At 32.3% G+C, this 57671-nt stretch carries 55 protein-coding genes (2 of these 55 running past the window's edge); 27 read left to right on the top strand and 28 right to left on the bottom strand.

Going from position 1 to position 57671, the window contains the following annotated elements; all coding sequences use genetic code 11:
• Positions 1–323, top strand: the end of a protein-coding gene (locus ACFQ0S_RS02265) for a polysaccharide deacetylase family protein (RefSeq protein WP_379752781.1). 328 nt of this gene lie to the left of the window's left edge; 323 of the gene's 651 nt are visible here — the last part of the coding sequence; its start codon lies beyond the left edge, outside the window; its stop codon occupies positions 321–323.
• Here the strand turns inward: ACFQ0S_RS02265 and ACFQ0S_RS02260 are convergent.
• Together ACFQ0S_RS02260 and ACFQ0S_RS02255 are read right to left on the bottom strand one after the other, a co-directional pair.
• Positions 320–616, bottom strand: a complete 297-nt coding sequence (locus ACFQ0S_RS02260) for a thioredoxin family protein (RefSeq protein WP_151106789.1) — start codon at positions 614–616, stop codon at positions 320–322. The genes ACFQ0S_RS02265 and ACFQ0S_RS02260 overlap by 4 nt on opposite strands.
• A gap of 72 nt (positions 617–688) precedes the next feature.
• Positions 689–1924 (bottom strand): metallophosphoesterase, encoded by a 1236-nt coding sequence (locus ACFQ0S_RS02255; protein WP_379752777.1) that lies wholly within the window; start codon positions 1922–1924, stop codon positions 689–691.
• 149 nt (positions 1925–2073) lie between these two features.
• Here ACFQ0S_RS02255 and polA point away from each other — a divergent pair, with 149 nt between their 5' ends.
• A complete protein-coding gene (polA, locus tag ACFQ0S_RS02250; protein WP_379752774.1) occupies positions 2074–4971 on the top strand; it encodes a DNA polymerase I in 2898 nt (965 codons plus the stop codon).
• A 126-nt stretch (positions 4972–5097) separates the two neighbouring features.
• On the opposite strand, the gene ACFQ0S_RS02245 is transcribed toward polA, so the two are convergent.
• From ACFQ0S_RS02245 to ACFQ0S_RS02235, 3 genes are read right to left on the bottom strand one after another with little or no spacing between them, the layout of a single operon-like run.
• Positions 5098–5850 (bottom strand): T9SS type A sorting domain-containing protein, encoded by a 753-nt coding sequence (locus ACFQ0S_RS02245; RefSeq protein ID WP_379752771.1) that lies wholly within the window; start codon positions 5848–5850, stop codon positions 5098–5100.
• A 6-nt stretch (positions 5851–5856) separates the two neighbouring features.
• A complete protein-coding gene (locus ACFQ0S_RS02240) occupies positions 5857–6378 on the bottom strand; it encodes an ankyrin repeat domain-containing protein (RefSeq protein ID WP_379752768.1) in 522 nt (173 codons plus the stop codon).
• A gap of 3 nt (positions 6379–6381) precedes the next feature.
• Positions 6382–7407, bottom strand: a complete 1026-nt coding sequence (locus tag ACFQ0S_RS02235) for a LacI family DNA-binding transcriptional regulator (RefSeq protein ID WP_379752765.1) — start codon at positions 7405–7407, stop codon at positions 6382–6384.
• Positions 7408–7838: 431 nt separating this feature from the next.
• Between ACFQ0S_RS02235 and rplM the strand changes: the two genes are divergently transcribed.
• From rplM to ACFQ0S_RS02205, 6 genes are all read left to right on the top strand, one after another.
• Entirely contained in the window at positions 7839–8294 is a 456-nt protein-coding gene (rplM, locus tag ACFQ0S_RS02230; protein WP_379752762.1) for a 50S ribosomal protein L13, read from the top strand.
• Complete coding sequence (gene rpsI / locus ACFQ0S_RS02225) at positions 8294–8680, top strand: 30S ribosomal protein S9 (RefSeq protein WP_379752759.1); 387 nt, start codon at positions 8294–8296, stop codon at positions 8678–8680. The genes rplM and rpsI overlap by 1 nt, the downstream gene beginning before the upstream one ends.
• A gap of 229 nt (positions 8681–8909) precedes the next feature.
• Complete coding sequence (gene rpsB, locus ACFQ0S_RS02220; protein WP_379752756.1) at positions 8910–9725, top strand: 30S ribosomal protein S2; 816 nt, start codon at positions 8910–8912, stop codon at positions 9723–9725.
• Between the two features lie 101 nt (positions 9726–9826).
• Positions 9827–10651, top strand: coding sequence for a translation elongation factor Ts (gene tsf / locus ACFQ0S_RS02215; RefSeq protein WP_379752753.1), 825 nt, complete (start codon positions 9827–9829; stop codon positions 10649–10651).
• Between the two features lie 128 nt (positions 10652–10779).
• Positions 10780–11427 carry a queuosine precursor transporter gene (locus ACFQ0S_RS02210; protein ID WP_379753040.1) on the top strand — a complete coding sequence of 216 codons (648 nt, stop codon included), beginning with the start codon at positions 10780–10782 and terminating at the stop codon, positions 11425–11427.
• 1 nt (position 11428) lies between these two features.
• A complete protein-coding gene (locus ACFQ0S_RS02205; protein WP_379752750.1) occupies positions 11429–11989 on the top strand; it encodes a DNA-3-methyladenine glycosylase I in 561 nt (186 codons plus the stop codon).
• Here ACFQ0S_RS02205 and aat read toward each other — a convergent pair.
• A complete protein-coding gene (aat, locus tag ACFQ0S_RS02200; protein WP_379752747.1) occupies positions 11986–12633 on the bottom strand; it encodes a leucyl/phenylalanyl-tRNA--protein transferase in 648 nt (215 codons plus the stop codon). The genes ACFQ0S_RS02205 and aat overlap by 4 nt on opposite strands.
• A 116-nt stretch (positions 12634–12749) precedes the next feature.
• Between aat and ACFQ0S_RS02195 the strand changes: the two genes are divergently transcribed.
• Positions 12750–13472 carry a phosphatase PAP2 family protein gene (locus ACFQ0S_RS02195; RefSeq protein WP_379752744.1) on the top strand — a complete coding sequence of 241 codons (723 nt, stop codon included), beginning with the start codon at positions 12750–12752 and terminating at the stop codon, positions 13470–13472.
• A 20-nt stretch (positions 13473–13492) separates the two neighbouring features.
• Here the strand turns inward: ACFQ0S_RS02195 and ACFQ0S_RS02190 are convergent, their stop codons facing one another.
• Positions 13493–13867 carry a DUF3127 domain-containing protein gene (locus tag ACFQ0S_RS02190; RefSeq protein ID WP_379752741.1) on the bottom strand — a complete coding sequence of 125 codons (375 nt, stop codon included), beginning with the start codon at positions 13865–13867 and terminating at the stop codon, positions 13493–13495.
• A gap of 540 nt (positions 13868–14407) precedes the next feature.
• Between ACFQ0S_RS02190 and ACFQ0S_RS02185 the strand changes: the two genes are divergently transcribed.
• Both ACFQ0S_RS02185 and ACFQ0S_RS02180 read left to right on the top strand, forming a co-directional pair.
• Entirely contained in the window at positions 14408–16969 is a 2562-nt protein-coding gene (locus ACFQ0S_RS02185) for a starch-binding protein (RefSeq protein WP_379752738.1), read from the top strand.
• Between the two features lie 135 nt (positions 16970–17104).
• Positions 17105–18250: a sensor histidine kinase gene (locus ACFQ0S_RS02180; protein WP_379752735.1), complete on the top strand. Its 1146-nt coding sequence runs from the start codon at positions 17105–17107 to the stop codon at positions 18248–18250.
• A 44-nt stretch (positions 18251–18294) separates the two neighbouring features.
• Here the strand turns inward: ACFQ0S_RS02180 and ACFQ0S_RS02175 are convergent, their stop codons facing one another.
• The 4 genes from ACFQ0S_RS02175 to ACFQ0S_RS02160 all read right to left on the bottom strand — a co-directional run bounded on the left by ACFQ0S_RS02175 (position 18295) and on the right by ACFQ0S_RS02160 (position 24210).
• Positions 18295–21705 carry a hypothetical protein gene (locus tag ACFQ0S_RS02175; RefSeq protein WP_379752733.1) on the bottom strand — a complete coding sequence of 1137 codons (3411 nt, stop codon included), beginning with the start codon at positions 21703–21705 and terminating at the stop codon, positions 18295–18297.
• A gap of 86 nt (positions 21706–21791) precedes the next feature.
• Positions 21792–23051 carry an aspartate kinase gene (locus ACFQ0S_RS02170; protein WP_379752731.1) on the bottom strand — a complete coding sequence of 420 codons (1260 nt, stop codon included), beginning with the start codon at positions 23049–23051 and terminating at the stop codon, positions 21792–21794.
• A complete protein-coding gene (locus ACFQ0S_RS02165; RefSeq protein ID WP_379752729.1) occupies positions 23051–23524 on the bottom strand; it encodes a GNAT family N-acetyltransferase in 474 nt (157 codons plus the stop codon). The genes ACFQ0S_RS02170 and ACFQ0S_RS02165 overlap by 1 nt, the downstream gene beginning before the upstream one ends.
• A 254-nt stretch (positions 23525–23778) precedes the next feature.
• Positions 23779–24210 (bottom strand): TerB family tellurite resistance protein, encoded by a 432-nt coding sequence (locus ACFQ0S_RS02160; protein ID WP_379752727.1) that lies wholly within the window; start codon positions 24208–24210, stop codon positions 23779–23781.
• 173 nt (positions 24211–24383) lie between these two features.
• Between ACFQ0S_RS02160 and ACFQ0S_RS02155 the strand changes: the two genes are divergently transcribed.
• The 4 genes from ACFQ0S_RS02155 to ACFQ0S_RS02140 are packed head-to-tail and all read left to right on the top strand — an operon-like array spanning position 24384 to position 27492.
• Positions 24384–24968 carry a HupE/UreJ family protein gene (locus tag ACFQ0S_RS02155; RefSeq protein ID WP_379752725.1) on the top strand — a complete coding sequence of 195 codons (585 nt, stop codon included), beginning with the start codon at positions 24384–24386 and terminating at the stop codon, positions 24966–24968.
• Between the two features lie 21 nt (positions 24969–24989).
• A complete protein-coding gene (locus ACFQ0S_RS02150; RefSeq protein WP_379752723.1) occupies positions 24990–25418 on the top strand; it encodes a deoxycytidylate deaminase in 429 nt (142 codons plus the stop codon).
• A gap of 12 nt (positions 25419–25430) precedes the next feature.
• Complete coding sequence (locus ACFQ0S_RS02145; RefSeq protein ID WP_379752721.1) at positions 25431–25895, top strand: hypothetical protein; 465 nt, start codon at positions 25431–25433, stop codon at positions 25893–25895.
• Between the two features lie 19 nt (positions 25896–25914).
• Positions 25915–27492 (top strand): S41 family peptidase, encoded by a 1578-nt coding sequence (locus tag ACFQ0S_RS02140; protein WP_379752719.1) that lies wholly within the window; start codon positions 25915–25917, stop codon positions 27490–27492.
• A gap of 10 nt (positions 27493–27502) precedes the next feature.
• Here ACFQ0S_RS02140 and ACFQ0S_RS02135 read toward each other — a convergent pair whose 3' ends face one another.
• From ACFQ0S_RS02135 to ACFQ0S_RS02125, 3 genes are read right to left on the bottom strand one after another with little or no spacing between them, the layout of a single operon-like run.
• Positions 27503–28108, bottom strand: a complete 606-nt coding sequence (locus ACFQ0S_RS02135) for an FAD-dependent oxidoreductase (RefSeq protein ID WP_379752717.1) — start codon at positions 28106–28108, stop codon at positions 27503–27505.
• A 3-nt stretch (positions 28109–28111) separates the two neighbouring features.
• The gene (locus ACFQ0S_RS02130; protein WP_379752715.1) at positions 28112–28312 is read right to left on the bottom strand and encodes a hypothetical protein; all 201 of its coding nucleotides are present in this window, start codon (positions 28310–28312) and stop codon (positions 28112–28114) included.
• A 40-nt stretch (positions 28313–28352) separates the two neighbouring features.
• Positions 28353–28928 (bottom strand): MarC family protein, encoded by a 576-nt coding sequence (locus ACFQ0S_RS02125; protein ID WP_379752713.1) that lies wholly within the window; start codon positions 28926–28928, stop codon positions 28353–28355.
• Between the two features lie 132 nt (positions 28929–29060).
• On the opposite strand from ACFQ0S_RS02125, the gene ACFQ0S_RS02120 reads away from it, so the two are divergent.
• From ACFQ0S_RS02120 to ACFQ0S_RS02095, 6 genes are all read left to right on the top strand, one after another.
• Positions 29061–30695, top strand: coding sequence for a T9SS type A sorting domain-containing protein (locus tag ACFQ0S_RS02120; protein WP_379752711.1), 1635 nt, complete (start codon positions 29061–29063; stop codon positions 30693–30695).
• A gap of 3 nt (positions 30696–30698) precedes the next feature.
• Complete coding sequence (locus ACFQ0S_RS02115) at positions 30699–31265, top strand: DUF3109 family protein (RefSeq protein ID WP_379752709.1); 567 nt, start codon at positions 30699–30701, stop codon at positions 31263–31265.
• 262 nt (positions 31266–31527) lie between these two features.
• The gene (locus ACFQ0S_RS02110; RefSeq protein WP_379752707.1) at positions 31528–32505 is read left to right on the top strand and encodes a ribonucleotide-diphosphate reductase subunit beta; all 978 of its coding nucleotides are present in this window, start codon (positions 31528–31530) and stop codon (positions 32503–32505) included.
• 112 nt (positions 32506–32617) lie between these two features.
• On the top strand, positions 32618–35050 hold the full coding sequence (locus ACFQ0S_RS02105) for a ribonucleoside-diphosphate reductase subunit alpha (RefSeq protein WP_379752705.1): 2433 nt from the start codon (positions 32618–32620) through the stop codon (positions 35048–35050).
• 70 nt (positions 35051–35120) lie between these two features.
• A complete protein-coding gene (locus ACFQ0S_RS02100; RefSeq protein ID WP_379752703.1) occupies positions 35121–35573 on the top strand; it encodes a GNAT family N-acetyltransferase in 453 nt (150 codons plus the stop codon).
• Between the two features lie 53 nt (positions 35574–35626).
• Positions 35627–36973: a deoxyguanosinetriphosphate triphosphohydrolase gene (locus ACFQ0S_RS02095; protein WP_379752701.1), complete on the top strand. Its 1347-nt coding sequence runs from the start codon at positions 35627–35629 to the stop codon at positions 36971–36973.
• A 1-nt stretch (position 36974) separates the two neighbouring features.
• Here ACFQ0S_RS02095 and ACFQ0S_RS02090 read toward each other — a convergent pair whose 3' ends face one another.
• Together ACFQ0S_RS02090 and ACFQ0S_RS02085 are read right to left on the bottom strand one after the other, a co-directional pair.
• Positions 36975–37940 (bottom strand): DUF3078 domain-containing protein, encoded by a 966-nt coding sequence (locus tag ACFQ0S_RS02090; RefSeq protein WP_379752699.1) that lies wholly within the window; start codon positions 37938–37940, stop codon positions 36975–36977.
• Positions 37941–37969: 29 nt separating this feature from the next.
• Positions 37970–39745: a 1-deoxy-D-xylulose-5-phosphate synthase gene (locus ACFQ0S_RS02085; RefSeq protein ID WP_379752697.1), complete on the bottom strand. Its 1776-nt coding sequence runs from the start codon at positions 39743–39745 to the stop codon at positions 37970–37972.
• A 37-nt stretch (positions 39746–39782) separates the two neighbouring features.
• On the opposite strand from ACFQ0S_RS02085, the gene ACFQ0S_RS02080 reads away from it, so the two are divergent.
• Positions 39783–40226, top strand: coding sequence for a nucleoside deaminase (locus ACFQ0S_RS02080; RefSeq protein ID WP_379752695.1), 444 nt, complete (start codon positions 39783–39785; stop codon positions 40224–40226).
• A gap of 73 nt (positions 40227–40299) precedes the next feature.
• On the opposite strand, the gene ACFQ0S_RS02075 is transcribed toward ACFQ0S_RS02080, so the two are convergent.
• On the bottom strand, positions 40300–43494 hold the full coding sequence (locus ACFQ0S_RS02075; protein ID WP_379752693.1) for a reprolysin-like metallopeptidase: 3195 nt from the start codon (positions 43492–43494) through the stop codon (positions 40300–40302).
• A gap of 231 nt (positions 43495–43725) precedes the next feature.
• On the opposite strand from ACFQ0S_RS02075, the gene ACFQ0S_RS02070 reads away from it, so the two are divergent.
• Both ACFQ0S_RS02070 and mtgA read left to right on the top strand, forming a co-directional pair.
• Positions 43726–44838 carry an NAD(P)/FAD-dependent oxidoreductase gene (locus tag ACFQ0S_RS02070; protein ID WP_379752691.1) on the top strand — a complete coding sequence of 371 codons (1113 nt, stop codon included), beginning with the start codon at positions 43726–43728 and terminating at the stop codon, positions 44836–44838.
• Between the two features lie 4 nt (positions 44839–44842).
• On the top strand, positions 44843–45523 hold the full coding sequence (gene mtgA / locus ACFQ0S_RS02065) for a monofunctional biosynthetic peptidoglycan transglycosylase (protein WP_379752689.1): 681 nt from the start codon (positions 44843–44845) through the stop codon (positions 45521–45523).
• 53 nt (positions 45524–45576) lie between these two features.
• On the opposite strand, the gene ACFQ0S_RS02060 is transcribed toward mtgA, so the two are convergent.
• The 10 genes from ACFQ0S_RS02060 to ACFQ0S_RS02015 all read right to left on the bottom strand — a co-directional run bounded on the left by ACFQ0S_RS02060 (position 45577) and on the right by ACFQ0S_RS02015 (position 54815).
• Positions 45577–45951, bottom strand: a complete 375-nt coding sequence (locus ACFQ0S_RS02060; protein ID WP_379752687.1) for a DoxX family membrane protein — start codon at positions 45949–45951, stop codon at positions 45577–45579.
• Between the two features lie 217 nt (positions 45952–46168).
• Complete coding sequence (locus tag ACFQ0S_RS02055; protein WP_379752685.1) at positions 46169–46747, bottom strand: type 1 periplasmic binding fold superfamily protein; 579 nt, start codon at positions 46745–46747, stop codon at positions 46169–46171.
• A 12-nt stretch (positions 46748–46759) separates the two neighbouring features.
• A complete protein-coding gene (locus ACFQ0S_RS02050; protein ID WP_379752683.1) occupies positions 46760–49144 on the bottom strand; it encodes a TonB-dependent receptor in 2385 nt (794 codons plus the stop codon).
• A gap of 65 nt (positions 49145–49209) precedes the next feature.
• Positions 49210–49563, bottom strand: a complete 354-nt coding sequence (locus ACFQ0S_RS02045) for a hypothetical protein (protein ID WP_379752681.1) — start codon at positions 49561–49563, stop codon at positions 49210–49212.
• Between the two features lie 99 nt (positions 49564–49662).
• On the bottom strand, positions 49663–50652 hold the full coding sequence (locus tag ACFQ0S_RS02040; RefSeq protein WP_379752679.1) for an aspartate-semialdehyde dehydrogenase: 990 nt from the start codon (positions 50650–50652) through the stop codon (positions 49663–49665).
• Between the two features lie 162 nt (positions 50653–50814).
• The gene (gene mscL / locus ACFQ0S_RS02035) at positions 50815–51192 is read right to left on the bottom strand and encodes a large conductance mechanosensitive channel protein MscL (protein WP_379752677.1); all 378 of its coding nucleotides are present in this window, start codon (positions 51190–51192) and stop codon (positions 50815–50817) included.
• 83 nt (positions 51193–51275) lie between these two features.
• A complete protein-coding gene (locus ACFQ0S_RS02030; protein ID WP_379752675.1) occupies positions 51276–53720 on the bottom strand; it encodes a bifunctional UDP-N-acetylmuramoyl-tripeptide:D-alanyl-D-alanine ligase/alanine racemase in 2445 nt (814 codons plus the stop codon).
• Positions 53721–53724: 4 nt separating this feature from the next.
• Entirely contained in the window at positions 53725–54141 is a 417-nt protein-coding gene (locus tag ACFQ0S_RS02025) for a type II toxin-antitoxin system VapC family toxin (protein WP_379752673.1), read from the bottom strand.
• Positions 54138–54401, bottom strand: coding sequence for a DUF6364 family protein (locus tag ACFQ0S_RS02020; RefSeq protein WP_379752671.1), 264 nt, complete (start codon positions 54399–54401; stop codon positions 54138–54140). Before ACFQ0S_RS02020 ends, ACFQ0S_RS02025 begins: the two co-directional genes overlap by 4 nt.
• Before the next feature lie 60 nt (positions 54402–54461).
• Positions 54462–54815, bottom strand: a complete 354-nt coding sequence (locus tag ACFQ0S_RS02015; protein WP_379752669.1) for a helix-turn-helix domain-containing protein — start codon at positions 54813–54815, stop codon at positions 54462–54464.
• Positions 54816–54944: 129 nt separating this feature from the next.
• On the opposite strand from ACFQ0S_RS02015, the gene ACFQ0S_RS02010 reads away from it, so the two are divergent.
• Both ACFQ0S_RS02010 and ACFQ0S_RS02005 read left to right on the top strand, forming a co-directional pair.
• On the top strand, positions 54945–55973 hold the full coding sequence (locus tag ACFQ0S_RS02010) for a LamG-like jellyroll fold domain-containing protein (RefSeq protein WP_379752667.1): 1029 nt from the start codon (positions 54945–54947) through the stop codon (positions 55971–55973).
• Between the two features lie 141 nt (positions 55974–56114).
• Positions 56115–56702 (top strand): Uma2 family endonuclease, encoded by a 588-nt coding sequence (locus ACFQ0S_RS02005; protein ID WP_379752665.1) that lies wholly within the window; start codon positions 56115–56117, stop codon positions 56700–56702.
• Between the two features lie 54 nt (positions 56703–56756).
• Here ACFQ0S_RS02005 and ACFQ0S_RS02000 read toward each other — a convergent pair whose 3' ends face one another.
• Entirely contained in the window at positions 56757–57350 is a 594-nt protein-coding gene (locus ACFQ0S_RS02000; protein ID WP_379752663.1) for a thymidine kinase, read from the bottom strand.
• Between the two features lie 238 nt (positions 57351–57588).
• On the opposite strand from ACFQ0S_RS02000, the gene ACFQ0S_RS01995 reads away from it, so the two are divergent.
• Positions 57589–57671, top strand: the start of a protein-coding gene (locus ACFQ0S_RS01995; RefSeq protein WP_379752661.1) for a hypothetical protein. 907 nt of this gene lie beyond the right edge of the window; the window shows 83 of its 990 coding nt (coding positions 1–83); the start codon lies at positions 57589–57591; its stop codon lies beyond the right edge, outside the window.

Here is a 57671-nt window from a genome sequence, read left to right as displayed (position 1 = left end):
TTCGAATCTCAAATCAACAATCTGAAATCAACAATCGAAAATCTAAACTCTTCCGGCCTCCTTATGGTAAAATCAAATCCAAACAAGCAAAAAAGCTAATGGAATTGGGTTACAAAATAATTATGTGGGATGTTTTGAGTGCCGATTTTGATTCTTCAATTACACGAGAGAAATGTTTAAACAATGTTATTTCAAATGTTCAATCAGGCAGTATAATTGTTTTTCACGACAGTGTAAAAGGGTTTAAAAACCTTGAATATGTTTTGCCTAAAACTTTAGAATTTTTAAAACAAAATGGGTATAAATGCGAAGCAATACTTTAAATCTGGTCTTGAACTAAACCAATAATAGTATTCGCATCTAACTCACCAGATTGTCGCCAGATCATTTGACCTTCTTTATAAATCATTAAAGTAGGCAACCCTTTAATTCGTAATGCATCTGCTAATTCTTGATTTTTATCGACATCAATTTTTATTACTTTTGCTTTATCTCCTAAAGCAGCTGCTACATCTCGTATTACAGGATGCATAGATACTGATGATTCGTTCCAATCTGTATAAAAGTCAATTAATACAGGAACTTGTGCATTTATAAGTTCTCCAAATTTAGACATAAAACCAAAATATTTAATTTTTAAAGCCTCGTAAATAAGATATTATTATACAAAAGTAGCACTTTAAACGAATTATGCTAATTTTTCGCCTTTTTTTAGTTGAATTACCGTGATTTCGGGCATAATACCTACTCTGCCAGGATAAGCATGAAAGCCAAACCCACGATTAACGTATATATATCTGCCTAGATTTTCGTACAATCCGGCCCACTGCTTGTAAACATATTGCACAGGACTCCAACGTATAATTCCTGGTATTTCAATTCCAAATTGCAAGCCATGTGTGTGTCCAGAAAGAGTAAGCTGAAAATGCTTTTCATCTTTTTTAATTTCAAATTCCCAATGACTTGGATCATGACTCATCAATATTTTAAAATCTTTTTCGGATAATCCTTCTGAAGCTTTATTCAAATCACCTGCTTGTTTGAAATTTTTTCCCCAGTTTTCAACTCCAACAATTACAATCTCGCTTGAGTCTTTTTTTATTTTTTTATTTTGATTCAACAGTAAATCAAAACCAATTTTGCTATATAACGCTTTTATTTCCTTAAAATTCTCCTCTTTATCAGCTGGAGTAGGCCAATCAATATATTCTCCATAATCATGATTTCCTAGAACAGCATATTTGCCAAAAGCATGGGGTTGTATTCTGTTGAAAGCTTCAATCCAAGGGTTCATTTCTTTGGCATGAGTATTTACAATGTCGCCAGTAAACAAAATTAAATCTGAATTTTGCTCATTTATTAAATCAATTGCATAATTAATTTTCTCAGGATTATCAAAACTACCGCTATGAACATCAGAAATTTGAGTTATGGTAAAGCCATCAAAACCATCTGGTAAATCAGGGAAAACAATGCGCTGTTTAATGACTCTATAATTATATTTACCTATAGTCATTCCGTAAATTAATGATAAGAAAGGAATAGCTGCAATACCTAAACCTATCTGACTTATAAACTTTCTTCTTGAAGGTAAAAAATCGGCTCTTGTATCATATTCAATTAAATAATTAACAGCTCCAGCACCAACTCTAAAAATATCTTCAGTAAATAAAACTAGAGTTATTAATATTTTTGGGATAAAAACTAATAGAAGCAAACCCATTGTAATCATGGTTTGTTTAGTTTGCCCAACAGAACGATCAAATTGCGTAAAAGAATATACAATAAATATAAAGAGTAATAGACTAATTATCTGATAGGTTATTAATAGTCCTCTAACTTTTACGACCGTTTTTATTGCCTGAAAAGCATAAAGCTCAATTACTAGAAGAAGAGCGCACAAAAAAAGGAAACGGAAAAGCATTTTTGAAAATTTTAAGCAAATTAACAAATTAATAATAAGCATGAAATCTTTATTAATTAAAATTTAACTCTAAAAGTAAACTTTCGATTTCGATTCCCTATTTTTACATTTTTAAATTTTGCACTCGTTTTAAAATTACAATTCAAAACATGTCAACTCAAAAACGCCTTTACCTTCTCGATGCTTACGCCTTAATTTTTCGGGGTTATTTTGCCTTTATAAAAAATCCTCGTATTAATTCTAAAGGAATGGACACCTCAGCCATTATGGGGTTTATGAACGCTTTAATGGATGTTATCAAACGAGAAAAACCCGATCATTTAGCTGTAGCTTTTGATAAAGGCGGAAGTGATTATCGCTATGAAATGTATCAGGAATACAAAGCACATCGTGATGAAACTCCAGAAGCTATAAAAATTGCGGTTCCGTATATTCAAGAATTACTAAAAGCGATGCATATTCCAATTATTGAAGTCCCTGGTTTTGAAGCTGACGATTTAATTGGAACTTTAGCAAAACAAGCTGAAAAAGAGAACTATAAAGTATTTATGGTTACACCAGATAAAGATTTTGCGCAATTGGTTTCTGAAAATATCTTCATGTACAAACCAGCGCGGATGGGAAATGACATCGAAATTTGGGGAATCCCAGAAGTATTGGCCAAATTTGAAATTGAACGCCCAGAACAAGTCATTGATTTTTTAGGAATGATGGGTGATGCTGCCGATAATATTCCCGGTTTACCTGGCGTTGGCGAAGTGACTGCCAAGAAATTATTGAAAGAATTTGGTTCGATGGAAAATCTTTTAGCCAATACTGACAAGTTAAAAGGTGCGATGAAAGAAAAAATCGAAGCCAATGCCGATAAAGGAATTCTATCTAAAAAGTTGGCTCGAATTCTTTTAGATTGTCCTGTAACTTTCAATGCTACTGATTACGAACTTTCTAAACCTGATGTTGAAAAAACAGATGCCCTTTTCAATGAATTGGAATTCCGTCAAATGAAAGCGCAATTCGATAAATATTTCGGAACTGGAAAAGAATACGATGAAATTGACACCAATGGAAGCCTCTCCCCAACCTTCTCCAAAGGAGAGGGAGCCGAAACTGGAAATAATACCGCAAGAAAAAGTCCCCTAAAAAAATCGAATGAAGAGCAGTTTGATTTATTCGGTTTTTATGAGGATAATGAAGCTACTCCTTCCCCTTCGGGGAAGGCTGGGATGGGGCTTGCAACGTTAGAAACAACCGAACATTTTTACCAAATCATTCAAGGAGATTTACCAGTAAAATTATTGTTACAAAATTTACTAAACCAAAGTTCGGTTTGTTTTGATACGGAAACGACTGGAATTGATGCCTTGAATGCTGAATTAGTTGGACTGTCATTTTCTTTCGAAAAAGGAAAAGGATTTTATGTTCCGTTTCCAGAAAATCAAGAAGAAGCTCAAATTTTAATCGATAAATTCAAACCTTTTTTTGAAAGTGAAACCATCGAAAAAATTGGTCAAAACATCAAATACGATTTAAAAATTCTCTCTCGTTATGGTGTTTCTATAAAAGGCAAATTATTTGATACCATGATTGCGCATTATTTAATCAATCCTGATATGCGTCACAATATGGATGTTTTATCGGAAACGTATTTAAAATATTCGCCAAAATCTATCGAAACTTTAATTGGAAAAAAAGGAAAAAATCAACAATCCATGCGAGATGTAGCTATAGAAGACATCAAAGAATATGCAACCGAAGATGCTGATATTACATTTCAATTGAAACAAAATTTTAGCCCAATTTTAGATAAAGCCGAAACCAAAAAATTATTTGAGGAAATCGAAATTCCTTTAATCCCTGTTTTAGCTGCTATGGAATTAGAAGGAATTAATCTAGATGTTCCTTATTTAAAATCGATGTCGATTGAAATGGCTAAAGAAAGTGCTGCATTAGAGCAAAAAATCTACGAAACGGCTGGCGAGAAATTCAATTTAGCTTCTCCAAAACAACTCGGTAATATTTTATTCGATAAAATGAAAATTGGCGGTACTAAACAAAAGAAAACCAAAACAGGTCAATATGCCACTGGTGAAGAAATTTTAAGCTATTTAGAGAAAGATAATCCAATTGTAAAAGACATTTTAGAATGGCGACAAATGGTGAAATTGCAAAGTACCTATATTGATGCATTACCCAATCAGGTTGATACAAAAACACATCGAGTTCATACTGATTATATGCAAACCGTTGCCGCAACGGGACGATTGAGTTCCAATAATCCGAATTTACAAAACATTCCGATTCGAACTGAACGCGGACGATTGATTAGAAAAGCGTTTATTGCTCGTGATGAAAATTACACGTTACTTTCTGCCGATTATTCGCAAATTGAACTCCGAATAATAGCAGCTTTATCAGGCGAAGAAAACATGATAAAAGCCTTTCAAAACAATGAAGACATTCACCGAAGTACCGCGGCAAAAGTATTTAATGTTCCTTTAGAAGAAGTTACGAAAGAGCAAAGAAGCAATGCTAAAACCGTAAACTTCGGAATTATTTATGGTGTTTCTGCATTCGGATTGAGCAATCAAACTTCGCTGTCTCGAAAAGAAAGTGCCGAATTGATTGATGCGTATTATGCCTCTTATCCAAAACTAAAATCGTACATGTCTAATCAAGTCGATTTTGCTCGTGAACATGGCTATGTGCAAACCGTTTTAGGACGACGTCGTTACTTAAAAGATATTAATTCGGCCAATATGATGGTAAAAAGTGGTGCCGAACGAAATGCTGTTAATGCACCCATCCAAGGTTCAGCAGCAGATATTATCAAAATTGCGATGATTAATATTCATAAAAAACTAACGTCTGAAGATTGGAAATCAAAAATGCTTTTACAAGTACATGACGAATTGGTTTTTGATGTTCATAATTCGGAATTAGAAAAAATAAAACCAATGATTAAATATGAAATGGAAAATGCTTTTAAATTGGAAGTTCCGTTAGATGTAGAAATTGGAATAGGTAAAAATTGGTTAGAAGCGCATTGATTTTAGTTTGAAGAGAGTAAAAGAATATATTAATGTACACAGATTCCACAAATTTACACAGAAAAATATGTGCTAATTTGTGGAATCTGTGTATAGAAAAAAACTAGATTAGAGAAATTATAAAAATTAATTTACAATTACCTTCTTCCAAGATTTTTCAGATTTATTTTCAAGTTCCATCAGATATACTCCTGTTTGCAAACCTTCAACCTGAACTTCAACATTATCTGAATTGTCTGTAACTTCAATTGTTCTTACAAAAGCACCAATTTGTGAATAAATGTTTATCTTATTTAACCCAGTTTTTGTTTTAATTTTGAAACTACCGTTTGATGGATTTGGAAAAACTGAAGTGGCCTGTAAACTAAAATTTCCTAATCCCAAGGTAGTTCTTGTTAATCCACGTGATCCCCTAGTGTTATGAGATCCTGATCCTAAAGATGTAGAAGCGCCTTCAGCAAAAATTACTGGTATAGTAGAACTATCATTTAAAAAAGTGTAATCGCCAGCAGAAACTAATGCTCTTGTAGCAACAACCGTTCTAATGTTTCCAGCAACATTATCAGATACAATTGCCCAGCTTTGAGATGCAGCAGCATCTGCAGAAGGTTGAGAACGGCTTCCTGAAGCGGTATAATCTCGATTAGCTGTACCATTCCAAATAAACATATCTGAAACCGAAGACATAGAAGTTCCTCCAAAGCCAACTCCTAACCAAGCTGTACTCGAGCCTGTTAGAGTCATTGTTACAGTTGTTGCATTGGTATCGATTTTTAGAGATAGATTTGAGCCTGTTAATGCAACAGTTCCTGTTGAAAATTGCGCAAAGGAAAAAGCTGCTATGCACAAGGAAATTGCAGTAAATAATTTTGTTTTCATAGTTTTTTATTTTAATAAGTTAATAATTGCTTCATTTTTAGAAAAAACGGCAAACTCAAAAGCAGTTTTACCATTTTTATCTATTCTCGACCTGTCGGCTTTGTGTTCTAAAAGTAATTTAATTAAATATTCATTCTGAAACTGAACAGCATACATTAAAGCAGTAGTCCCGTTTGCATCTGTAGCATTTATATCCGCATTTTTATCTAGCAAAATTTTGACTATTTCATCATTCCCTTTAACAACTGCAGCCATTAGAGCCGTTCCCATAGTACCAGATACGTTTAAATCACTACCGTTATTGATTAAAAATTTTGCAACTTCATTATTTCCTCTATAACAAGCTAATATAAGTGGCGAAAAACCTTCTTTATTAACTACTATAAAAGCTTTAGGATTTGATTTCAGAATTTCTTTAACTTCTTCAACAGTTCCTGCTCTTGCCACATCAAAAACATCTACTTCCTCTTGAGAAAATGAAAATTGAAATACGATTAAAAATGATATAATTAGAAATGTTTTAAACATCTATTATAGTTTTTTAGTAGATTCACGTTCGCGTAACTCCGTTTTTATAACTGTTGTTTTATAAGGACTCTCTACTTCTTGTTTACTCTCTAATCTTTCTATAAGTAGTCTAGCAGCCTCCTCCCCTATTTCGGGACCATGCTGACTCACGGTTGATAAACTTGGCGAAAATCTTCTAGACCAAACACCGTCAGCAAAACCAATAATAGATAAGTTTTCAGGAATTTTATAGCCATTTTTTAAGCCTAATTTTATGGCAGAGGACGATGAATGTTCATCTAAAGCAAAAATGGCATCTATTTTATTTTGAGCAAACAACATCTTCGATTTATTATCAAAATCATCTTCTGATTCGGTAAGAACAATAATATCGTCATTTACTTTAATGTTGTTGTTTTCTAGCGCTTTAAAGTAACCTTTAGCTCTTAATTTTCCAACGCTTAAATTGTCAATAGCAGAAAACAAGGCTATTTTTTTACACCCAGAACTAATTAAATGTTGTGTAGCATTTACCGAAGATTCAAAATCATCAACAATTACTTTATCGCAATTTACTTTATCAGACACCCTATCAAACATAACAATAGGTGTACCTTCATTTATAATATCATTAAAATGCGAAAACTCATTTGATTTTTGCGCTTCTTCAGATATTGATAAAATAAACCCATCAATAGTGCCATTACTCAACATTTCTAAAGTGTTAATTTCTTTTTCTAAAGACTCATTTGAAATGCAAGTTATAACATTGTAGCCTTTTTCTTCAGCTAGCTTTTCTATTCCTTTGAAAACTTTAGCAAAGAATGAATTCAATATATTTGGAATAATCACTCCAATAGTTTTAGTTTTTCTGTTTTTAAGGTTTAAACCAATAACGTTTGGCTTATAGTTTTTAAGTTTAGCATATTCCTTTACCTTCGTTTTTGTTTGTTCGCTAATTTCAGAACTGTCATTCAGAGCTTTAGAAACAGTCGAAACAGAAACATTAAGCTCCTTTGCGATTTGTTTTAACGTGGCTTTAGATTTCATATTTGTAAAAATTGTTTATTCATGTACTATTTTATAACATTTAAATCATTAATCTTTGATAAATTATAAAGCTTGCTAAATGCAATTTCATATTTAAATTTAATGATTCGTAAAAATAAGAAAAGTAATCAAATAATTTTATTTAAGTGTAGTAAGCTTTTTTATTTTTAAAGAAAACCTTGAAAAAATGTTAAAAAATAAAAGATTTCTATTGTTTATACTTTATGCCTCACAAAAATATAGTTATTTGTATTTATAATAAGAAATGGCAAAAGTAGTTTTCTTTAAAATTATCATCTGATTAAACCAAATAAAACGTCATTAACGCAAAGAGTTAAAATAATGACTTAAAGCTATTTGTATTTAAAATAAATATTTGTACTTTTGCATCCCCTTATATGGGATGGAATGTTTAATTAAAATAAATTATTGTGAACGCATTAAGCTACAAAACAGTATCTGCAAGCAAAGCAACCGTATCCAAAGAATGGATTGTGGTAGACGCTGACGGACACAACTTGGGCCGTTTGGCTTCCAAAGTCGCTATGATTTTGAGAGGCAAGTACAAACCAAGTTACACACCACACGTAGATTGTGGAGATAACGTTATTGTTATCAACTCAGAAAAAATTAACCTTACTGGTACTAAAATGGATGACAAAACGTATGTGCGTCATACTGGGTATCCTGGAGGACAAAGAACTTTAACTGCCAAAGTATTGCAAAGTAAAAACCCAGCATTATTAGTAGAAAAAGCAGTAAAAGGGATGTTACCTAAAAACAAATTAGGAGCTGAACTTTTCAGAAATTTAAATGTTGTTGTAGGTTCAGAGCACAAACAAGGCGCTCAAAAACCTAGAACAGTTAACCTTAACGATCTAAAGTAATGGGAGTTATTCACAAAATCGGTAGAAGAAAATGTGCTGTTGCACGTGTTTACGTTTCTGAAGGAACAGGAACAATTACTGTAAACAAAAAACCTTTTGCAACTTATTTTCCTACAGCTACTTTACAGTACAAAGTATTACAACCAATGTCTATGACAGAAAATGTAAGTAACTATGATGTAAAAGTAAACGTTTATGGAGGTGGTTCAACTGGTCAGGCAGAAGCTGTAAGAATGGCTTTAGCAAGAGTAATGTGTGAAGTTGGCGAAGGAAATAGAGCTATACTTAAACCAGAAGGTTTGTTAACAAGAGATCCAAGAATGGTTGAACGTAAAAAATTCGGTCAGAAAAAAGCTCGTAAGAGATTCCAATTCTCTAAACGTTAATATTGCCTGTCTTGTGCAATTCGTGCAAGACGTACTGATAATAAATTTAAAAACAATGTTGTTGTTGCTCGCTGAGGCGAGAATTAGTTTAGCATCTAAATGGGTTGAAAAAGTTAGAAGTTAGAAGTTAGAAGTTAGAAGTTTTTCTAAAAAACTATAAACTATAAACTATAAACTATAAACTCAAAAAACACATTGCTAATTCAACAGAACGTAAACTAAGAAAAAAATGTCAAACAAAATAGAAGTAAAAGAATTACTAGAAGCAGGTGTTCACTTCGGACACATGACTAGAAAATGGGATCCAAACATGGCTCCTTACATTTATATGGAACGTAATGGTATTCACATTATCAATCTATATAAAACTGCTGCAAAAATTGAAGAAGCCAATGAAGCTTTGAAAAAAATCGCAGCATCAGGTAGAAAAATATTATTTGTTGCTACCAAAAAACAAGCAAAAGACATTGTTGCTGAAAAAGCAAAAGCTGCAAACATGCCATACATCACTGAAAGATGGCCTGGCGGAATGCTAACTAACTTCGTAACTATTCGTAAGGCTGTTAAAAAAATGGCTTCTATTGATAAAATGAAGAAAGATGGTACATTCATGACTCTTTCTAAAAAAGAGCGTTTACAAGTAGATCGTCTTCGTGCTAAATTAGATAAAAACTTAGGTTCAATCGCTGATATGTCTAGACTTCCAGCTGCATTGTTCGTAGTGGATATAAAAGCAGAACACATTGCAATAAAAGAAGCTCAAAAATTAAACATTCCTGTTTTCGCAATGGTAGATACGAATTCAGATCCACGTGAAGTAGATTATGTAATTCCTGCTAACGATGATGCTTCTAAATCAATCGACAAAATTTTAACTCTTGTAACTGCTGCGGTTATTGACGGCCTTTCTAACAGAAATACCGATGCAACTACTGAAACAGAAGCAGAAGTTTCTGAAGAAGTTGTAGCTGAAATAGCTGCTCCTGAAGTTAGTGCTGAAGTAACGGCTCCTGCAGTTGAAGAAGCTGAACAAGCAGCAGAGTAAAAATAACAATAGGTTAAAGTCGTTTTGCTGATGTATGCTTACTTTTGTAGCCATTCACAACAAAGCGACTTTTTTTATAAACTTTAAAAATCAAGGAAAAAATGGCAACAATTACTGCTGCAGACGTAAATAAATTAAGAACAATCACCGGTGCAGGAATGATGGACTGCAAAAAAGCATTAGTAGAATCAGATGGAGATTTTGATTTAGCAATAGAAAACCTTCGTAAAAAAGGTCAAAAAGTTGCTGCAAATCGTTCAGATAGAGAGTCTACAGAGGGTGCTGCAATTGCTGTAGTTAACGCTGACAAAACTGCCGGAGTTGTAATCACATTAAATTGCGAAACTGACTTCGTAGGAATGAATGAAAGCTTTGTAAAATTGGCTACCGAAATAGCAAACCTAGCTTTAAACTTTGAAACTAAAGAAGCTTTATTAGCATCAAATTATAACGGTATAACTGTTGCCGAAAAATTAATTGAGCAAACTGGAGTTATTGGAGAAAAAATTGAAATTAGATCTTTTGAGAAATTAGAAGGAGCTTTTATTGGTTCATACATTCACTCTGGAAATAAAATCGCAACTTTAGTAGCATTATCTGCAAACATTGCAGGAGCTGATGAAGTAGCTAGAAACGTATCTATGCAAGCAGCTGCTATGGCTCCTATTGCATTAAACGAAGCTGGAGTAGATGCTGATACAATTGCTAAAGAAATAGAAATAGCTAAAGATGTATTGCGTCAAGAAGGAAAACCAGAAGCAATGTTAGATAGTATTGCTAAAGGAAAAATGAATCGTTTCTTTAAAGACAACACATTAGTAAATCAAGATTATATTAAAGATAGTAAAATGAGTGTTGCTACTTATGTACAATCTTTAGATAAAAATCTTATCGTATCTGGTTTTAAAAGAGTTGCTTTAGGATAATTCAAGTTTTTATTTTTGAATTAAACATATAATACCCTATCTTGTTTTAGAAAGCGAGATGGGGTTTTTTAAATTAAATCAAAGCAATTCTAAAAAATTAAATAGTAATTTTGAGAAACTTAAAAAATATGTTTAAAACCCGTAAAGATTTCGTTTTTGTAATTCTAGCTGGAATTTTTATTACCAATGCAGTAACTGCAGAATTAATTGGTGGAAAGTTAATTCAGATAGGTCCATTTGTAATGAGCATTGGTATTTTACCTTGGCCAATTGTTTTTTTGACGACCGATTTGATTAATGAGTATTTTGGAGAAAAAGGAGTTAAAAAGCTTTCCTTAATTACTGCTTGTTTAATTGCTTATGCCTTTGTAATTTTATTAGTAGCAATAGGAATACCCGCAGCTAAAGGAATAAGCCCCGTAAGCGATGAACAATTTCAAGCCGTTTTTGGGCAAAGTATGTGGATTATTGTAGGAAGCATTATTGCATTTATGTTTTCACAATTAATAGATGTAACTTTATTTTGGTTCTTTAAAAATAAAACTGGTGATCAAAAAATTTGGTTAAGAACTACTGGTTCAACAATAATATCCCAGCTTTTCGACTCTTTTATTGTTTTAGGCATTGCTTTTTGGTTGCCTGGAAAAATTAATTTTGATACTTTTATTTCCTCAGCACTTACAGGTTATACTTTTAAATTAATCATCGCAATTGTATTAACGCCTTTGATTTATTTAGGGCATTATGCAATAAAAAAATATTTAGCTGACGAATAAAATGGAGGGAAAAGTAAGATGCAAATGGTGTTTATCTAGTGAGCTGTATCAAAAATACCACGATGAAGAATGGGGAGAACCTGTTTATGACGATAAAACTTTATTTGAATTTTTAATTCTCGAAACCTTTCAAGCTGGTTTGAGTTGGATAACTATTCTAAACAAAAGAGAGAATTTCAGAAAAGCGTTTGACGGTTTTGATTATAAAAAAATAGCCATTTATAATGAAGATAAAATTCAGGAACTCCTACTCGATTCAGGAATTATCAGAAATAAACTTAAAATTCGTTCAGCTGTTTCAAATGCTGTCGCTTTTATAAATATACAAGAAGAATTTAGTAGCTTCTCCAACTATATTTGGGGATTTGTTGACGGCAAACCTTTAATTAACAATATAAAAACACTTTCGGAAGTTCCAGTTACAACATCACTTTCAGATACAATAAGCAAAGATTTAAAAAAAAGAGGATTTAAGTTTGTAGGTTCTACGGTTGTTTATGCGCACATGCAAGCTACAGGAATGGTAAACGATCATGTGTTAGATTGTTGGAAAAGAACCTAATTTGTTTTCTTAGTGTTTAATATCCGCATAAATGCATTTCTAGAAATTTCAAAAGCCCCTAATTGCTCTAAATAATCATTGTGCAATTGACAATCTAATAAAACATAGTTGTTTTCTTTTAAATATTCGACTAGCTTTACAAAAGCAACTTTACTTGCATTCGAAACTTTTGAAAACATACTTTCACCACAAAAAACATGACCTAAATCTACACCATATAAACCTCCTACTAATTCGTCATTTTGCCAAACTTCAAAAGATATCGCTTTCCCCAACTGGTGTAATTTTGTGTAGGATTCAATAATATCATCGGTAATCCAAGTATCAACTTGACCTTTCCTTTCTATTTTTTGACAATTGTAAATGACTGCTTCAAAATCTTTATTCATCGTTATCTTAAAGAGGTCTCTGTTAAGAATGTTCCTGATACTTTTAGAAACTTTATAATTTTGAGGATCAACCACCATTCTTTCCGAAGGCGACCACCAAAGAATGGGCTCATCAATAGAAAACCATGGAAAAACTCCACTCCTATAAGCCAACAACAATCGTTCTGTAGACAAATCGCCTCCTACAGCTAAGATTCCTTCGAAAGACGCCTCTTCTACTGGAGGGAAATACAATTCTTTAGTTAAAAAATACAATGCACAGCCTTATTGAATGAATATAAACTTTAAATTAGTTGCAAATTTAAACTATAATTGTTCAGATGGAAAACTTCTTTAAATTGAATAATTATTTTTTAATAAATAAAATGAAAATGAAATTTTTACCAATCCTATTATTGCTTTTTTTTAATGGAAATGCACAACAAAGCGATACTGTTTCATCAATAAAAATTCACAATAAGCTAACCTATAAACAATTTATTGCACCAGCGGCTTTAATCACAAGCGGTTTTTTATTAAAAAACACTTCATTAAATCTGAATTTACAAAAAGATATTAGAAATACAACTGGAACTAATTTTAAAAGTAATGTTGATGATTTTTTATTGTTTACTCCTATTGCTCAAATTTATGGCGGAAATTATTTAGGTTTTAAATCTAAAACCGACTTTAAACATCAAACTTTGAATATTACTATTTCAAACTTAATTACGTATGGAATTGTATTTTCAATGAAAAGAACTTTTAAAGAAGAAAGACCCGATTTATCTGATACTGAAAGTTTTCCATCTGGACATACTGCCTTGGCCTTTACAAACGCTTCTTTATTGTACTATGAATATAAAGACTCTAATATTTGGTATGCAAGTAGCGGTTTTTTATTTGCATCGGCAACCAGTTTTTTAAGAATTGCAAACAACAAACATTATACTTCAGATGTGCTTTCTGGAGCAGGAATCGGTCTTGGTGTTGGATTGGCTGTATCGTATTGGAATCCTTTTCAATCGATAACTTTTGGCAAAAAGAAAACCCATGCAATACTTTTTCCACAAATTGGGAATCAGTATGGCATAGGTTTATTAATTAGAAACTAATTTTTATTCTTGATTAGAAATTAAAAAGGCAAATCATCATGCTCTTCCTCAGTAAAACTTGCAGCTGGCTCAAATGCTGCTGCTGCAGGCATTGGGGGTGCTTGAGTTTGCGGTGCTTCAGAAGTTAACTTTTCAATTCTCCAACCTTTAATTGAGTTGAAATATTTAGTTTCTCCTTGTGGATTAACCCATTCTCTTCCACCTAAATTGATAGAAACTTTTACATTTTCACCAACTGAAATGGAATTTAATAAATCGGTTTTATCTTGAATGAATTCAATCATGATACTTTGAGGATATTGTTCATCTGTAGTAACAACTAATTCTCTTTTCTTAAATGTTGGGCTTACTTGTTGTTCTACTCCAACTACTTTTACTTTTCCTGAAACTTCCATAATATAAAATTTATTGTTTGGTCAAAAGCACCTTCCAAGCGGTTAGCACTTCATTTTTATTTAAATATTTTTTTAGTTAATTGGTGGTTTTTTACTTCATCGTCAGCGTTTAAAACCCCTTTCCTTTCAAAATTTTGTTTTACAAATATAGTAACTTCTTTGTTTGTAGGCAAGGATTCTATATTTTCTAATTATCCTTATTCATTTTTATAAAACTACAACTATTTTCTTAATTGGCAGACTATATTCTAGGAACGAATTCTTTAAAATACTGATTGTCTGATTGTTTTAATTACGAATTTAAAATTAATTATTTATCAACAATTTATGAAACTACAACGTTTTAGTTTGAATTTTACACATTAAAATGCCTTAAATAAAAAATTATTGTATAAATAGTTGAAAAAAAATATTAATTTCATAAAAAAATTAAACAAACCTTAACCTAAACCAAAATTTATGAAGGCAAAAAAAATCTCTTTTTTTAGTAAAAAATCGCTACTGTTTGTAGTATTTTTTTCCTCACTATTTTCATTAAAAATGAATGCGCAATCAGCTGCAAACGTAAATGATATTATGTTTCAGGCTTTTGGCTGGGATGTTCATACTCAAGCTTCTGTTTCATCTGAAGGCGGACTATATAATTTCTTAAAAAACCGAACTAGCGGATATGCTGCTTCTGGTTTCAATGTGATTTGGTTACCGCCACCAAGTAAGTCTACAGGTGGTGTTGGATATATCCCTACTGAATTATTTAACTTTTCTCAAACTTCGTATGGAACAGAAACTCAATTAAGAGCTTTATTAACCGCTATGAATACCAGCACTCCAAGAATTCACCCAATGGCTGATATTGTTGTAAATCATAGAGGGGGGACAACCAATTGGACCGATTTTACCAATCCAACATGGGATTGCAGTTCTATAACAAGTACTGACGAAGCAAATTTTGGAACAATATCAGGAGCTAGGCCTTGTGGAACTCCGGATACTGGGGAAGATTTTAATGGCGGAAGAGATTTAGACCACACCAATTTACAAGTTCAAAACGGGGTAAAAGAATACCTTACTCGATTAAAAGGTTTAGGCTTTGATAGTTGGAGATGGGATGTTGCTAAAGGTTTTTCTGCTGGATTTTTTGGTGATTATGTTAATTCGTCTACTCCATATGCTTCGGTGGGTGAATATTGGGATGGGAATTCTGCGACATTAAAATCTTGGATAGATGGAACTGGAGGAAAATCTGCTGCATTTGATTTCAGTTTATATTATAATGCCTTACAACCAGCCATTAATAATGGTAATTATGGTGCCCTGGCTGGTTATCCTGGCTTGGCTGGACAATTTGGTTATGCTGACAAAGCTGTCACTTTTATAGATAATCATGATACATTTGTTAAGCCTGGTAGTTTTGTAACAAGTGACAACATCATGAAAGGGTATGCCTATATTCTTACTCATCCTGGAATGCCTTGTGTTTTCTTTCCTCACTACTACGGAGGGACTTATCAGAAAGATGGAGTTACTGTTGCATATAGTGCTAATAAAACCGCTATTGATAACCTAATGGCTATCAGAAAAGGAAATGGCATCAATGCATATAGTTCTGTTGTAGTTTCAAATACAATTGGGTTTTACTCCGCTACCATTGATAATAAAGTCGTTGTAAAAATTGGCCCTGGTTTATGGAATCCTGGTGCTGGTTGGACTTTAAAAACATTTGGTACAGACTATGCCGTTTGGGATAAAACAACGGTAGTTGTAGATGTTCCTAGTTTGACTATCGCTCCCATCGGGGGAACCTTTGTTACTGGAACAACAGTAAATGTTGCATTGACAGCTAATAATTCAACTTCAACTATTTATTACACTTTAGATGGTTCAACACCAACTACGGCTTCTTTATCTGCTATAGGAACAAAATCATTAGCTATAACAAATACAACCACTTTAAAAGCATTGGTAACAAATACAGCAAATGTAAGTTCTGCTGTGTCAACTCAAGTTTATTCGTTTTCTACTCCAGTAGTAGATGTTCCTAGTTTGACAATCGCTCCTATAGGAGGTACATTCTTTACTGGATCGACTGTTAATGTTGTTTTAACTGCAAACAATCCAACCTCAACCATTTTTTATACATTAAATGGTACAACTCCAACTACTGCTTCTTTATCAGCTGTAGGAACAAAATCATTGGCTATAACAAGTACAACCACTTTAAGAGCATTTGTAAGAAATACAGCTGGAACTAGTTCTGCTGTATCAACTCAAGTGTATACTTTTTCTGCTCCAACTACTTTTACAGTTTATTTCAAAAAGCCGACTAACTGGGGTACAGCTGTCAAAATATTTTACTGGGGTGTTAACGGGACAGCTCCTGCTCAGACTTGGCCTGGTGTAGCAATGACTTTAGATTGTGGAAGTTGGTATAGATTCACTTTCCCATCAACAGTAAGTGCCTCAAATATAATTTTTAATGACGGAACCTTACAGACTGCTGATTTAAGTGCTACTGCGGGCATCAGATTTTATGACAATGCCTGGCTAACTTCTGCACCAGCAAATAGATGTCAAACAACTCTAACTGTATATTTTAAGCCGCCAACTACTTGGGGAACGGTTATTCCTAGAATTCATTATTGGAACGCATTGCCAACAGGCAGTGTAGCCAATACTACTTGGCCTGGAATCAGAATGGTTGCCGATGCAAATGGATTTTATAGACATACTATAGTTGGACCAACGTCTGTAAATATTGTTTTCAATAATGGCAAAACCGGATCAGCGAATCAAACCCCTGATTTATTGAACAAAACTAATGGCTATTCTTACACATGGGGAGCAGCTGCAAGAATGTCAAACCCTGAAAACTCTAAAACCAAATTGGTTGTGTATCCTAATCCTGTATCTGATATTCTCCAAATTAGTTCCCCATCGGCTATTCGGAATTTTAAAATCACGAATATCCAAGGAGCTGTTTTACAACAAGGGAAACCAATTGAAAACGCAATTGATGTAAGTAATTTAAGTTCTGGTCTTTATTTTTTACAAATGAAACTTGAAAATGGAGAAGAACAAATACAAAGGGTTATAAAAAAATAAACAATTGCATACATTTGAATCAAGGCTTAAACATTTAATTTGTTTAAGCCTTTTTTTTGAAAATATATTTCCCGAAGTTTATTTTATAATCTAAACACATTTATTTCGTTATATTTATTCCGTAAAATAATATATATGCAGTTTTCTAATAGAAAAAATACTACTCGCTGGATCTTAATTGCAGCTTCTTTTGTTATTATCACTTTAATTCTATGGAATACTTATACTTTTTTTCAAATTTTTAAAAACGAGGAACGCGTAAAAATGGAGATTTGGGCAGAAGCTCAAAAAACATTGAAAAATGTAGATGAAAATACCGACATCGAGCTTCCATTAAAAATATTTCAAAATGCAAGCATTCCAATTCTTTTAATGGAGAATGACACCATAATTAATAGCAAGAATATTGACGAGGAAATTTTAAAGAATAAATCAGAATCTTCAAAGCTGTTATTAAAACTTAAAGATCAGAATGAGCCAATTAGCATTGAATATGTTCCTGGTAAATTTATTTATTTATACTATGGAGATTCTGATTTGTTAAATAAACTAAAGTATTATCCGATTGCTTTAGTTGTCATTATTGTATTATTTGGCGCATTAGTTTACAATTTTTACAGGAGTACAAAAATGGCCACTCAAAATAAACTTTGGGCCGGAATGGCAAAAGAAACTGCTCATCAAATAGGAACTCCTTTATCCTCATTAATAGGTTGGTTAGAAATAATGAAAGCCGATAATGTTGATGAAACCACAGTTTCTGAAATTGAAAAAGACATTACTAGGTTACAAACCATAACCGATAGATTCTCGAAAATTGGTTCAGAACCTGTGCTTGAACTTCGTGATATTATTTCAGAAACAAAAGAGTCCTATGACTATTTGCAATCGCGATTTTCTAAACAAGTTGTTTTTTCATTTAAAGCACCTGCGAAATCGATGATAGTTGCCATAAACCCTGCTTTGCATAGTTGGACAATAGAAAACTTGGTAAAAAATGCAATCGATGCCATGAAAGGAAAAGGGCAGCTTACAGTAATTATTGAAGAAGAAGGGAAGTTTGTAAAAATAAAAGTATCTGATTCAGGGAAAGGAATTCCTAAAAATCAATTTAAAACTGTTTTCGAACCCGGATTTACAACTAAAAAACGCGGTTGGGGTTTAGGGCTGTCGCTAACAAAACGAATTGTTGAAGAATATCATAAAGGAAAAATAAAAGTGTTAAGTTCAGAAGTGAATAAAGGCACAGTCATACAAGTAAGTTTTAAAACGGAAGCATAAAAAAAAGATGGCAACTTTAAGACATCTCTTTTTTCTAATAAAACTTAAAAATAAGCTCTTAACTGCACATTTCCAGTATGAATGGTTGAACTGGTTTCGCTTTTTCGACCTTGGTAATTGAGGTTAATGTCTAGAAATTGGGTTAAACTTTTTTGTATGAGCAATCGCCAAGTAGTGTTTTGTCCCGGTTGCAAGCCTTCTAACATTTGAAACCCCGCTGCTGACAATTCACTACCATTAAATTTATTTTCATAAAGCGAAAATTCACCGTTCAGCGTCAGTCGCTTTTCGCTAGCATAATTAAAAGAGGTGCCTATTCGGGTTTGTTGTAGCTTTTCTGATTTGCCTATTTTATTTTCTTTATTCTGAAATTCGCAAAACAAATCCCAACTCGCGTTTCTAGAAAATAAATAGGAAATTTTGGGAGCAACTTGATACCCTGAAATGGTGTAGTTTCTAAATGCAAAATTTTCAACTAAGGATTGGGTTCTAATTGTTTTCGAATTCAGTCCAAACAACCAGCTTTTTTTATACAAATGCTGGAACTGCAATTGGTGCGAGCTATTGTTGTTTTCAAGTGAACCCACAGATAATAAATTCTTCGATTGACTGTCTAAATACGTATAGGTAATGGAGTGGTCCTGCTTTCCTCTGTTAAAAAACAAACTGTTTCTGAAACTTACATTCAATCCAAATAAATTTTCTTCAGAAGTGTTAAACGGATTTAAATCGAAATTGTTTCCGTTGCGTTCTATTTTTCGATCAACTAAATAGGATGTTTGGTTGTAGAAATAGGAAATAATCTTTCTAAAACCCTTCTCATTTTGCCATTGATTGGGATTGAAAGTTACCGTTGCAGAAAACTTATTTTGATGTGTTTTTAAAAAAACTTGATTGGGTAAAAATACTCGAACATACTTGGCTTGATCTGGAAATGGAGCCACTTCAAACTCTTGTAATTCTTGAATTCCGTTACTATTGTAGTCGTTCCAAGTATAAACACCTTGACCAGGCTCGACTTCTAAATAGGTAAATTCTTGTTGCGGAATGGTTCCAGAAGCGGTTTCGAAAGCAGTTGTAGTTTGAAGAAGTTGTTTAAAAAAGCGAGAACTGTACAAAATTCTAGAATTTAATGAGGGTTCATTGTCTCGAAGAACATCAACATATTTCAAGTTTCTATAATTGACAAAAACAGCCAAATCACTTCTCTCGTTTTGAATTAATTTCGATTTCAAATAATAGGATTGCGAAGTGTTAACTCGTTTTAAAAATCCACTTTGCAAACTATCATTCTGACGGTGGAGATAGCCAATCTCAGTATAAACTTTGGTACTATCCCCTCTGCCGAGAAAAGTACCATATTCAATAAATTTTTGACTTAAAGCAGAAAATTGGTTTGTGGCTTTTATTTGTTCTTTATTATCTTCTAATCTAAGACTGGCACCAACCCAGTTTTTCTTAAAATGACAGCGTGTTTGCGCCTGATTTCTGATAAATTTAGAGTCTGATAAAGTGCTATTGCTGTTCAAGAAACTGCCTTGATTTTGAATGTTCCAATTTTTAAACTTAAATAACGCATTACTATTATGGCGGCTACCTGAAAAGGATTTGGTAAAATCGAGTTTTTCTATTTGATAGGTAAATAATCCTTTTTTTGGCAAATTAAAATTCAATCCGGATATCAACAAACTTTGATTTCCTACAACAGTTGTCAAATTCCAATCTCTATTAAACTCTATGGTAAACAAACGCTCAATTGTTCTGAAATCCTGTTGTACAAACTGAAAATTAGCAAAGGCATCCACTTCCCACTTTCCAGTAAAGAGTCGTTTTTTTGCATTTATTTTCCCAGCCAGACCTTTATTATTTCTATCGTCTTCAGAAGAAAATAAATTCAAGTCGTTATTGCTCATGCCCAATTCAAAATCAATTGCGCTTTTTTCAGAAGGATTGTATGCGCCCATGATGGTTGCAATTTGAATTTTTGTTGGGGCAACCAATCGTGTAATAGGCTCGTAACTTCCTTGTTTTACATTATTAATTGGCGCTATATAAGAATAAATTTTACCTACCGCAGCTGCATTTGATATCGTATAATTTCCCAAGCCATTTCCAACAAAACTAAATCGAACATTGTATAAAACAGCAGAAGGATTGTCAGAATATTCGAAAATTTCTTGTCCGTTTTGTGTTCCTTTTTCATACAAAATTCTATTTTCAGAGTAACTTTCATTTACTGCCGATGGTGCAGTCATTAAATCAGGATTGTCACCAGCATTTCCTAAAATTTGAGCCTGCTCTGTTGATAATTCTTGTTGTAAAGGTTGGTTTTTTACATCATTTTCAGAATAGACATATGCACCAATATTCCAATTTTCTTTTTCATGAGTAGCACCAAAATAAGTCACAAAACGAGTGTAGTTTCTGTCAGAATATTGATATTCTATAGCAATTCGCATTTCTGAATTTATAGGAAAAAGCGATGTAAACGTAACTTCTCCAGCATTGTAATCTATGGTGTAATCATTATTTTCTCCTCGTTTTAACAAAATTCCATTAACAAAAACACGTTCTGATCCTGAAATCACCAATACAAACAACTCGCCATTTGCACCTCGCAACTTATACGGGCCTTGATTCCCTTCCTGACCTACAAAGTTGCTTTTAGTATATTGCCCCCGAACTAATGCTGCCGATGCAAAAATATTGGTTTTGTTTTCAGGAGTTCCAAAAGAAAAATTAGAAGACAACCCCTGCACTTTTTTATTAAAATTCAGAAAACTAGATTTCCTATTTTCCATAAACAAATCGCCTGCTCTAACCAGCCATTTCTCACTAAAAAGTTCAATGAAAATTTGGTCGAACTCGTCTAATTTTTGCGAATATCCTCCATTTTGAAGGGGAATATTACTGTCTTGAATAGAAGCTCTCAAACTTACTTTATCGGAAATTTTGCCTGTGATTTGTAAATCGAGATTCGAATTTACAACTGCATTTTGGTTATTGCCAATAGTGATTCCTCGAGTGATGCTTCCTGAGGTATTTAAACCATCGAAAGGAATAAATTTTTGAAACGCATCATTAGAAACACGATACAAGTTTTTTTCGTTAGTATCATTATCAACTACACGACTGTCATCGTAAATACTGTACTGCTTGGTTAAATAATCTGGAAACTTTAAATACTGAACCGTTACTGAATCTTTATTAGACTTGAAATTTTCTTTTAAAAGCAAGGCTCCTTTTTGAAAATTTATTTTGTAAAACGAGGTGTCAACAACTTTAGATTGATTATCAAGTAGTTTAAAAAAGCTCGAATTGATACTGGTCTTTTCTAAATGAATTGTATCGTAAGAAACTGGAATTTTTTTGGTTTTATATGACGTATTGATTTCTTGGGCATGAAGTGCCGAAAAAACGCTTATAAAACCAAAAAAAAATAGTTTTTTTAACATAAAGATATAACGCCAACATATCAAAAGTAGTGTGTTTTTTTGATAATTCAAGGAGTTGAAATCTCTAGCTTTAATATGCTTGCAAATTAGCTTGCGTCTTTCGTCACAATTTGCATGGTTTCCCTACTAACTTGTTTCAATAAAACTTCTTTATTTTCCTCGACCATTTGCGAAGCTTTTTCATTAAAATGTCTGATAGTGTAGAGAGAAACGTTTTCGTTATAAGAAACTTTAAATTTTTTGGCAAGGATGTTTTTCAACTCATTAAAATTTCCAAATTTGTCTTCCACACAAATAGAAAAACTAATAGCTGAGTTTTGTATTAAACTTACTTTCATCTTGTATTGATGCAACAATCCGAATATTTCACTAATGTTCTCTTCCATGATAAATGAAAAATCGATAGAAGAAAGTGAAACTAATAATTGATTTTTCTTTACAATGAAACAAGGTAGAAAAGGCACTAAATCTTCGCCTTTAGAAACACTAGTACCAGGCAATAATGGGTTTATAAATGATTTTACAAATAATGGTATTTCCTTTTTCTGTAACGGCTGTAGGGTTTTTGGATGAATAACACTAGCACCGTAAAACGCTAATTCGATAGCTTCACGATAGGAAATTTGATTCAATAAACTGGCATTTTCAAAATATCTAGGGTCGGCATTCATAACCCCAGGAACATCTTTCCAAATAGTTACGCTTTCTGCATTAAGGCAATACGCAAAAATTGCAGCTGTATAATCAGATCCTTCACGACCCAAAGTTGTTGTAAAGCCATTGTCATCATAGCCTATAAATCCTTGAGCTATGTTTAATACTTTACGTTTAACGTTTTTAGAAATGTTTTTTTGAGTGATTTCCCAATCTACTTCTGCATCACGGTAAGTAGAGTCTGTTTTTATAAAATTTCGAACATCAATCCAAGTGGTTTTTATTCCCATAAAAGACATAAAATGGGAAAGGATTGTAGTTGAAATTAATTCTCCAAAACTCACGATTTGATCGTAAACAAAATTATAATTAGGAGATTTATTGTGACTTAAAAAATATTCTAAGTCAAAAAATAAATTGTTTACAGCAGTAAATACTTCATTTTTATCGTCTTCAAACAACTCCAATAAAATTTGATTGTGGTATTTTTTTACTTCTTGTACTGAAGAATTCAATTCAGCCGATTTATCAAAATAGTTTTTTATTACTTCCTCTAAAGCATTTGTTGTTTTTCCCATAGCCGAAACTACTAGTAAAACATCTTCATAACCTACTTTTTGTAAAACATCATATACATTTTTTATTCCGGCAGCATCTTTAACCGATGCACCACCAAACTTAAATACTCTCATTATAAATTTCTTAAAAAATTATCAATTCCTATTTCGTCCATTTGTGCTACTCTCCAATCTTCTAAAACGATTGCTCCTGTTTTTTTATAAAAATCAATTGCTGGAGCATTCCAATCTAAAACATTCCATTCAATTCTTCGAACACCATCTTTTTTTCCTTGAGCAATCACTTCTTTATAAAGAGCGTAACCTACACCTGCTCCTCTCCTTTTTTCTTTAACAATCAAATCCTCTAAATGGATAGTTCTTCCTTTCCATGTAGAATAGCGGTAATAATACAAAGCTACACCTACAATTTGCTCCTCAATTATTGCTATAAAAGTATAAAACAATGGATTTTCACCAAAACCATCACGCTCTAAATCTTCAACGGTAACAACAACAGCATTGGGTTCTTTCTCAAAAGTGGCAAGCTCTTTAATGAGTTCTAAAACCGCAGCCATATCCTCTTTTTTACCTTCTCTAATGTTCATTTTGGAGTTTTTTGCTGGTAGAAAATCTTGATTTTCGGATTAAAATATTTCGTTTAAAAAACAAATATACAAATCCATCAAACTATCCCATAAAAATCATTTCTATTTCACAAAAAAAGCAATATTTGTTTGGTAAGAATGATAATGTAATTTTGATAAAATAAAACACAGATTACACTAATTAATTCATGAGAATTAGTAAAATCTGTGTTCAAAAATCTATAAAAGTCTGATTACAAAAAATTAAAATTTTCCTATTTATTCATGTGTTTCATTTCAAAAATAAAAGTATCTAAATCTACTTTTTTATCCACTAACAAAAGAGCTTTATTAATTATATAATTTATGTTTCCGGGGGTAAACCCTAAAGCAATCCCAAATTTTCTAAGCAATAGCTCTTGTTTGTCACCTAGTTGGTGATCGCTATTTACCATTTTTGCTAAATCGTACAAACGTTCCAATCGCTCTACATATAAATAAGGAGGATTGATAGGGTATTTTAATGGGTTTTCTAAAATTTCTTCATACTCCTTTGGCGAAATTTCAAGATGTAAAGCTAGTTTATCTAAAAAAGCTTTTTCTTCAGCAGTACTTAATCCGTCAGCTAACGCCACACGAACAATTGCTGAAAAATGACCTTTATTTCTACTTTTAAATTCGCTGTCAAATAAATCTGCTATAGACATGATTTCTATTATTTAGGTATATACAAATATAATTCAATTTCGTTTTTAATGGAAACATTTTGCTCAGAATTTTCTGTTTTTTATCCTACTTTCTAATAAATTAAATACTATATCCTATTTTCAAATTTAATTGTAAATTTACATTCCCTAATCTATATAAATCAATATGTGTTATGTCAGACTTTTGGATGTATTTTCAACTAGCATGGAAACATGTTATAGATATTAAAAGCTATAATTTTATTTTATTTTTAATTGCTTTGGCAGTTCCATACAGCTTTAAAGAGTGGAGAAAGCTTTTATTATTATTAGCTTTTTTTGCAATTGGAGAGCTAGTGGTGCTGTTGCTTTCTTTTTTTGGAATTGTAATTATTAAGTTGAATTTGAAAGAATCCTTAATTCCGATAACTATTTTAATAACAGCTTTATTTAACTTATTTGTAATTGGCAAATCCCATAAAGGAAATGGAATTAATTTAATTGGTTTTTTTGTTCTTTTTTTTGGAATTATTCACGGTTTAGGATTTTCAAATTATTTTAAATCAGTAACAACGGGTAATCTTTCGGCAAAAATATTACCTTTATTTGAATATACGTTAGGAATTCAAGCGGCTCAAATAGTGTTGGTTTTATTAGTTCTGATTGTTTCCTATATCGTTCAAAACTTTTTTAGATTATCAAAACGTGATTTTATTTTAGTTTCTTCCTCTTTTCTAATTGGAGTAGTACTTCCTGAAATCATTAAAATAATACTATAGAAATACATCTATTTACATTACATGGAATTAAAAAAATTAAACAAATACGACAAAGCCTATCTCCGAATTGCTAAAGAATGGAGTCTCTTATCGTACTGCAAGCGCAAACAAGTAGGAGCAATAATTGTTCGAGATAGAATGATAATTTCTGATGGATATAACGGAACACCTTCGGGTTTTGAAAATTGTTGCGAAGACGAAGAAGGATTAACAAATTGGTATGTGCTTCACGCAGAGGCAAATGCAATTCTAAAAGTAGCTCGTTCTACACAAACTTGTGAAGGAGCAACATTGTATATTACACTTTCTCCTTGCAAGGAGTGCAGTAAACTCATACATCAATCAGGAATTAGAAGGGTGGTATATCAAAATGGATATAGAGACACGTCTGGTGTAGATTTTTTAATTAAAGCAGGAGTAATTGTTGAACAAATTGAAGAATTAGATTAAAAAAACACTATCATGAAAACGATCTTATTTGTACTGTTTTTAGTGTTGCCATTAGTTTCTATAATTGCTCAAGAAAAAGGAATTCTATTGCAAAAAAAGGATTCTGAAAGAACTGATTTTTTAGTAGAACATAAAAGAATAAAAGTAGTCACAACCGATGGCAGAAGCTTTTTCGGAAGATTTTCAATTATTGATGACAAAACCATTTCAATAAATAACACATTAATCGCCTTAGCTTCTATAGAAAAAATCAAAAGAAAATCGCTAACATCAACTATTACTTCTCCAGTAGTATGTGTTTTAGGAGTTATTCTTATACTTGGAGGGACTGCAGTAGCAGTTCTTGGCGGGACTGAAGCCATAGTAGGATTGGGTTTAATTTCTTCTGGTTTTACTTTACCATTAATTGCTCTAATTTCTAATAGGCATCCAAAAAACCAATGGGAATACACTATAGGTGACCTTCCATCCAACTAAATTATTTCAAATCTTTCAAATGAAAAAAAGTAACATCTTTTTTCCTATTCTTCTTTTTTTAACGCTTGCAGTTGGTGTTTTACTTGGCGGATATTTAAATTTTCCAGTTGAGAAACCGTTGGTATCAAAAAATAATTATAAAAACAAACTCTATAAGATTATTGATTTTATTGATAATGAATACGTAGATAAAGTGAATACTGATTCAATTATAGATTTAACGGTAAATGATATTTTAGCAAAGCTCGACCCGCACTCTGTTTATATTCCGTCTAGTGAGCAAAAAGGAGTTGCCGAAAGTATGAAAGGCGATTTTGTAGGAATTGGAGTCAATTTTTATATGCTAAACGATACGGTTGCTGTAATAAAGCCTTTAGAAAAAGGCCCTTCTGAAAAAGCTGGAATCAAAGCTGGTGATCGAATTTTATATGCCAACTCCTATAAATTATTTGGACGAAAATTACCAACCGACAGTTTATTTGCTAAACTAAAAGGAAAAGTAGGTACAGATGTCGAATTGACTATTTTTAGAAAAAGTGAAAATAGAAAGTTCAAAATCAAAGTAAAAAGAGATGTAGTTCCTATAAAAAGTGTTGATGTTGCAACAATGTTGAACGTTACAACTGGCTATATAAAAATAAATCGATTTGCAGAAACTACCTACAAAGAGTTCAAATCTGGTTTGGAAAGTTTACAAAAAAAAGGAGCCAAATCTTTAATTATTGATGTTCGAGAAAACGGTGGCGGTTACATGGAAATGGCAGCCGAAATTGCCGATGAGTTTTTAAAAGACAAACAATTAATTGTTTTTCTAAAAAACAGAAAAGGTAGAATAGACAAGACTTTTGCAACCGAAAAAGGAAACTTTGAAACTGGAAAAGTATTTGTATTAATAGACGAAAGTTCAGCTTCAGCCAGCGAAATTTTAGCTGGTGCCATTCAAGATAATGATAGAGGAATTATTGTAGGACGACGCTCTTTTGGAAAAGGATTAGTGCAACGCGAAATAGATTTTGAAGACGGTTCAGCAGTTCGATTAACTATTGCGAGGTATTACACACCTTCGGGTCGCTCCATTCAAAAACCCTATCAAAAAGGAAACGAAGACTATTTTAATGAATTTAGCAAGCGATTTGAAAATGGCGAATTATATGAAAAAGACAGTATAAAAATTGCCGATACCTTAAAATTTAAAACACCAAAAGGCAAAATTGTTTATGGAGGCGGAGGAATTGTTCCTGATATATTTGTTCCACTCGAAGGGAATAATGGTGATGAAAACACCGTTTATATCATGCAGCAATCAGGAATTGTTAGTCGGTTTGCATTTGAAGCCATCGATAAAAACAGAAATACTTTTAAGGGAATGACTTTTGAACAATTTCTAGATAAAATGAATAAAACCGATTTATATTTTAATAATTTTCAGCGCTATTTATCAAAGAATGGTGCAATAGTTAATTTAACAAAAAGTAAACCATTAGTAAAAAGATACTTGGCTGCCGAATTTGCCAAACAACTTTTTGATGAACAAAAATTCTATGAAATTATTTTAAAGGAGGACAAAATGATTCAGTCGGTTTTAAAATTAAAATAACCGCCAATTATTATCTTAAACTATCATGAACATGAGTCTCAACACCATTATTCCAAAAAGTCAAAATATCGGTTGCAACGGCAGCTCCACTTCCTGCGGCTATGGCAAGTTGGCTTCTGTGACCGGCTAAAGTTCCAGTTACATAAATTCCATCAGCCACTTTATGATCATTATTTTTAAGTTGGATTCTTTGTTTTTCTGACAGCGATTTTTGATGCGGTTCTACATACTGCAGTAATCCTTCAACAGCAAATGTATTTGCTGAGCCAATGCCAATTACAATACTTTTTGTTGCATATGAACTTTTGTTGGTAACAACCCTAAAATCTGGAAAGCTACCCTCAATTTTAAGCACTTTTTCATTCGGGATTTGTGAAATATGAGGATACAATTGTGCCAAATGATCGATGCTTTCCGTTAGCAATTCAGAGCCTAATTTTCCTGGAGTTATTCCGTAAGCATTGTTAAACAAAGCATCTTTTAGAGAGGAAGCTTTTTGATGGGTGATGATTCCTATTTTCTTATCTGCAACAAAAGATTTGTTTTTAGCAGAACCCAAAACCAACGCACATGACATTCCAGAAACGCCACCACCAATGATTAAAACATCAAACATCAACTACTGATTTTTTGTTCTTTCTTGAATGATTTTTGACATTCTGAAAATAAGAAGAATAAAAACAGCGCAAAATGAAGCAACTATTCCTATTAAAGCAATAACGCTATTGCCTTCTAATAAATGATCAAAATCAAGTAGTGTAACGTTAAATCCTATTAAAGCCAATGCCAAAATAACTAATATAGAAGTAAAAATTTTCATTCGTAAAGATTTGTAGGGTGTGAAATTAATACATTTTTATTTATACAAATAATCCTTTAACATTAGCGGCGAATAATTTAACAGCTATTGCTAAGAGAACGACTCCAAAAGCTTTTCTTACCACTCCTAAACCTGTTTTTCCTAACATTTTTTCAATTTTAGAAGACGATTTTAAAACTACATATACCAAAATGATATTCAAGACAATGGCAATTACAATGTTCTCGGCATGATACTGAGAACGCAAAGAAAGTAAAGTAGTCATTGTTCCCGCACCTGCAATTAAAGGAAAAGCAATAGGAACGATGGATGCTGAGCTAGCTTCTTCATCTCTATAAATACGAATACCCAAAATCATTTCTAAAGCTAAAAAAAACAATACAAATGACCCCGCTACAGCAAAAGAGTGAACATCAATGCCTATTAACCTTAGGAATTCTTCTCCAATAAACAGAAAAACAATCATAATAATTCCAGCAACTAAAGATGCTTTTTCGGATTCAATGTGACCGTGTTTTTTTCTCAAATCAACAATAATAGGTACGGTACCTACAATATCGATTACTGCAAAAAGCACCATTCCTACGGTAATTATTTCTTTAAAATCTAGTCCCATTTCTGTATGATTTAAAGTGCAAAAGTATTGATTTTAGGACTGTTAAAACCTAAATTGACGTTAATTTATTTGTCTGATTCTAAATTATAGTATTCAAAATTAACCTTATCTTTGTTAAAAAGCATTTAGAACATGAAAACAACCCTACAATTTCTCTTATTATTTTTTTCTTGCTGTTCTTTTGCGCAAATTACGTTAGAGCATACTTACAATGAAGGTTTGGTAAATAGAGTAAAACTAGAATATTCTGGTGAGAAGTATTACTTTTTAAAAAGTGCTACAAATGAGTTGGTATTCAATAATGTTGATCATACATTGTGGAAAACGATACTTTTGCCTGCACCTCCGTCAAATCCCCTAGCTGGTGGCTTTAGAATATATGATGTTTCAGAAGCTAGAATTAATTCAGATACTAAGATTGAAATTCTATATAGCTATTATAACAATATGTCTAATAGATATGAAAGCAGAATTTCTCAGGAAGATGGAACTATTTTATTAACCATACCAGATGCTTCTAGCGTTTATTTAGATGAAATACCTGGACTTCCGGACAAATTGATTACTGAAAATATTATAAGCAATCCTATTAGTAAAGTGTATTCCTTATCTGACCTTACTTTAGAAAATACCTACACTGAAGGAACTATTAAAAGAATTAAACTTGAAAATTCAGGCGAAAAATATTATGTTTTAGATAAAACAAATCAAAATACTAAAATTTACAATCCAAATCATAGCTTGTGGAAAACTATCGCATTACCAAAACCATCAAATGCAAAATATGGTGATATTGGAATTATTTCAGAAAACCAAATTAATACAGATGATCTTATGGAAATAGGATACAGCTATTTTACCCTAGAGGGATCAACTTATAATTATGTTGGTAAACTAATAAATGAAAACAATGAAGAACTACTAACAATTCCTAAAGCAAAAATAGTAAGTATTAATAGTATTGAAGGGTTGGAAAATAAACTTATGGCTACTTTAGACAATAATTATATTGATAATCAAATATCCTTTTCAACAAATGTATATGGAATACCTTCTTTGACTTTAGAAAATGAATACCAAAGTGAAGTTACCAGAATTAAACTTGAAAATTCTGGAGAAAAATACTATACTTCTAATAGACAATTAACTAACCAAGCTAAAATTTACAATAGTAATCATACTCTATGGAAAACTATAAATTTACCTATTCCTTCAGATTCAGACATCAACAATTTTTTATTTACTGTTAACCACATTTCAGAAACAAAAATTGACCCCGACAAACTATTAGAAGTTACCTATATTTATTATCCTATCGTAATTTTAAGTTTTCAAACCTACGATTGTAGAGTAATTAACGAAAATGGAAAAATTTTGATAACAGCAAATGGTATAGATCGACTACTTCTTAATGAATTATCAGATTTAAAGAATAAATTAATGGGCTATACTTATAATCCTTTCAACAACAGCTATAGTAGTAAAGTCTATTCGTTAGAAAACTTAAAAACATATGATTTTAATGAAAAACAAAAAGTAATAATCGCACCAAACCCAGCAAAGTCTTTCCTAAACATAAACTCATTGTCTTCTCCAATTAAAGAAGTAACTATTTACAACTTGTCCGGTGCTTTAGTAAAAAGAGAAACAGCACAAAATAGTACTAAAATTAATATCGAAAAACTTCCAATAGGAATTTATATCGTAAATTTGACCAGTTTTAACAATCAAAAATCTACTCATAAAATTACCGTTTTACGCCAATAACTAATGTTTCAACTAGGAAAAACCATTGTCTCCGAAGACATTTTACAAAAAGATTTCGTCTGTAATTTATCCGCTTGCAAGGGTGCTTGTTGCGTCGATGGCGATGCTGGAGCACCTTTAAGACTGGAGGAAACCAAAATTTTAGAAGAGATTTATCCAAAAGTAAAACCGTTTCTTCGCAAAGAAGGCATCTCCGCCATTGAAGCACAAGGCACTTGGACCAAAGGAACTGATGGCGATCTTGAAACCCCGTTAATTGACAATAAAGATTGTGCTTACGTAATTTTTGATGGTAAAACGGCTCTTTGCGGTATCGAGCAAGCCTACAATGAAGGAGTAATTAATTGGAAAAAACCTGTTTCCTGTCATTTATATCCAATTCGAGTGAAAGATTTTACGGAGTTTGCTGCCGTAAATTACGATCGTTGGGATATCTGTAACGATGCCTGTACTTTAGGCAAAGAACTAGAAATTCCAGTATACAAATTCGTTAAAGAAGCCCTTATCAGAAGGTTTGGCGAAGATTGGTTTTTAGAGCTTGAAAAAGTAGCGGAAGAACTGAAAAAATAATTTCAAAAGAAGTTTGTTTTTTCTTGTTTTGCACATCTAAAATCCTATATTTTACGGTAGTTTTTAACTTTTTTCTATTTTTAAATGTCTGATTTTCAATATCGTAAAAATTTTAATAAAAATATTGAGAATACTCCCGTTTGTTAAAAACTAAAGCCGATTGTGAATAAGTTTGACTTTCTTTTTTGATTACAAATGACAATCTTTGTACTCGACAGAAAACATAATTTTTCGTTAAAATTTCAAAAAACAAACTTAAGAGATGCCTCAAATTGAACCTATTTTACAAGAAAACAAAAATCGTTTTGTGATTTTTCCTATCAAACACCATGATATCTGGGAATGGTATAAAAAAATGGAAGCCAGTTTTTGGACTGCAGAAGAGATCGATTTATCGCAAGATTTAAACGATTGGAACAACAAATTAAATAATGAAGAAAAATACTTCATCAAACATATTTTAGCTTTTTTCGCAGCATCTGACGGAATTGTAAATGAGAATCTAGCCGAAAATTTTGTAAATGAAGTGCAATATGCTGAAGCGAAGTTTTTCTATGGTTTTCAAATCATGATGGAAAACATTCATAGCGAAACTTATTCGTTATTGATTGATACCTACGTAAAAGACGAAACAGAGAAAAACGAGTTGTTTACAGCAATTGATGTTTTTCCTGCCATTAAGAAAAAAGCCGATTGGGCATTAAAATGGATTGAGTCTGATTCTTTTGCTGAAAGGCTTATTGCTTTTGCTGCAGTAGAAGGAATTTTCTTCTCAGGAAGTTTTTGTTCAATTTTTTGGTTAAAAAAGCGTGGGTTAATGCCTGGACTCACTTTTTCAAACGAATTAATTTCTCGTGACGAAGGAGTGCATTGTGATTTTGCAGTGCATTTACACAATCATCATTTATTAAAAAAGGTTCCAAAAAGCAGAATAAGAGAAATTATTGTTGATGCACTAAACATCGAAAGAGAATTTATTACAGAGTCTTTGCCAGTAAGCTTAATTGGTATGAACGCCGGACTAATGACACAATACCTAGAATTTGTTACTGATAGATTGTTAGTTGAATTGGGTTGTGATAGAGAATACAATACCACTAACCCTTTCGATTTTATGGATATGATATCTTTACAAGGAAAAACCAATTTCTTTGAAAAGAAAGTAGCCGAATATCAAAAATCAGGTGTGATGAATACCGATTCTGACGCTCAAAAAATTAGCTTTGATGCTGATTTTTAAAAACCATATCATCTGTATTTTTCCAGATTAAAAAAGAAAATAAAACAAACAATTAATACAAATAACCCAAAAGCAGGAAAGGGATTTCTTGTTTTTTAAAACCTCAATGCTTATGTATGTAGTAAAAAGAGATGGCCATAAAGAGCCTGTAATGTTCGACAAAATCACAGAGAGAATTAAAAAACTTTGTTATGGTTTAAACGATTTAGTAGATGCCGTAAAAGTAGCAATGAGGGTAATAGAAGGGTTGTATGACGGTGTTTCTACCTCAGAATTAGATAATCTTGCTGCCGAAACCGCAGCTTCAATGACAATTGCACATCCTGATTATGCTCAGTTAGCGGCTAGAATTGCAATTTCTAACTTGCATTCAAACACTAAAAAATCGTTCTCAGAAACCATGAACGAGATGTTTCATTATGTAAATCCGAGAACGAACCTAGAAGCACCTTTACTCTCTGAAGAAGTACATAAAGTAATCATGGAGAATGCTGAATTTTTAGATTCGCATGTGATTTACAATAGAGATTTTAACTACGATTATTTTGGATTTAAAACTTTAGAACGTTCTTATTTATTAAAAATAAACGGGAAAATTGTAGAGCGTCCGCAACACATGTTAATGCGTGTAGCTGTCGGAATTCACTTAGATGATTTGAAATCGGTTATTGAAACCTACGACTTAATGTCGAAAAAATTCTTTACCCACGCTACTCCAACATTGTTTAATGCAGGAACACCAAAACCTCAAATGTCATCTTGTTTTCTTTTGGCGATGCAAGACGATAGTATAGATGGAATTTACGATACTTTAAAACAAACAGCTAAAATCTCACAATCGGCGGGTGGAATTGGTTTGTCTATTCATAACGTTCGGGCAACAGGTTCTTATATTCGAGGCACTAATGGAACATCAAACGGAATCGTTCCTATGCTTCGTGTTTTTAACGATACAGCTAGATATGTAGACCAAGGTGGAGGAAAACGCAAAGGAAGCTTTGCTATTTATATTGAAACTTGGCATGCCGATATTTTTGAATTTTTAGATTTGAAAAAGAATACCGGAAAGGAAGAAATGCGTGCTAGAGATTTATTCTTTGCCATGTGGACATCTGATTTATTCATGAAAAGAGTACAAGAAGACAGCTATTGGACTTTAATGTGCCCTAACGAATGTCCTGGTTTGTATGATGTATATGGAGACGAGTTCGAGAAATTATACATCTCCTACGAAGAAAGAGGTAAAGGGAGAAAAACCATCAAAGCACGTGAATTGTGGGAGAAAATTCTAGAGTCTCAAATCGAAACTGGAACGCCATACATGTTGTATAAAGATGCGGCCAACAGAAAATCAAATCAAAAAAATCTGGGAACCATTCGTTCGTCGAATTTGTGTACTGAGATTATGGAATTTACATCAAAAGATGAAATTGCTGTCTGCAACTTGGCTTCACTTTCGTTGCCAATGTTTGTTGAAAAAGGCGAATTCAACCATGATTTATTATATTCTGTTACCAAACGCGTTACACGCAACCTAAATAAAGTAATCGACAGAAATTACTATCCTGTAAAAGAAGCCGAAAATTCCAACTTACGCCATCGCCCAGTAGGCTTAGGTGTTCAAGGTTTAGCAGATGCTTTTATTTTATTGCGCATGCCATTTACAAGTGATGAAGCAAAGAAATTAAATCAAGAAATATTCGAAACTTTATACTTTGCAGCAGTTACGGCATCTATGGAAATGGCAAAAGAAGAGGGGCCATATTCAAGCTTTAAAGGATCGCCAATATCAAACGGAGAATTTCAATACAATCTTTGGGGATTAAAAGACGAAGAGCTATCAGGACGTTGGGACTGGGCATCATTACGAAAAGAAGTAATGGAGCACGGAGTGAGAAATTCACTTTTAGTAGCGCCAATGCCAACAGCTTCTACTTCGCAAATTTTAGGGAATAACGAAGCTTTTGAGCCGTATACTTCAAATATCTACACGCGTCGTGTGTTATCTGGAGAATTCATCGTAGTAAATAAACACTTATTAGAAGATTTGGTAAAACAAGGATTGTGGACTGAAGATTTGAAACAAGAAATCATGAGAAACAACGGCTCTGTTCAAAACATAGAACGTATCCCTCAGGATTTAAAAGACTTGTACAAAACCGTTTGGGAAATGTCTATGAAAGATATTATCGATATGTCTCGTCATAGAGGCTATTTTATAGACCAATCGCAATCGCTAAATTTATTCATGCAAGACGCTAATTATTCTAAATTAACATCGATGCACTTCTATGCTTGGCAATCAGGATTAAAAACTGGAATGTATTATTTAAGAACAAAAGCTGCGGTTGATGCTATTAAATTTACATTGAATAATGATAAAAAAGCAGAGCCTATAGAAGTAAAAGAGCAACCGGTAGAGCAAGTGTTACAGCCTATCGCCGTTTTAGACGAACCCGCAGAAATATCAGCAGAAGAATACAGAGCCATGATTGAATTGGCAAAAAATGCTAATCCAGACGAATGCGAAATGTGTGGGTCGTAACAATAATTTTAAATAATAAATAGAAACAGCTGTCGAAAAGATAGCTGTTTTTTATTTAAATTATTAACCTATGTTAAATCTAACTCGAACAACCTCCGAAAACCAAGATTTCATAAACCTTGTGAAATTATTAGATGCCGATTTAAAAATTCGTGATGGAGAAGATCATGAATTTTATGCTCAAATAAACAAAACGGCAATCTTAAACAACGTAATTGTTTGTCATCAAAACGACATTGCTATTGGCTGTGGAGCTTTCAGGGAAATCGATGATAAAACGGTAGAAATAAAACGAATGTTCGTAAATCCTGATTATCGAGGAAAAGGAATTGCTTCTAAAATTTTGTCTGAGCTTGAACTTTGGACATCAGAACTAAATTATTTTCAAATAATTCTGGAAACGGGAATCAACCAACCTGAGGCTATTTCATTATACAAAAATTCAGGCTATAAAATCACAGAAAATTATGGTCAATACGTTGGTGCGGAAAGTAGTGTTTGCATGCTGAAAATCTTAAAATAAAGTTATCTTTAACTTCTGAAATCAAAAATCGTTAATCAACAATCTTCAATTCAATGAACTGGGAACAACTATTATCACTAAAACGTCAAGGAGATACAAGCAAACGATTACGAATAGAACAAGACGACACCCGTTTGGGTTTTGAGGTAGATTATGATCGAATCATATTCTCATCTGCCTTTCGTAGCTTGCAGGATAAAACACAGGTAATTCCACTTTCTAAAACTGATTTTGTACATACTCGATTAACACACAGCTTAGAAGTTTCGGTTGTAGGGCGTTCATTAGGACGATTGGTTGGAAAAAAAATAATTGAAAAATATCCGTATTTACAAGAAATTCATGGTTTTCATATGAATGATTTTGGTGCAATTGTTGCAGCAGCATCTTTGTCTCACGATATAGGAAATCCACCGTTTGGACATTCTGGAGAAAAAGCAATTGGAGAATATTTTTCTATTGGGAAAGGGCAGCAATTCAAGGATAAATTATCCAATAAAGAATGGCAAGATTTAATAGATTTTGAAGGAAATGCTAACGGTTTTTCAGTTTTAACAGCAAACCGCCCAGGAGTTTCAGGTGCGCTTAGACTCACTTATGCTGTTTTAGGCGCATTTATGAAATACCCAAAGGAAAGTTTACCTAAAAAACCAACCAATACTATTGCTGATAAAAAATATGGTTTTTTTCAAACCGATAAATCTTTTTTTCAAGAAGTCGCCACAGAATTAGGTTTGATTCCTAATAAAGAAGGAAGCAATATCGGCTTCGAGAGACATCCGTTGGCTTATTTAGTAGAGGCTGCAGATGACATCTGCTATACCATTATTGACTTTGAAGACGGAATTAATTTGGGTTTGGTTTCTGAAGATTTTGCTTTAGAATATTTAATAAAACTAGTAAAAGACAGTATTGACACCGAGAAATACAAGACCTTAACTACAAAAGAAGACAGAATCAGTTATTTGCGAGCTTTAGCCATTGGAAGTTTAATAAACGATGCTGTTAGAGTATTTTTAGAAAATGAAGAAGCTATTTTACAAGGAAAATTTCCATTTGCTTTGACCGATAAAAGCAAGTACAAAGCCCAAATGGATGACATAATTAAATTGAGCGTAAAAAACATCTATCAAAGTCGTGAAGTAATTGAAAAAGAGTTGATTGGTTATCAAATTATTCAAACATTATTAGATAAATTCATCACCGCTTTTAATAATAAATTTGACGGAAAAGCATCAAATTATGACAAATTGATTCTGAAAATGTTGCCTGAAAAGTTCCTAGAAGATAAAGAAGATTTATATAAAAGGCTTTTGCATATTTGTCACTATGTTTCGCTTTTAACAGATGGCAATGCCTTAGAATTGTATGAAACGATTAACGGAACAAAAAGAAATTAATTTAAAACTCATAAACAACTCCTATACCTAAGAGTTGTTTGAGTTGAATCTTTGGACCAATCGTAATTTGTTTTCCATTAACCTCATCTTTAGCTTTTATATCATCATCATAAATAAGATGAGTGCCAATATTTGCTTTTACATATTTATTTACTACCAATTCAAATAAAATATTCCAATCAACATCAATATTCCCAAATTTATTGATGTAATCCGAATATAAAATCAATCTACTGTCTAAAATAATATTTTTATATACTTCCTTTTTTAGCTGACTAGAAAACAACATTCCTAATTCCACTTTTGATTTTTCTCCACTAATAATCATAGTTCCATTAGCATCAAACTGAGCACCACGAACACCAAAAGCACCTTGATTGGCTAATCTGCTGTCTAAAACCAAGGTGTTTTTGAAGGTAAACGGAGAAATATAAATAGTGTAATTCTTTCTTTTATTAATATTCTCGGCACCGATTCCTAAAAAAAGATACGCCGGGGCGAAAGGTTTAGAAATAGAAATTGAAGTATTTGGATAGGCATATCCGTTTGTAAACTGAGTATTAAAATTAAATTTTGAAGAGTAATACCAATTGGTCAATGTATCTTTTCTGTATCCGAAAGTCGAGTTAAACAGCAATACATCGTCTGTTTTTTGTAGTTCTTTTCCTTCTTGTTTGTTTAATCCATATCTTACAATCAATTCGTTTTCCCATTTATAATTTTTTCTACAATAAGTTCTAACAAAATTGGCTTTAGCTAAACCTGATATAGAACTAGCACCACCAGCATTCCAATTTACAAATGCAATCTGAGTAAAATCGAAACCAACTTTATTTTGTTTTATCCAATACGAAATAGTATCGTTCGAAACGTTTTTAGAATAGGGAATAATATTGTTTTCTTGAGAAAAGATATTTTTTGAAACAAAGAATGCTATCAGAAAATAATAAATAAATAAAAACCGCATTAATAAACTATTGAGAAACTTGTTCAGAATTAGTAATATAATTTTTTAAATAAGCCAACTAGACTGTTAACGTCTAATTTACAAAATTGTTGTAATTCAGGAATTGTACCTTGCTCTACAAACACATCAGGAATGCCCAAAATATTTATTGATAAAGTATACTTGTGCAGAGCTAAAAATTCAGCTATTGAGCTCCCAAAACCGCCAATAATTGATCCGTCTTCAATGGTAATTAAAGATTGAAATGAGGTACAGATAGTATGAAGTAAATCATCATCTAAGGGTTTTACAAACGCAAAATCATAATGAGCAAAATGCTCTGAATTATTTAATTTAGACAAAGCAAGAGTTACATTATTGCCAATAGTTCCATTAGATAAAATCGCAATTTTTGTTCCTTTCTTGATGCAAGTAGCTTTTCCTATTTCCAATTTTTCATACGGCTGTTTCCAATTTATAATCCGGCCTCTTCCGCGAGGATAACGAATAGCAATAGGATTTGACAAACCAAATTGTGCCGTATATAAAATGTTCCGAAGTTCAATTTCATTCAATGGTGAATAAATAATCATATTTGGAATGCATCTCAAATACGCCAAATCAAAAACGCCATGATGTGTTGCTCCATCCTCACCTACCAAACCTGCACGGTCTAAACAAAAAATGACTGGTAGATTCTGCAAAGCCACATCATGAATCACTTGGTCATAAGCGCGTTGCAAAAAAGTGGAATAGATGTTACAAAAAACAACCATTCCTTGGGTAGCCATCCCTGCAGATAAGGTTACAGCATGCTGCTCAGCAATTCCTACATCAAAAGCACGTTTCGGAAATTCATCCATCATAAATTTGAGTGAACTTCCTGTTGGCATTGCTGGTGTGATTCCTATAATCTTTTCGTTTGATTTAGCTAAATCCAAAAGTGTTAAACCAAATACATCTTGGTATTTAGGAGGAAGATTTTCTTCTAATTTTGTATGAATTTCTCCTGTAGCAGCGTCAAATTTTCCAGGAGCATGATATTGTACTTGGTTGTCCTCAGCCTGTTTTAATCCTTTTCCTTTTGTGGTGATAATATGAAGAAACTTGGGCCCTTTTATATTTTTTAATCGTTTTAATTCTTGTAGAACCGCAAAAATATCATTACCGTCTATAGGCCCTGAATAATCAAAGTTTAAGGACTTAATCATGTTGTTCTGCTTCGGATTTTTTCCTTCTTTCACGGCGGTGAGATACTTTTTTAAAGCACCAACACTCGGGTCAATACCAATAGCATTATCATTAAGAATTACTAATAAATTAGCATCGGTAACTCCTGCATGATTCAAACCTTCAAAAGCCATTCCCGATGCAATAGAAGCATCGCCAATAACTGCAATATGTTGTATGTTAAAATTTCCTTTTAAATTAGAAGCAATTGCCATACCTAAAGCTGCTGAAATAGATGTTGATGAATGCCCTACTCCAAAAGCATCATATACACTTTCGCTCCTTTTTGGAAATCCAGAAATACCCCCTAATTGTCTATTCGTATGAAACTGCGTCCTTCTATCAGTTAAAATTTTATGCCCATAAGCTTGATGTCCTACATCCCAAACCAATAAATCTTCTGGAGTATTAAAGATGTAGTGTAAAGCAATTGTTAGTTCTACAACACCTAAACTTGCACCAAGATGCCCTTCTTTAACAGCTACAATTCCAATAATAAAGTCACGCAATTCTTGTGCGACTAGAGGAAGTTGTGCTTCATCGAGTTGACGCAAATCGGATGGATTGAAAATATGTGTAAGTAAATTATTCGACATGAAGCAAATGTACAAATTGAATTCCTATTTTTGCCTTATGGAAAACATTTTCACTGACGAATATTTTATGAAAAAAGCCCTTCAGGAAGCCGAAGTAGCTTTTGAAAAAGGTGAAATTCCTGTTGGTGCTATTGTCGTCATCGATAACAAAGTCATTGCAAGGAGTCATAATTTAACCGAACTTTTGAATGATGTTACCGCTCATGCCGAAATGCAAGCAATAACTGCTGCAGCTAATTTTTTGGGAGGAAAATATTTAACAGGTTGTACGCTTTATGTTACTCTTGAACCATGCCAAATGTGTGCTGGAGCATTATATTGGAGTCAAATTTCAAAAATTGTTTTTGGTGCAAGCGATGAGCATCGTGGTTTTGAAAAAATGGGAACACAATTGCATCCAAAAACTATTGTTGTTCGAGGAGTTCTAGCAAATGAGGCTTCTAGTTTGATGAAAACGTTTTTTGCTGAGAAAAGAAAGTGAAAATTGAAATAATTATTCATAAAAAAAGCGACTAGAACAATACTCTAGCCGCTTTTTCCTTAATTTTTTATTCTTATTCTTTTATAAAACGTTTTAAGGCAATTTCGCCATTTGAAGTCACTTCTAACAAATAGGCTCCAGATTTAATCATGTGAACTGGAATACTCTCGCCTTCAATTTTTCCTTTTGAAACTTCTTGACCTACAACATTAATAATTCTATAGGTTCCGTTTTCAATTCCAGAAATATTTAAAATATTCGATCTTACTGGATTTGGATACACTTTAAAAGTTAACGCTTTAGGAGTTATCGAAGCATCTTTTGCAACTGATGCAACAATATTTATAGAATAATCTTCAACTTGTCCGAAAGAGAATATTTCACATGAAGTTGGAGTTGCATTGTACTTCATAGAGACTCTCATTCGGGTGATACCTAGTTTAGCAGTTGCAGGAATTGTTATTGCCCCTGAAATTGGAGTCGTTATTGTTCTTGCTCTCGACAAAACAGTTTCGCCAGCATCTGCAAAATCACCATCTCCATTAAAATCAATCCAAACTCCATACCCTTCGCTGAACACGGTACTTGTCCATGAAGGAGTTATCGTAATTGTATAGGCCGTTCCTCGAACTGCATTTGTAGACAAAGAGGTAAAATTTTCATAACCATTTGTCCCTGTTGAAGTATTGTTTATTGTTCCAAAAACGACTCTACCTATTCTCTCATCAGCTGTACTATTTCCTTGTGAAGCACAATAAGAAGTAACTACAACAGCTAAAGTGGTTACATTTACTATATTACTTGGTGCTGAAATATTTCCTGCTGCATCTTTTGATCGTATAGAAAATGTATAAGCTGTCGAAGCCGTTAATCCCGAAACCGTATAGGAAGTTGTCGCTACACTAGCAATTAATGATGCACCTTGATAGATATCATAGCTTGTTACGGCAACATTATCTGTTGCTCCAGACCAAGACAAATTTGTAGTGGTTTGAGTTGTTCCTGTAGCCGTCAACGTAGGAGCCGTTGGCAATGTTGTATCTAAAACTGGCGCTAAAGTTGTAACGCTAACTAAATTACTTGAAAGCGATATATTACCAGCTGCATCCTTAGCTTTTACTGAAAAAGAATATGTTGTTGAAGCCGTTAAACCAATAACTGAAAAGGTTGTACTTGATGTTGAACCCAACAAAGTTGAACCTTGAAACACATCATAGCCTGTTACCGCCACATTATCGGTTGCCCCAGACCATGACAAGTTAGTTGCTGTTTGTGTAGTTCCAGATGCTGCTAATGTTGGAGCGGTTGGCACAACAGTATCTGTAGAGCCAGCAGTTATGGTAAAGTTTGCATTAGAAATATCAAAGAAAATATGCCCGCTTCCTCTAACCATAATTCTGTTCTGTGTTCCAGCAGTATTTGGTATTGTTACTACTTGACTTCCATCATTCGGAGTTCCAGCTAATAGTGTAATAGGAAATGTATTTCCACCATCTCTAGATAATAATATATCTACATTAGCAGTATTAACACCGTTTGCGGTTGTTCCTGCAACTGCCCAAGTTACAGTTTGTGAAGATCCTCCAACATAAGAAACAGCAGTATTAGGAGCACTCACTGTAAATGGCCCTGCTGTTGCGTTAACCGTTACAATCATGTCATCACTATTATTTGCAGGTCCGCCAGCTCTATTGTCTCTAACGGTTAATCTAAAGTTTAGAGTTCTTGCAACATTTGGAATCGCTTCCCAAGTCCAAGATGTTAATCCTGCTTGTATTGTTGAAAGCCTTGGAAAATATCTTGTAGCGCTAGTAGATGGGGTAAAAGAACGAAAAGCAGGCCCAGAAGTTGCCGTCGTTTTCGGATTTGTCGTAGTCGATGTTCCTCTATCCATTTGTTCCCAAATGTATGTTAGTGCGTCGCCGTTTGCATCAGATCCGGAACCTGTTAAAACAAAAGGAGTTCCTTTAGGTATGGTATAGTCTAAACCCGCATTTACCGTTGGAACTGCATTTCCAGTAACTGTTGTAGTTTGACAAGTAGTCGATTTTATATAATTAGTTATTTGCTGAATACTAACCGCATGAAAAAATGGATCGCTACGGGCTTGAAGATCGGTTGCTCCTGTTATTCCAGCATATCCCATAATGGTAGATCCGCTTCCTGGTTCGCACTGTGCAACTGTGCCTTCATTACTAAAGGTAAAGGTATGATTACCTCCAAATTGATGTCCCATCTCATGCGCAACATAATCAATGTCAAAACTATCTCCCTGAGGAATTCCATCTGCTGGCGAAGTAATTCCACTACCTTTAGAACCATTAACGCAAACACAGCCTATACAACCTGCATTTCCTCCTCCTCCTGTAGCTCCAAATAAATGTCCGATGTCATAATTTGCTTCTCCAATAACTGAAGTCAATGTAGATTGTAATTCAGCATTCCATCTAGACATATTAGACGATGCAGAATAGGGGTCTGAAGTTGCGCTTGTGTAAACTACTAAATCATTATTAGCAATCAAATTCATGTGTACTCCAAAATCTTTTTCGAAGACACCATTTACCCTAGTCATAGAATTATTTATTGCAGCTAAAGCCAACGCTTTTGTACCTCCAAAATAAGCTGTATACTCTCCAGTTACAGATAATGCCAAACGATAATTTCTTAAATTACCATCATCAGCATTTGGTCTTGCAACAAAATTAGTTAGTGTATTTGGACTTAATTTGTTCACTACTTTACATTCAAACTTGTTTAATGAAGCCATTTTATCTGTTTTTCTAAAAACACTATATGTCTTTAAATCCTTAGTATACGGCTCAATAAAAACAGCTGATTGATCTGCTTTGATTATCATACTTTGAAAACCAAGAGGAGATAAACTAAAGTAAATAGTAGATGTTGGATTTTCTATCCCTTGACCTACATAGGATTTTATTTCAGGATATTTCCTTGCCAATTCAGCATCCATATTAGAAGATTCCAAAATTCGATAACTCTCTAATTGCCCTTCTGAATTGGGGAAAGAAACAATAACGTTCGATTTTTCTGAAACTTCAAATCTTTTAGGAGAAACAGATAGTTTTTGTTTTAAATTGACGATGTCAAGATCAAATAATTTCGGGTTCTTTATTTGGTTTTTGTTCTTAAAAATTTCCGAAACTAATTTATTTTCAGAGGTTTCATTCCATAGAGACTTGCTAATTTGTGAGAATGAAATACTGCTAATAAAAAGTAATATAATTGAAAGTAATTTGTTTTTCATAATGTTAATAAATTAATTTTTGGTTAAAATAGGCTTCAAATGTAAATTTATTATTTAATTGAAAATGTTAAATATGAGCTTATTTATTAACAACTTTACAACAAACTTTTGTTATCCATAAAATTTAATTAATAATTTTTATAAATAAACAGAAAAAATTCAATTTATAAAACTTGAATTAAATAATATGGTTTAATGAAAAATTGTTATTTTTATAAAAAATAATTTTCCATGAATTTGAGTTATTGGGAATTAAAAAACTGGTTTACAAACATCGATTACACCATCGTAGGTAGCGGAATTGTTGGATTGCATGCAGCTTTACGCTTACGAGAACGTTTTCCCGATAGTAAAATCTTAGTTTTAGAAAAAGGAATGTTACCTCAAGGCGCGAGTACTAAAAATGCCGGCTTTGCATGTTTCGGAAGCCTTTCGGAAATTATAGACGATTTAAAGTCTCATTCAGAAGAAGAAGTAATACAACTTATTGAAAAACGATGGAAAGGATTACAATTACTTCGCAAAAACCTAGGTGATGATGCAATAGATTTTAAACCTTTTGGTGGTTATGAATTATTTTTAAAAAATGACGATACTAATTACGATTTGTCATTAAATAAGATGTCCTTTATTAATGAGATTTTAAAACCTGTTTTTAAAACAACTGTTTTCGCAAAGGAAATAGAGCGTTTCGGATTCAATGGAATAAAAGAATATCTAATTTTTAATCCTTTTGAAGCCCAAATCGATACTGGAAATATGATGCAGGCATTATTAAAAAAAGCTATTTCTGAGAATATTTTAATTTTGAATCAACAAACGGTTACTGAATATCACGAAAGTAAGATTGATGTACAAGTCGCTATTGGTGATTTTAATTTTAAAACAAAAAAAATTGTTTTTGCAACCAATGGTTTTGCAAGTTCAATAACTAATGGTGCTGTAAAACCCGCTAGAGCACAGGTTTTAATTACTGAACCTATCCCAAATTTAGATATAAAAGGGACTTTTCATTTAGATAAAGGGTATTATTATTTTAGAAACATTGATGATCGAATATTAATTGGTGGTGGGAGAAATCTTGATTTTGAAGGAGAAACAACTTCTGAATTTGGAGAGACCACAATAATTCAAAATCAGTTAGAATATCTTTTAAAAAATGTAATTTTACCCAATCAGGATTTCAAAATTCAACATCGTTGGAGCGGAATCATGGGATTGGGTTCAAGTAAAAATCCTATTGTTAGCCAATTATCTGAACATGTATATTGTGGCGTGCGACTAGGAGGAATGGGAGTTGCTATTGGAAGTTTAATAGGTACTGAGTTGGCCGATTTAATTTAATTTTATGTTTAGAAGAATCATTCGTTTTTTATTTAAAGCCATGCTTTGGTTTTTTGCAATTTCAATTATTGGAGTTGTGTTTTTTAAATTTGTTCCCGTTCCTCTTACTCCACTTATGGTTGTTCGAGCCATTGAAAATAAAATGGACGGAAAAGAAATGATTTGTAGCCACGATTGGGAGCCATTAGAAAATATTTCAACAAATTTACAAAAAGCGGTTATTGCTAGTGAGGATGGGACTTTTTTGACTCATAATGGTTTTGATTTTGATGCTATTCAAAAAGCAATGAAAAATAATGAGAAGGGTAAAAAATTAAAAGGAGGAAGTACCATCTCTCAGCAAACTGCTAAAAATGTATTTTTATGGCAAGGAAGAAGCTATTTACGCAAAGGATTAGAAGCTTATTTTACTGTTTTAATTGAGTTGATTTGGGGAAAAGAAAGAATAATGGAAGTCTATCTCAATAGTATTGAAATGGGAGATGGTGTATATGGCGCAGAAGCTGCGTGCCAGTATTGGTATAAAAAAGAGGCTTCTAATTTGACCAAATATGAAGCTGCAGGTATAGCCTCTATTTTACCAAATCCTAGAAAATTTAAAGCCACTAATTCATCTTCTTATATTAATCGTCGAAAAGACCGAATTGTTAGGCACATGAGATATGTAGGCAAATTAGAATATTAAAAACAAAAAGGCTTTTCAAATAAAAGCCTTTTTAATTCATATTTTACTGTTGATTATAAAAAAAGCGGAGTATATTGTTTCCAATGTTTATAAATTAAAATTCCATTTAAAACTGCTAATAATAAAGCCGCGCTTAAACCAGGGATATCTAAAAATAAATGAAAAAGTACAATATTAATTGAAATCGGCGCCAACAATATCAAAGCAAAAGCAATCCATTTCTTTAATAATAACAAAGCACCAATAGCAACTTCAAGAATTCCGACAAGTGGAAAAATATATCCTGTTGCGCCTAATGAATTCATAAAATCAGCCGCTGCACCAGTTGGTTCTGGAAGCGGAATAAAATGTAAAAACTTATTGCTCCCAAAAACTACAAGTAAAACTCCCAAAGTAATTCTAACTAGTAACGAAAATTGTGAATTCATATAAAAAAAATTTATTGGTTAGTTAATTTTAAATTTAACCTAAATTAGTAAATTATTATATATGAAACACATAAATAATTACGAAAAGTAAAAAAAATAAAATTGATGCTTTTTTTAAAAATAAATACAATAATACAAAATAAGATTTTTTAATTTGGATTATAAAAAAAGCTACTCCAATTGGAATAGCTTTTAAAAAAAATAAATTTGGAAAGTATTACTCAACAACAATGTCAAAATCTGCTTCTATATCAGTACTTCCTCCGGCATTTGCCACATCACCATTTGCTACATTAAGAGCTGATTTGTTTGGTTCGTGTTTTAAAATTATTCTAATAGTACCAGTTGCAGCTCCTGTAGTGGTAAAGACAGATTCTAAACCAATCGGGTTTCCGTTTGAATCTTTGTTACTCGGTGTATCAGCATAGATAATGTTATTGATACCGCCAGTTTTTTGATAAAACACTTGATGCTCAAGCGCTAATTCCTTAATTTCCTCAGTTTTGTCCTCAGCTGGGCTTTCTGTTTCGTTCAAGAAAGTTACAACACCATTGTATATTGTTCCTTGTGCAAATTTTCCTGATACACTAATTAAAGGATCATTAGGCCCATCGCCATCTAAATCTCTAGATTGTAAAGTTATTGCAGTACCGCCACCTACAGGGGTATAAACAGCGGTTAATGTTGTAATTACTTCCTCTTCTATAACTGGTGTTGGCTTGTCATCATCATCACTACAAGATGAAAAAGTGAATATTGATACTAATGCAATGGCTAAAATTTTTGAATTTTTCATTTTTTAAATTTTTTAATAATTAATTTTTAATTGAATTTGAAAGTTTCTACCCATTTCGTCTGCAAAAAGGCGTTGACGATTTAAGTAGTCTCTGTAAGTTGTGTTTAAAATATTTTGAACAGAAAATGCTAAAGTTGTAATTCCTTTATGAAAGGTTTTAAATTTTACTTCTGAATACATATGCAACAATTCATAGCCTGCTGGAGGAGTACTTATATCTACTTCAACAGGAGTAAGTACATTATTTTCAATAATATTAATGGTATAATTATTATTAGGGAACTGTTTTTGCTGCCCCACAAGTTCTCCTTTAACTTCAATTAAGAAGTCATTCCACTTAGCGTTTGAATATTGAATTTTTGTATTTACCGAATATGGAGTGATGTCTATTAAAGGAATGTTTTTAGATAAATCTTTACCATTTACATAAGTAAAAGCAAGAGAATGATTCCAGTGTGAATTGATCTTCCAATTGGTTTGCGAATCAATTCCAGCAATTCTAGCATTAGTTTGTTCGTATTGAAAAACAGGAAAAGTACCACGATTAGTATTCTCAGGTCTAATTGGTCTTAAAAACATATAGTTTTGAATAGCATTTACATACGGATTAAGCTCAACTGAAAAAGAATTCCATTTTTTTTGAATAGTTGTGGATACTTTTAAAGAAGTTTCTTTGTCCAAAGCCAAATCACCTAGCTCAATAACTGCCAAAGAATGATGCAATCCGTCACTAAACAACTCTGATGGATTTGGATTTCTAGCGGCATAACTTAGGTTCGTATACCAATCCAAATCGTTTTCAAAAACTTTATAAAAACCAATACTACTCGAAATATTATGAAAAGTAAATGTTGGTTTTGTTAGCCATTGATTAGCGAAATCTCCAACGACAAAAGAAGCAAATTCAGAGTTGTATCCTCTTTCGTCCCAACGCGATTTAAAATAAAACTTAGTTGCATCTGTTTTAGAAAAATCATATCTCAAACCCGTTTCTAAAGTAAAACTATCCGAAAAATTATGACTTACAATGCTGTAAAGTCCAACATCAATTTTAGAATAAGTAGGAATTAAAGGACGAACACCAGTGCTTGGATTGGCAAAATTATCTTGTAAGACAGTATTTGCTCCAGATTTAATAGACCAGTCATGAACATTTTTTTTATAATCTATGTTTACTGAATGTGTTTTCAAGTCTAAATCTAATGCTGGCTTATTGTTGAAATTTCCTCTTCTTACATCAAACTCTAAACGTTTATTAAATTGAAATGCATATTGAATGGCAAGCGAAGCTGTTTCATCAAAATAATAATTATAATTTGCTTTTAAGATATGATGTTGTACTTCTTGTTTCGGATTTTCAATATTGTACGTAAAATCTTTTACTACAGAAGGAATCTTGTTATTGATTGAATTACGTAAATCATTAGCATTTCCGGTATGCGAGGCACGTAGAATTCCAATTTGAGCGTTATAATAACTGTAGTAACCCGTAAAATCATACTTTTTATTAGAATATTTTATATCACCTGAAAAATTGGCTTCCCGGTTTCCTGAATTAGACAATACATAGTTTGGAGTCTCTCTATCGCCTAAGTATTTAAAAGTGCCTAAAGCGTTCCAACTCCAACCCAAAATGTTTCCTTTATGAATACTAGAACTTACAGATCCGCCTCGTCCGTTAGAATCAAAATTCAATAGTGTTTTACCAAACAAAGTGTCTTTTTTTACAGCAACAGGTTCAATAATAACTAATCCTCCAACAGCGTCTCCTCCGTATTGTAAACCTGAAGCTCCTTTTATTACTGTAATTTTTGAAGCTGAGTTGATGTCGAAACTAGGCGCATGTTCTGTTCCCCACTGCTGGTCTTCCATCCTTATATTATTATTTATAATGGGAACTCTATTGCCATATAATCCATTAATCACTGGTTTAACAATGGTACTCCCCGTTTTTAATGCAGATACACCAGCTATTTCCTTTAAAGCATCACCAAGAGATTGACTGCTATACTTTTCAATAGTTTCTGTTTTAATTTTTTGTTCCAAAACAGACTTGTTAATTGTGTTTCTAGCATGTGTTACATTAATCTCATTCAGCCTAAAAGTTAATTCCTTTAGTTTAAAATTAAGTACAAGGTCATTATTTAAACCAACTAGAGTGTCAATAGACTGATACCCAATATACGAAACGTGAACTTTTACTTTTCCGCTTGAGACATTTTTTATAAAATAATTCCCTAGCGCATCGGTAGTTCCTGTTTTCTTTCCGATATGAATATGACTTCCCTCAAGAGCTTCATTCTCTTGATTGGTGATTTTTCCGCTAATTGTGTTTTGTGAAAATATACATACACTAAACAACAATCCGCAGAAAACGAGATACTTTTTTTTTAGCATTTTTTCTGTTCAAAATAAATAGAAACACGATATTCATTTTCAGAAACATGAAAATGAATTTGTTTTTAAAATATTTTGAATTGTGGAGGTGCTCTTAATGCAAATAAACTTCCTTTGAAGAATTGTGAAGTGTGTTTGTATAAAAAAGTGTATTGTTGAGATATTGTAACAATAATTCTGTTTTTTAATGAAAACAAAGCAGTTGAAACATAACTCCCAAAAGTAAATTCACAAACGAAACAATGATCAAAAGGATGATGTTGATGATTAATTTCTGTTTTTTGTGAATAGTGATGATGACACTCTTTTTCAGCAAAGAGTTTTGCTAAATGTTCAAAAGAATGCAAGGATTGTAATAGCATTGAAAACAATACAACAAACATTAAAACCGAATTGACTATTACAAATCTCTTTTTCATTTGTTACAAAAGTACTAAACCAAAAAATAAATCCGTTTCTTTTAACAAAATTTGTGATTTGTTAAAATAAACGGATTTAAAGTTTGTGCTGATTTTGATTTACACTAAATCATTTGCCACTAAATATTCAGCAATTTGAATGGTATTTGTTGCGGCTCCTTTTCGTAAATTGTCTGCAACAATCCACATGTTAAGTGTGTTAGGTTGACTTTCATCACGACGGATTCTTCCTACAAAAACTTCGTCTTTACCTTCGGCATATCTAGGCATTGGATAAGTGAATGTATCCAAATTATCTTGTACTACAACGCCGTCTGTATGATGTAAAATATTGCGAACTTCATTTACATCAAAATCATTAGTAAACTCAACATTTACAGCTTCACTGTGACCGCCAACAACAGGCACACGAACCGCTGTCGCCGTAACTTTGATAGAATCGTCACTTAGAATTTTTTTGGTTTCTTTAACCAATTTCATTTCTTCTTTAGTATATCCATTTGGCTCAAAAACATCACATTGAGGAATACAGTTTCTATTAATTTTATATTTATAGACCATATCTCCTTCTATTCCGGCGCACTCATTTTCGAATTGTTGAACTGCTTTTACACCAGTTCCAGTAATGGATTGGTAAGTGGAAACAATGATACGTTTAATGTTATATTTTCTGTGTAATGGTGCTAACGCTAATACCATTTGAATTGTAGAACAGTTTGGATTTGCTATTATTTTATCTTCTTTTGTTAATTCTCCTGCATTGATTTCAGGCACAACTAATTTTTTAGTAGGATCCATTCTCCAAGCTGATGAGTTATCGATAACTGTAGTTCCAGCAGCTGCAAATTTTGGAGCCCAGTCTAATGAAGTTTGTCCTCCTGCAGAAAATAAAGCAATGTCAGCTTTCATATCAACTGCCGTTTGTAAACCTACAACTTTATATTTTTTTCCTTTAAATTCAATTTCTTTGCCCACAGATCTTTCAGAGGCAACGGGAATTAATTCTACTACTGGAAAATTTCTTTCTGCTAAAACTTGAAGCATAACTTCACCAACCATTCCGGTTGCACCAACTACTGCAATTCTCATACTATATATTTTTATTTTTTTAATTAATTTTGAATGGCAAAAGTAAGTACTATTCAAATAAAAACAATCGGATTCACAAAAAATAACAAAATGTTATAAATATAACAAATAAGAAAAACCACGTATAGACGTGGTTTAGTTAAAATATGTATGTAGCGGTAATTATTTTTTTAGCAAGTCTCTAATTTGAGTCAACAATTCTTCTTGAGTTGGACCTGCTGGAGCAGCTGGGGCGGCTTCTTGCTTTTTCTTCATGCTATTAATTCCTTTAACAAAAATGAAAATCACAAATGCAATAACAAGAAAACTTATTACTGCAGCTAAAAATTTTCCATACAAAATTCCGCCATCGGTTTTTAAACCGGCTAAATCTTCAACTTGTGCCGCTTTTAATGCAGGATTTAATAATGCTGGTGTAATTACATCAACAACCAATGAGTTAACAATAGCCCCAAAAGCACCTCCAATAATAACTCCGACTGCTAAGTCCATTGCATTACCTTTAGCAATAAACTCTTTAAATTCTGAAATCATTCCCATAGTTTTTGTTTTAGATTAATATTTAGTTTTAATTAAATCAAATTTAGTTAAATTTTTAACAAATTGTAATTTAAAATAAAAAATTATTCTCTGTAAAAAACACGTTTCACACGTTGAGAGACACTAGTAAGGATTTCATATGGAATGGTTTGCAATTGTTCAGCCATAAAAGTAACGGTTGGACTTTCTCCAAAAATGATTACTTGATCACCTTCTTTACAAATAATTTCCGAAACATCAACCATTAACATATCCATGCAAATGCTACCAACAATAGTTGCTTTTTGATCATTTATAGTAACAAAACCAAGTCCGTTACCCCAAAGTCTTGAAATTCCATCTGCATAACCAATAGGAATTGTGGCAATTTTAGTTGTTTTTTCGGCGATAAATCGTCTTCCATATCCAACACTTTCTCCAGCATCAATAGTTCTAATTTGCGAAATGATAGATTTTAAAGTACCAACATTTTCTAAATACTTTTGTTCTTCAACATCGTTTGAGACACCATAGAGACCAATGCCAAGCCGAACCATATCGTATTGTGCTTCTGGAAAATTACTAATTCCAGAAGTGTTTAGAATATGACGAATGGGTTTAATTTGCAATTCGTTCATCAATTTTGAAGAAAATTTATCAAATAAATCAATTTGTGAAATTGCAAAATCACGATGTTTTATATCATCGCTAGTTGCCATATGTGATAAAATACTTTTTACGGTAACTGATTTATTTTCTTTTAAAACTGAAATTAATTCTTCTATATTTTCTTCTTCAAAACCCAATCGATGCATGCCTGTATCAAACTTAATATGAATAGGAAAATGATATAATTTTTTTTGTTCAGCAACTTTCAAGAACGTTTTTAATCCTTTTAAACTGTAAATTTCCGGTTCTAAATGATGGTGAATTATCGCTTCAAAACTCGTATTTTCTGGATTTAATACCATTATTGGCAGATGAATTCCTGCTGTTTTCAATGAAATTCCTTCATCTGCAAATGCAACCCCTAAATAACTTACTTTATGATGTTCTAAAAGTTTAGCAATTTCAAATCCACCGTTACCATAACCAAAAGCCTTTACCATAACCATGATTTTGGTTTCAGGTTTTAATTTTGCTTTATAAAAATTTAAGTTATGACTTATCGCATTTAGATTAATTTCTAAAACGGTTTCATGTGTTTTTTCTTCCAAAGCAGAGACAATTTTTTCGAAATGAAACGTCCTAGCTCCTTTAATTAAGATAGTTTCATTGTTTAAATTCAAAACATTTAGATTTGCAATGAACTCCTCTGTATTTGCAAATGTTGTACAGTTTGAAAATTTACTTTTATATTTCGAGATTGTTTCGCCTATTCCGATTACTCTATTAATTTTATTAGAAATAATCAGTTGAGAAACTCCTGAATATAAATCTTCATTAGACAAACCGCTCTGAAAAATATCTGATAAAATCAGTGTTTTCTTTTTATGTTGTTTTTGACTTTCCAGAAAATCTAAAGCTATTTTTAAAGATTGAAAATCGGAACTATAGCTGTCATCTATTAAAGTGGTGTTGTTTATTCCGTTTTTAAGTTTCAAACGCATCTCGACTGGAAATAACAATTCCATTCGTGTTTCAATGGTTTTGTAATCGTATTCTAAATAGAGCATAACCATCATGCAATGTATTGCATTTTCAATAGATGCATCGTCACGAAAAGGAATTTTAATTTCGAAATTATTGTTTTGAATCTTAATTTTAAGTATTGTCTTATCTAAAATTGATTTTGTTACAATAAAAACATCAGCATGATGATCAGTGCAACTCCATGAAAATGTATTTATTGTTGGATTTAAAAACGAATCAATGGTTTTGTTTTTATTATAAATTAATACCGAAACATTCTTAAAAAGTTTTAATTTTTCTTTTATTTTTTCTCCAATGTTTGAAAAGCCTTCATCATGAGCTGAGCCTATATTGGTAAGTATTCCTATTGTTGGTTGTATAATTTTTTCTAGCTTTTCCATTTCATTTCGAGTTGAAATGCCTGCTTCAAAAATCCCAAAATTGTGTTTTTCGTTTATAGCCAAAACTGACAACGGAACTCCTACTTGTGAATTGTAGCTTTTAGGACTTCGAATGATATTGAAATCTGGACTTAATAAAAAATTGAGCCATTCTTTTACAATAGTTTTTCCGTTGCTTCCGGTTACTCCAATAATAGGAAAATGATATAAATTTCTATAATAAGCAGCAAATAGTTGAAGGCTTTTTAATGTATCTTCAACTACAAAAAAATTGGATTTATTTTCTAGATTTTGAGGAATATAAGTTACAACAAAATTCTGAACTCCCTCTTCAATTAATGCTGAAATATAATCATGACCATCATTATTTGGCCCGACCAATGCAAAAAACAAAGTATTAGAGCCATTTTGTAAAGAACGGCTATCGATAGAAATAGTCTCAATAGTAGTTTCCGAATGATTTGCTAACCATTTGGCTTGTAAAATTGGGACAATATTTTTAATTTGTACAATCAAGTAGTCAATATTTATGGAGTGTAGCTAAAAATTCTGTGGGAGTCATTACTGGGATTTCTGAGTTTTTGAAATCTTTAGAATCTCGGGTAATGATATAATCGCAATTGTTTTTTAAGGCACAGTAGTGTTGAACTGCATCTTCAAAATCATTAAAGTTTGAATATAGAGCTTTATCTATTTCTGTTGCAGAAACAGTCAATACATCTAAAAGGATTCGCAATTTTTTCAGACTTTCAGAAACGTTTTTTTTATCTGTGAACTTACAAGCAATATAATTTACATTGACAAATGTAACAGACGACAAGCAAAGTGTAAAGTATTTGTTTTCAGCAATTGTAACTATTTCTGCAATAGTATCAAAAAAGGGTTGGCGTTTTAGGATTAAATCCAAAACAACATTAGCATCTAAAAACAGTTTCATACGCCGTATTTCTTGCACAATATTTCGGTAAGTTCTTTTTTATAATCAAAATCTTCAGGCAGATTTACGCCGTCAATACCAATACTTTTAACAAATTCAGAAATTTTAACTTCCTCATTAGCTTGCGTTTTTTCTGAAGAAGTAACCGCTTTCAAGTAATTTTCTATCATAAATGACAAGCTGTGTTTGTGCTGGGCAGCATAAATTTTTGCTTTCTCAATTACGTTTTTATCAAGTTTTAAAGTGAGTTTAGTATTCATAACGCAAACAATTATTTTATACGTACAAATATAATTAAAAAAAACGTACGAAGAAATTAATTAGCTTTTTGCTAACAATCCTCTCATAAACAGCACTTCTTGTTCTAAATGAGCAATGCGGTCTTCGTAGCTTTTCTTTAATTCATCAGGAAAGTTGTTGTTGAAAACCTGGAATTTGCCAGATTGAACGCAATTATTGAACACCAAACTATCATCAAACGAAACCAAATCAGTAGGTTCTATTTCCAGAATTTTAGAAATATCTTCTATTCGTCCCCAATCGAGTTTAATATCATTATTCTCGATTTTACTGTAGGCACGTTGCGACATTTCTAGTTTTCCCGCCATAAAGTCTTGGGTAAAACCTTTCAGTTCTCGTACTTTTCTAATTTTATCTCCAATATTTGCTTTCATAATTTAACAAGTTATGTTCTTATTTAGAACCAAATATATAAAATTTAGAACAAAAATAAAAAAATGTTGCAAAAAAAGTTTTGTTTTTTTGTAAAAACAAAAAAAATAACTTTTTTATAATCAGTAATCATGAAACAAAATAACTTTTTTATTATGCTATTAGTAGCAGGTTTCACAACTATTTTGACAGCCCAAGTGCCTTCTTATGTGCCAACTGATGGATTGGTGGGGTATTGGCCTTTTAATGGCAATGCTAATGATGTTAGTACAAATGCCAATAACGGAACTAATAATGGAGCGACATTAACTAACGATAGATTTGGAAATGTGAATAGTGCTTATAGTTTTGATAATACTAACATAAGCCTTCCAATTTCATCAACTAGCTTAATAAACAATTACACATTATCTTTATGGGTTAAATTAAATAATGCTAGTATATCATGGCCTACTTTTATCCAAGGAATTAATTCAGCTAATAGTGATAGATACCTAATGTTACAATATAGTTTGTCTTTAAATAAATTTAATTTTTATACACCAGTAGGAAACTCAACTGCTGGAGTGTCTGTTCTTGCAGCTAATACATCAAGTGTAGGTACATGGTATAATATAATCATAACAAACAATAATAAAGTTTGTCGAATGTATATTAACGGAATATTTTCGTATTCTGCGAATCCAGTATATATTAATGTTGTTGGAAATAAATTGATAGTTGGAGATGGTGGCAAAAATATTGAGTTATTCAATGGACTCGTGGATGACATCGGGATTTGGAATCGTGCCTTAACACCTGATGAAATTACTAATTTATATAAAGCCAATATTTGTTATCAAAATGTTACCGTAACCGATACATTAGTAATTAATCTAGGCACATTGAGTTATAATCCTGTAACTTATAACAATAGTATTACCATTTATCCTAATCCTACTAAAGACCGTATTACGATAGATTGCGGTACTTTATCTGCGGTAACGGGGTATCAAATAAAAATTTCAAACCTATTGGGTCAAGAAGTTTTTAGTACCACCTTAAACCAACAACAATATAGTATTCCGCTTAATTCTTGGACAGGAAAGGGAATTTATTTGGTTACAGTATATGATGCTAACCGAAATTTATTGACAACCAGAAAAATCGATTTGCAATAACTAAAGCATTCCGTTTAAATCTTAAAAAACCCATTTAGCGTTTAGAATGCTAAATGGGTTTTTTATCTTAGACAAAATTTCATTTTTTCTTCAATTGCAAAGGGTTTCATTTTTTATTAACTTTGTAAAAAAGTAATCCTTATGATAACCGACATCAATTCATTAGATTTAGATAAAACCTACACCTATGCCGATTATTTAACATGGCAGTTTCAGGAAAAATTAGAATTAATAAAAGGGCGTATTTTTAAGATGAGTCCTGCTCCAAGTACAAATCATCAAAGAATATCGATGGAATTAGCAGGTATATTGTATAATTTTTTCAAGCCACATTCTTGTAATCTTTTTGCAGCTCCTTTTGATGTTCGATTATTAGATAAAAAAAAATCTACCAAGGACAATGATATTTATACCGTTGTTCAGCCCGATTTATGTGTAATTTGTGATGAAAATAAAATTGATGAACGAGGGGCTATTGGCGCGCCCGATTTGGTTATAGAAATTCTTTCTCCAGGAAATTCTAATAAGGAAATGAAATATAAATTTGATTTGTATGAAGAAGCGGGAGTTTTAGAATATTGGATTGTAAACCCTGCCGACAAAACTGTTTTTATCTATATTTTAAAAGACAATCAATTCATAGGAATGCATCCTTTAATTGAAGAAGACACAATTCAAAGTAAATTATTTCCAGATTTGGATTTTAAATTGGAATCTATTTTTAACTAGAAAAAACTACTAAAAAGCCTTTCAAAATTTATAATTCTGAAAGACTTTGTTTTTTTATTTATTTTCCTCATTTTCCTTCATTGCATAAAAATAAGCAGCTCTACTTAAAGGCTCATATTCATCGGTTTCACCTAGAAGTACTAAATTATCGTTTGCTGTTTTTCTAAAACTGTAATTGGCTAAATTCCCTGTTCGAGTACAAACAGCATGTACTTTAGTTACATATTCAGCAGTTGCCATAAGTGCGGGCATAGGTCCGAAAGGATTTCCTTTAAAATCCATATCTAATCCAGCTACAATAACTCGTATACCTTGATTGGCTAAATCGTTACAAATTTTAACAATTTCATCATCAAAAAACTGCGCTTCATCAATACCAACTACATCACAACCTTGAGCTAAAATCGCAATATTTGCAGCAGCTGGCACTGGAGTAGAGCGTATTTGGGTAGCATCATGCGACACCACCATTTCATCATGATATCGAGTATCTAAAGTAGGTTTAAAAATTTCTACTTTTTGCTTTGCAAATTGAGCTCTTTTGAGGCGACGAATTAGTTCTTCGGTCTTTCCCGAAAACATCGAACCGCAGATCACTTCAATCCAACCAAATTGTTCTTTATGATTTACTGTATTTTCGAGAAACATTTTGTTTTTTTATTGCTTAAAAATTGAATAGTTTTTATTACTTTGTAACGCAAATAATAGATGTAAAAAATTTATATATTTACATCGTTTCAAAAGTAGAAAATTTTTATCAAATCGAAGATTCACGAACACTTATTTGTAAAATAATATTGTTTAGGTAATGGTTTCTTTTTACTTTAGGGAATGAACTAGTAATTGCATAAAAAAATAAATCGCACATACTGTAATTTAATACGTCATGAAAAAAAAGCTGGAAGCTGATTTAATAAGCATTGCCCATAGAATTTTAAAGCTAAAAAATAAATCAGAAATAGTTCAATT

The organism is Flavobacterium myungsuense (assembly GCF_042677265.1).
In the GTDB taxonomy this organism is placed as follows: Bacteria; Bacteroidota; Bacteroidia; order Flavobacteriales; family Flavobacteriaceae; genus Flavobacterium; species Flavobacterium myungsuense.
Note: the sequence above shows the minus strand (reverse complement) of the source record. Positions and strands in the feature narration are given on the sequence as shown.

What these genes read in the sequence shown, in the direction of transcription:
- ACFQ0S_RS02260 (WP_151106789.1), bottom strand. Translation starts at nt 616, where the DNA reads ATGTCTAAATTTGGAGAACTTATAAATGCACAAGTTCCTGTATTAATT.
- ACFQ0S_RS02255 (WP_379752777.1), bottom strand. Translation starts at nt 1,924, where the DNA reads ATGCTTTTCCGTTTCCTTTTTTTGTGCGCTCTTCTTCTAGTAATTGAG.
- polA (WP_379752774.1), top strand. Translation starts at nt 2,074, where the DNA reads ATGTCAACTCAAAAACGCCTTTACCTTCTCGATGCTTACGCCTTAATT.
- ACFQ0S_RS02245 (WP_379752771.1), bottom strand. Translation starts at nt 5,850, where the DNA reads ATGAAAACAAAATTATTTACTGCAATTTCCTTGTGCATAGCAGCTTTT.
- ACFQ0S_RS02240 (WP_379752768.1), bottom strand. Translation starts at nt 6,378, where the DNA reads ATGTTTAAAACATTTCTAATTATATCATTTTTAATCGTATTTCAATTT.
- ACFQ0S_RS02235 (WP_379752765.1), bottom strand. Translation starts at nt 7,407, where the DNA reads ATGAAATCTAAAGCCACGTTAAAACAAATCGCAAAGGAGCTTAATGTT.
- rpsI (WP_379752759.1), top strand. Translation starts at nt 8,294, where the DNA reads ATGGGAGTTATTCACAAAATCGGTAGAAGAAAATGTGCTGTTGCACGT.
- rpsB (WP_379752756.1), top strand. Translation starts at nt 8,910, where the DNA reads ATGTCAAACAAAATAGAAGTAAAAGAATTACTAGAAGCAGGTGTTCAC.
- tsf (WP_379752753.1), top strand. Translation starts at nt 9,827, where the DNA reads ATGGCAACAATTACTGCTGCAGACGTAAATAAATTAAGAACAATCACC.
- ACFQ0S_RS02210 (WP_379753040.1), top strand. Translation starts at nt 10,780, where the DNA reads ATGTTTAAAACCCGTAAAGATTTCGTTTTTGTAATTCTAGCTGGAATT.
- ACFQ0S_RS02205 (WP_379752750.1), top strand. Translation starts at nt 11,429, where the DNA reads ATGGAGGGAAAAGTAAGATGCAAATGGTGTTTATCTAGTGAGCTGTAT.
- ACFQ0S_RS02195 (WP_379752744.1), top strand. Translation starts at nt 12,750, where the DNA reads ATGAAATTTTTACCAATCCTATTATTGCTTTTTTTTAATGGAAATGCA.
- ACFQ0S_RS02190 (WP_379752741.1), bottom strand. Translation starts at nt 13,867, where the DNA reads ATGGAAGTTTCAGGAAAAGTAAAAGTAGTTGGAGTAGAACAACAAGTA.
- ACFQ0S_RS02185 (WP_379752738.1), top strand. Translation starts at nt 14,408, where the DNA reads ATGAATGCGCAATCAGCTGCAAACGTAAATGATATTATGTTTCAGGCT.
- ACFQ0S_RS02180 (WP_379752735.1), top strand. Translation starts at nt 17,105, where the DNA reads ATGCAGTTTTCTAATAGAAAAAATACTACTCGCTGGATCTTAATTGCA.
- ACFQ0S_RS02175 (WP_379752733.1), bottom strand. Translation starts at nt 21,705, where the DNA reads ATGTTAAAAAAACTATTTTTTTTTGGTTTTATAAGCGTTTTTTCGGCA.
- ACFQ0S_RS02170 (WP_379752731.1), bottom strand. Translation starts at nt 23,051, where the DNA reads ATGAGAGTATTTAAGTTTGGTGGTGCATCGGTTAAAGATGCTGCCGGA.
- ACFQ0S_RS02165 (WP_379752729.1), bottom strand. Translation starts at nt 23,524, where the DNA reads ATGAACATTAGAGAAGGTAAAAAAGAGGATATGGCTGCGGTTTTAGAA.
- ACFQ0S_RS02160 (WP_379752727.1), bottom strand. Translation starts at nt 24,210, where the DNA reads ATGTCTATAGCAGATTTATTTGACAGCGAATTTAAAAGTAGAAATAAA.
- ACFQ0S_RS02155 (WP_379752725.1), top strand. Translation starts at nt 24,384, where the DNA reads ATGTCAGACTTTTGGATGTATTTTCAACTAGCATGGAAACATGTTATA.
- ACFQ0S_RS02150 (WP_379752723.1), top strand. Translation starts at nt 24,990, where the DNA reads ATGGAATTAAAAAAATTAAACAAATACGACAAAGCCTATCTCCGAATT.
- ACFQ0S_RS02145 (WP_379752721.1), top strand. Translation starts at nt 25,431, where the DNA reads ATGAAAACGATCTTATTTGTACTGTTTTTAGTGTTGCCATTAGTTTCT.
- ACFQ0S_RS02140 (WP_379752719.1), top strand. Translation starts at nt 25,915, where the DNA reads ATGAAAAAAAGTAACATCTTTTTTCCTATTCTTCTTTTTTTAACGCTT.
- ACFQ0S_RS02135 (WP_379752717.1), bottom strand. Translation starts at nt 28,108, where the DNA reads ATGTTTGATGTTTTAATCATTGGTGGTGGCGTTTCTGGAATGTCATGT.
- ACFQ0S_RS02130 (WP_379752715.1), bottom strand. Translation starts at nt 28,312, where the DNA reads ATGAAAATTTTTACTTCTATATTAGTTATTTTGGCATTGGCTTTAATA.
- ACFQ0S_RS02125 (WP_379752713.1), bottom strand. Translation starts at nt 28,928, where the DNA reads ATGGGACTAGATTTTAAAGAAATAATTACCGTAGGAATGGTGCTTTTT.
- ACFQ0S_RS02120 (WP_379752711.1), top strand. Translation starts at nt 29,061, where the DNA reads ATGAAAACAACCCTACAATTTCTCTTATTATTTTTTTCTTGCTGTTCT.
- ACFQ0S_RS02115 (WP_379752709.1), top strand. Translation starts at nt 30,699, where the DNA reads ATGTTTCAACTAGGAAAAACCATTGTCTCCGAAGACATTTTACAAAAA.
- ACFQ0S_RS02110 (WP_379752707.1), top strand. Translation starts at nt 31,528, where the DNA reads ATGCCTCAAATTGAACCTATTTTACAAGAAAACAAAAATCGTTTTGTG.
- ACFQ0S_RS02105 (WP_379752705.1), top strand. Translation starts at nt 32,618, where the DNA reads ATGTATGTAGTAAAAAGAGATGGCCATAAAGAGCCTGTAATGTTCGAC.
- ACFQ0S_RS02100 (WP_379752703.1), top strand. Translation starts at nt 35,121, where the DNA reads ATGTTAAATCTAACTCGAACAACCTCCGAAAACCAAGATTTCATAAAC.
- ACFQ0S_RS02095 (WP_379752701.1), top strand. Translation starts at nt 35,627, where the DNA reads ATGAACTGGGAACAACTATTATCACTAAAACGTCAAGGAGATACAAGC.
- ACFQ0S_RS02090 (WP_379752699.1), bottom strand. Translation starts at nt 37,940, where the DNA reads ATGCGGTTTTTATTTATTTATTATTTTCTGATAGCATTCTTTGTTTCA.
- ACFQ0S_RS02085 (WP_379752697.1), bottom strand. Translation starts at nt 39,745, where the DNA reads ATGTCGAATAATTTACTTACACATATTTTCAATCCATCCGATTTGCGT.
- ACFQ0S_RS02080 (WP_379752695.1), top strand. Translation starts at nt 39,783, where the DNA reads ATGGAAAACATTTTCACTGACGAATATTTTATGAAAAAAGCCCTTCAG.
- ACFQ0S_RS02075 (WP_379752693.1), bottom strand. Translation starts at nt 43,494, where the DNA reads ATGAAAAACAAATTACTTTCAATTATATTACTTTTTATTAGCAGTATT.
- ACFQ0S_RS02070 (WP_379752691.1), top strand. Translation starts at nt 43,726, where the DNA reads ATGAATTTGAGTTATTGGGAATTAAAAAACTGGTTTACAAACATCGAT.
- mtgA (WP_379752689.1), top strand. Translation starts at nt 44,843, where the DNA reads ATGTTTAGAAGAATCATTCGTTTTTTATTTAAAGCCATGCTTTGGTTT.
- ACFQ0S_RS02060 (WP_379752687.1), bottom strand. Translation starts at nt 45,951, where the DNA reads ATGAATTCACAATTTTCGTTACTAGTTAGAATTACTTTGGGAGTTTTA.
- ACFQ0S_RS02055 (WP_379752685.1), bottom strand. Translation starts at nt 46,747, where the DNA reads ATGAAAAATTCAAAAATTTTAGCCATTGCATTAGTATCAATATTCACT.
- ACFQ0S_RS02050 (WP_379752683.1), bottom strand. Translation starts at nt 49,144, where the DNA reads ATGCTAAAAAAAAAGTATCTCGTTTTCTGCGGATTGTTGTTTAGTGTA.
- ACFQ0S_RS02045 (WP_379752681.1), bottom strand. Translation starts at nt 49,563, where the DNA reads ATGAAAAAGAGATTTGTAATAGTCAATTCGGTTTTAATGTTTGTTGTA.
- ACFQ0S_RS02040 (WP_379752679.1), bottom strand. Translation starts at nt 50,652, where the DNA reads ATGAGAATTGCAGTAGTTGGTGCAACCGGAATGGTTGGTGAAGTTATG.
- mscL (WP_379752677.1), bottom strand. Translation starts at nt 51,192, where the DNA reads ATGGGAATGATTTCAGAATTTAAAGAGTTTATTGCTAAAGGTAATGCA.
- ACFQ0S_RS02025 (WP_379752673.1), bottom strand. Translation starts at nt 54,141, where the DNA reads ATGAAACTGTTTTTAGATGCTAATGTTGTTTTGGATTTAATCCTAAAA.
- ACFQ0S_RS02020 (WP_379752671.1), bottom strand. Translation starts at nt 54,401, where the DNA reads ATGAATACTAAACTCACTTTAAAACTTGATAAAAACGTAATTGAGAAA.
- ACFQ0S_RS02015 (WP_379752669.1), bottom strand. Translation starts at nt 54,815, where the DNA reads ATGAAAGCAAATATTGGAGATAAAATTAGAAAAGTACGAGAACTGAAA.
- ACFQ0S_RS02010 (WP_379752667.1), top strand. Translation starts at nt 54,945, where the DNA reads ATGAAACAAAATAACTTTTTTATTATGCTATTAGTAGCAGGTTTCACA.
- ACFQ0S_RS02005 (WP_379752665.1), top strand. Translation starts at nt 56,115, where the DNA reads ATGATAACCGACATCAATTCATTAGATTTAGATAAAACCTACACCTAT.
- ACFQ0S_RS02000 (WP_379752663.1), bottom strand. Translation starts at nt 57,350, where the DNA reads ATGTTTCTCGAAAATACAGTAAATCATAAAGAACAATTTGGTTGGATT.